The sequence below is a fragment of the Burkholderia sp. BCC0097 genome (assembly GCF_902832985.1).
Taxonomy (GTDB): Bacteria; Pseudomonadota; Gammaproteobacteria; order Burkholderiales; family Burkholderiaceae; genus Burkholderia; species Burkholderia orbicola.
In genome coordinates this window covers 114,390-172,060 of record NZ_CADFDM010000005.1, presented here as the reverse complement: position 1 = coordinate 172,060, position 57,671 = coordinate 114,390, and the positions used below count along the sequence as shown (strand labels likewise).

The window sequence follows — 57,671 nt, the reverse complement described above, 5'->3', positions numbered from 1 at the left end:
GCCGATGGCCTCCTCCTGCTTGGCCATGAACGCGTGCAGCGGAATCTGCTTCTTCGCGATCGCGTCGAGCAGGGCCTCCCACCGGGCGGTCATGCCCGGGTCGGTGAGCTTGGCCGGCAACGCGTCCACCAGGATCTTGCCGACCACGGTGGCCACGAGCTGCTTGCCCTTCACGTCCACGAAGCCGCGCTTGATGATCGTTTCGATGATCCCGGCGCGGGTCGCCGACCGGCCGATGCCGTCCAGGGCCTTGAGCTTCTTGCGCTCCACCGGGTCCGTCACGGTCCGGTGGACGTGCTTCATCGCCGTCAGCAGCGAGCCCTCGGTGTAGCGCGGCGGGGGCGTGGTGCGCTTCGCGTCCACCTTCACCGCCAGGCGATTCACCGGGCCCTGCTCGGTCAGCACCGGCAGGGTCGGGGTGGCGTCCTTCGCCTTCTTCGCGTCGGTGGCCTGGGCCTCGCCCTGGAACACCACGCGCCAGCCCGGGTCCTTCACCACGCGACCGCTGGCCGCGAAACGCTCGCCCGCGATCGACACCTCGACCTTGGCCTTGTCCACCTGGCAGTTCGGGTAGAGCTGGGCCAGGTAGCGCTGCGCGATCATCTCGTACGTGCGGCGCTTGATCTCGGTCATCGTCGACCAGTCCGGGGCCTGGCGCGTCGGGATCAGCGCGTGGTGCTCGGTCACCTTGCTGTCGTTCCACACCCGCGAGCGGATCGTCACGTTGGCGTTGGCCGCCAGGGTGGCCAGGTGCGGGGCGCCCCGCGCGATCGCGTCCAGCACGTCCGGGGCTTCCGCGTGCTGCGAGACGGGCAGGTACGGGCAGTCCGAGCGCGGGTAGGTGGTCTGGCCCGCGAGGTACAGCTCCTGGCAGACGTCGAGCACCTCCTTGGCCGAGTAGCCGTACTTCCCGTTCAGCGCGGTCTGCAGACCGGTCAGCTCGAACGGCAGCGGGGGCTGCTCCTCCGCCGGCTTGTTCACGTAGCGCGTGACGGTGCCCTGGCCGGCGGCCTGCACCTTCGCCGCGATTTGTTCCGCCACCGCCTTGTTGACGATGCGGTTCTGCTCGTCCAGCCAGGCCGGGCGCTGACCGGCGACGGTGCCGCCCTCGCTCTCGATCTCGTCGCCCTCCTCGTCCTCGTCGGCCTCGCCCTTCGCGTCGACGTCCGCCTGCTTCTCCGCGGATTCGAGCGAGAGGCCCGGCGGGAGCCAGCGCGACCAGAACGGCAACGCCGGCTGGCCCGGGTCGGCGAACTGCGCCTCGACGGTCCAGAAGTCCTTCGGGACGAACCCGTCGATCTCGCGGTCGCGCTTGACCACCAGGGCGAGCGTGGGCGATTGCACGCGCCCGACCGACAGCACGCCGGGGTAGTTCTGCTTCTTCGCCAGGATGGTGTAGGCCCGGGACATGTTCATGCCCACCAGCCAGTCGGCGCGCTGCCGGCCCAGGCCCGCCTCGTAGAGCGGACGGAAGGTGGCGTTGTCCTCGAGCGAGGCGATCGCCTTCTTGACGCTGGTCGGGTCCATCGCGCTCAGGTGGATCCGCGCCACGGGCTTGGTGTTGCCGAAGTGCAGCAGCACCTCGTCGACCAGGAGCTGGCCCTCGCGGTCGGCGTCCCCGCCGTTCACGATCGAGGTGCACTTTTTCAGCAGCGTCTCGATGATCTTGACCTGGTCTTTCTTGTCCTCCGAGACCTTGAGCTTCCAGTCCTTCGGAATGATCGGCAGGTCCTCGAACGCCCAGGGGAACTTGCCCCAGCGCTCGTCGTAGTCGCCCGGCTGCACCTGCTCCATCACGTGGCCGGCCAGCCAGGACACGTAGCCGTCGCCGGTCTCGTAGTAGCCCTCGTGCCGCGTGTGCGGCTTTGGCAGATGGGGGATCACGGCCTTGGCCATGGACGGTTTCTCGAAGATCCAAAGACGCACGGCGGGCCTCCTGCAATCTGTGCCATGGCACGGGTACTCGTACCTAGCAGATCCCAGATGCTTGTCAAACCAGGGGGGTCAGGGTGTTGCGGGAGGGGTCGGTACGGACGCGCGGGTGCCGGGGGAAACCGCCTGCGGCAGGAAGGGGCGATCCCGCTTCGCGCGGTGGGCCCGGGGCGGTGGGTGCACCTGGATTCATGGTGCTGCGGGTCACCGCCCGGAAGGCCCGGACAGGAGGTCGGCGACCTTTTTTGTAACAGTCGGGGAAATCGGTGTCTGTTTTGGTCGGTTTTTCACTATATGTAGGGCCACGCCGCGATCGTGCGGGTGGCCAACGTTCGAGGAGAACCCGATGACCACCACCCAGCTCGACCACGACACGACCACCGCCGCCATCGCCCAGGGCCTGCTCGCCTGGCTGATGACACGCGACCAGCAGACCGGGACCCTGCGCCAGCTCTGCGCCCGGGATGCCCGCCACGCCGCCCTGTGGACGTCCCTGCCCCACGGCTGGCGACGCAAGGTCGGGCGAGCGTTCAACCGCCTCGTGCGCGAGGGCCAGGGGTCCACCGCCGCGCAGCAGGTCTGGTGCACCAACCTGCCGGCCGGACGCCCGCACGTGCACGCGCGGTACCGGGTGGCGACGTCCAGGGGGTGACCATGGAAAACGGCCCCGAGGGGCCGTTGATCAGAGGGCGACGTGGGCGCGCTGCCGTGCTGCAGCCTTCTCTGCGGGGGAGCGCCGGTCGCGTTCATCGAAGGGGTCGGCGCCAACGGGCCCGAACGGCGTGTTGTCCTCGCGTCGCGTCGGGCGCGTCCCAACCGGGTTCCCACGCCGTGTCGGGTGCCCGTTGACCGTGACCGGCACGGCTTCCGCCTCCGCGGCCTTCTTCGCCGGTCCGATCATCATCGAACGGCTGACCTTGACGACGTGGAGCCGGTCACCCTTGGTGATCGTCGTGCCCTCACCGAACAGAGGGCGAATCGTCCGTTCCTCGCCCTTCTCGTTGGTGATGGTCTTGGTCTCCATCAGCTCCTTGACGGCCTCCCGGAGCTTCGCCCGGAACTTGAACAGCGGCAGGTACGACGAGCCGCTCAGCTCCTGCAGCTCGCCGACCGAGTAATCCTTCTTGCCGTCGTGGGTCGAGTAGAACCCGTGCAGCCACTTCGCCAGGTAGCTGTTCAAGTGGGCCATCCGCACCACATCGATTTCGGTGGCGTCGGCCTCAAACAACGGGGCCATCCCCTTGTCGATGCGAATCCAGTAGACCGGGTTGTTCGAGTCGGTGTCGTCGTTGTCGTAGTTCGCCAGAAAGCGCTGGCGCTTGATGCCAACCCCGTCGACCGTGATCTTGATGTAGCCCTTGTAGAGGCGCATCAGCGCTTGCCGAAACAGGAGCGTGTTCTTTCCGCTGCGGGACTTCCAGAGATAACGGTTGCATTCGCTGAGCGAGATGGGCACGTAGGCGCCCATGTCACCCGCGTTTCGCGCGATGGCGAAGCACACCAGGAGGACCATCAGATCGTCGGCGTTGAGCGCCTCGTCCCCGTCGTACTCGATCCGGTAGTGCGCGGTCTCCGCGATGAGGAAACGCCCGTCCGTCGTGCTCGATTGGCGCGGGAAAATCTTCGCCGCGGCCATCCGTTCCCTCTGGGCCCCGAACAAGGCGAAACGCAACAGCGCGTTGGGTGTGAACGGCGACGGCCAGGCCACCGTTTCTTCGCCGCCCGTCGTGACATGCTTGCCCTGGCGAGGCTCGATAGTGGCCTTGGCCCGCTGCATGTCGACGATCACCGGTGCGGTTTCCTGCTCAGCGGCCGTAACCGGTTGGCGCTCTTGTGCTGCGTAACGGAACGGGAACGGGCGACGGGTCATTGCGCCCCCCCGTTCACCGTCACCGGAAATCCGACCACCACACTGGAAGGGTCCCGCATCCAGGCGGCCAGCAACGTCCGGAACACGTCGGTCCGCGTGGTCGAGCGCTCCGCCGCCATGTGGTCGAGCTGCGCGAGGACGGCCGACTCGAGTCGCATGTTGAACTGCTCCATCTGCTTCTTCGAGGTTTTCGAGGGGGACGCCATCCTGGACTCCGGTAAACGAAAAACGCCCCTCGGGGTTTAGTCCGAGAGGCGTCGGTCATGGCCCGCCGTGGCAGGCCCATCGTGAACGTTGCGCGCGATCGTCAGCGCTCAGATCCAGTAAAACTCCAGGCCTCATACCTGTCAAGGCTTGCCTATGAAAATCTTTACCGCTGATGGCTTTGCATGAGGCGCCATGGGGGCGAACCCGATCGGATGAGGGGGCGAACCGAATGGGATGGGGGGCGAACCCAATCGGATGCAGGGGCGAACCGAATGGGATGAAGGGGCGAACCCAATCGGATGCGCACACCCCTGAAAGCCTTGCTGGACGGGCGTTCCAGCCTGCCTTAAGCTCTTAAGCTATTAAGCAGGGGTGCGTCCTCCGGACGCGCACCCCCTGCTTGATAGCTAACAGCAATACTCTAGAGAAAACCTGTGCAGGGGTTCCTGGGTGAACCCGCCTTCGGGGCGGTTCACCCGAACCCCACGAGACGAAGAACACAACGTTTTGCCACCACCTCCGGTGCAAGGTTCAACCGATCCCCTCCGGGAACGTCAAAACCTTGGGGGCCTATCGGCCCGGGCACTCAACCCCGGAACCCCCGCGCCCCGAAACCCTGCCTGCGGCACGAAGCGGGGCCATCCTCCATGGGGGCGAACCCAATGGGATGCCGGGCGTAAATCACCGTGCCCTGGCACGGCTCTACCCCCATGAATCCAGGTGCAGTCGGGAGGGGGTGAACTGTACCGGATGTTTCCCGCGCCGATGCCCGACCACCGCCCCGGCCCACCGCGCGAAGCGGGGCCATCCTCCATGGGGGGCGAACCCAATGGGATGCCGGGCGCGGATCACCGTGCCCTGGCACGCCTTCCTCCATGAATCCGGGTGCAGTCGGGAGGGGGTGAACTGTACCGGATGTTTCCCGTGCCGATGCCCGACCACCGCCCCCGGCCCACCGCGCGAAGCGGGATCGCCCCTTCCTGCCGGAGGCGGTTTTCACGCGCCCGAGCCAGCCCGTGATGCCCCGCGTCGCCCTCCCGTCCTGCCCTCCACCGCCACACTACGCCCTCCTCGAAACCCCATTCGTACGAGCATTTCCTCCTGTAGAACGCCGCCCCTAAAGAATCCCTTCAAGCTCGCCAAGTATCTGCCGTACGGTTGTTGACAGGCCTCCTTGACCTGCTAGGTACAGGCAGGGGGAGGTCCAACGCCACGCAGTCCAACACGTGCCCTGGCACATGCCATGACATCTCCTGCCGACACCGTTTCGTCGGTCATCAACGAGAGGAGACCTCATGCTGCTGCCGCACCTTCGACCCACGTCCCGATCCGACGCCCCGCTGCGCACCCGGCAGGCGGCCCTCGCCCTGGCCGCGGCCTCGGTGGTGACCGCGCTCATGCTCGTGCCCGCGCCGTCGGCGTTCGCCCAGGTGACGCAGGGCACGAGCGCGACGGCCGCCCAGACGCAGGACGTGGCCGTCGGGAACTCCGCCACCGCCAACGGTGCGGGGACTGGGGTCGGTGCGGTCGCGCTCGGGGACAACACCCTCGCCTCGGGCGGCGGTGCCATCGCCGAGGGCGAAAACGCCCAGGCCGTGGCCAACGGTGGTATCGCGATCGGTCCGAACTCGATCGTGTCCGGCGCCTCCGGTTCCCCGGCTCTGTACGGCATCGCCATCGGGTCCGGCGCTGAGGATTTCGCCGCTTACGCCGGCGCGCTGGGGATGGGCGCCGTCGTGTCGAGCGGTGCCAACTACGGTTTTGCGATCGGGACGGGCGCCCACGTGACCGGGAACGGGGGTACCGCCTTCGGTGCTTCGACCTTCGCCGCCGCGGCGTCCCTCGCCGCTGGGCAAGCCGCCTCCGCCACCGGGACCACCGCCAACGCGTTGGGGGAGCAAGCCGCCGCGACCGGGAACTCGACCGTGGCCTTGGGCGGGTACAGCTCCGCCGGGGTCCAGGGCGATACCGCCTTGGGCGACCACGCCGTGGCCGGCGGTACGTCGGTGGGCGGTGCGACCGCCGTGGGGTCCGGGGCGCTCGCTTTCTCCGACCAGTCCACGGTGCTGGGTGGAGGTGCCATCGTGACCTCGGGCGCGACCGGATCGCTGGCCGCGGCGAACGGTGCGGAAGTGCTCTCCGCCACCAACGCCGTCGCCGTCGGTCGTAACGCCACCGTCCAGACCGGTGCCAACGGTGCCGTCGCCCTGGGGCCCAACACGCAGATCGCCGCCGGCGCCTCGAACGGTTTTGCGGGCGGTTCCGGTGCCCAGGTGACCGGTGTGGGTGGCGTTGCGCTGGGTCCGTCCAGCCTCGCCACCTCGAACGCCGTAGCCCTCGGGGGTGCCAGCGCCACCGGGCTCGACTCCATCGGGGCAGGCCTGAACACCGTCGTCGGTGGGGGTGCCGCCATCGGCATCGGGCTGTCGACGAAAAGCACGCTGCAGAACGACCTGGCGATCGGGAACGCCGCCTCCGCCACCGGTGTCACCGCCGGGGGCGCCATCGCGGTGGGGACGTACACCAGCGCGTTTTCGGACCTGTCGGTGGCCCTCGGCCCGCAAGCCGTCGTCACGGCCAACGCGAACGCGAGCCTTGCCGTAGGGTACGGCGCGCTCGTCTCCTCGGCCGCCGGTGCGATCGCGTTGGGGTATGAGGACACCGTCGGATCGGGTGCGAACAACGCCATCGTCATCGGGAGCAACGCCAGCGCCTCGGCCAACGCTTCGGGCGGGATCGCCATCGGCGCGGGGTCGAAGGTCTCCACGTCCGGGTCGATCGTCATGGGGACCAGCAGCTCCGACGATGGCCGCGCGGGCACATTCTCCGTGGGGAACACGACCAGCGGGATCACCCGCCAGGTGATCGACGTCGCCGCCGGCGTGTCCGGTACCGACGCGGTCAACGTGAACCAGTTGTCCGAGGTGGTCTCGGCCCTCGGGACCGGGTCGGTTTCCAACGGCGTCGTCACCGGTGTGCAGTTCAGCATCCCGGTGAGCGGCGGGACCACCCAGAACTTCTCGACCGTCCAGGGCGCGCTGAGCAGCCTGGGGGCCAGCATCGCCTCCGTGCAGTCGAGCGCGCTCACCACGTCGACCCTGAGCGCGTCGCTGGCCACCATGTCCTCGTCGCTCACGTCCAGCTTGCAAAGCTACGCGGACAACGCTGCAGCCACCGCCCAGGCGAACGCCGTGGCCTCGGCCACCACCATCGCGCAAAGCGCTGCTTCCGCCGCCGCGGGGTCTGCGCTCACCGCCGCCGTGACGTCCGCGTCCACCATGATTTCGAACGGTGGGTACGTCACCTCGAGCTACGTCGCCAACGCCGTGTCCGGTGGGGTGACCGAGGCCGTGTCGAGCGCTGCCACCCTGGTCAACAACGCGTCCTCGACGCTGCAAAACCAGGTGACCAGCAACGCCGGCGCGATCGCGAGCACCAGCAGCTCGCTGGCCGGTCAGATCAGCGCGGGCAACGCCAGCACGCTGGCCCAGGCCCAAGCCGCCACCAACGCCGCGTCGACCACGCTGCAAAACCAGATCAACGCCAACGGCTCGGCGATCGCCAGCAACACCACCGCGATCAGCAGCGTGTCGAACACGGTCACCTCGGGCGGGTACGTCACCAGCACCACCGTGGCGTCGATGGTGTCCTCCGGGGTCGCCAGCGCGAACGCCTACACCGACGCCGCGTCGTCGGGGCTGCAGGCCCAGGTCGCCAGCAACAGCGCCGCGATCTCGGGGAACACCGCCGCCATCGCCACCACGTCGGGCAACCTGACGTCGGCCCTGGCCGCCACCTCCACCGGTCTGCAAAACCAGATCAACACGAACAGCGCGGCCACGGCGGCCAACGGTTCCTCCATCGCCGCCAACACCAGCGCGATCGCCTCGAACACCCAGGCCATCGCGTCGAACACCCAAGCCATCGGCTCGGTGTCGAACACCGTCACCTCGGGTGGGTTCGTGACCAGCGGCGCCGTCCAGCAGATGGTGAACGACGGGAACAGCGCGACCCTGGCCGCGGCCAACAGCGCTGCTGCCGTCCTGGTGTCCAGCGGTGCCGCCGCCACCTCGTCCTACGTGTCGACGGTGTCCTCGGGCCTGCAAAGCCAGATCGACGCGAACAGCTCGGGCGTGGCCAGCAACACCGCCGCGACCAGCGCGCTGTCCTCCAGCCTGAGCGCCACCAGCTCGACCTTGGCCAACCAGATCACGTCGGGCGGGTCCGCCACGCTCGCGGCGGCCACCAACGCCGCAACCAGCGCCGTGAACGCCGCCTCCACCACGCTGGCGTCCTCGATCGGCCAGACCAGCGCCGCGCTCTCCGGGCAGATCGTCGCCGGTGGGTCCGCCACGCTGGCCGCAGCCAACGGATACACCGACACCGTGGTGTCCGGGGGCGTGGCCACGGCGATCAGCTCGGCCGGCCAGATGGTGGCCAGCGCCAGCGCCGCCGGGTCCGCCTACACCAACACCGTGGTGTCCGGTGGGGTCACCAGCGCGATCAGCGCGGCCGGCCAGATGGTGGCCAGCGCCAGCGCTGCCAACTCGGCGTACACGAACTCCGCGGTCGCCGCCGGGGTGACGTCCGCCGTGACCATCGCCGGGTCGAACACCTCCGGCCAGATCGCCTCCGCCGGGACGGTAAACTCCGCCGCCCTGGACAGCGCGATCAGCGGTGGGGTCACCTCCGCGATCACCGCCACCAGCGCGATGGTGAACGCCACGTCGAGCACGCTGGCCGGCCAGATCCAGGCCACCAGCACCACGCTCGCCCAGCAGGTCACCTCCTCCGCCGCGGCGACGCTGGAGAAGAGCCAGGCCTACACCCAGCAGGTGGCGTCCGGCACGCTGAACGCCGCCGAAGGGTACGCCGACACCGTGGGCAAGAACGCGATCTCGGTGAGCGAAGCCTACGCGCAGCAGCAGGCCCAACAGGCCCAGCAGCAGGCGGTGAGCCAGGCCAACGCCTACACCGACCAGCAGGTGGGCCAGGTCAATCAGAAGCTGAACATCATGCAGCAGGACCTGAGCAAGATGCAGACGCAGATGAACGCCGGCGTCGCGGTCGCCCTGGCGGCCACCGGCCTGATGCCCGACCCGGACCGGAGCCACTCGTTCTCGCTCTCGGTGGCGGGCTCGACGTACCACGGGGAGACCGGGTACGCGGTCGGCGCGTTCCAGCGCTACGGCAACGTGACGCTGAACGTGCGCGTCGCCGGTAGCCCCCACGCCGGTGTCGGTGCGGTGGTCGGCGGGACGATCGGCTGGTGATGCAAAACGGGGCGACCGCTCGCCCCGTTGTTCGTCCAGCACCTCCCCTTGAGCCCGGCCGGCCCGAGCCTTACCGGGCGTTGCGTACCCGGGCCCCGATGCCCTCGGTCATGGTGGCCACGCGCAGGAGGATCGGGCCGCCGTCGTCCGGGACGATCAGCGCGGACCCACCGTCGCCCAGCACCGCGTCGAGCTTCGTGTTCACGAACGCCACCGCGTCGTAGCACCCGTTCGAGAGCGCGCCCAACGCCGGCAGGCCCGCCTGCCCCGCTTCGCCCGGAATCCGGTCGCACACCGCCGTCGCGTCCTGGCGTACGGCCGCCAGGGACGTCGGAAGGGTGAAGCCGGTGCTGCCGTTGGCGTCACCGCCCCCGGTCAGCGCGCAGATCCCGATCGTGGTGGCCAGGGCCATGGGTTTGAACAGCCGCATCGCAGGTCTCCTCCTCGTTTCCGGCCTCTCAACGTGGACCGATGCCCGAGACCTAGCAGGTCGTGCAGGTCCGTCAAGCGGTCGAGTGGTGCCAGGGCACGGGCTTGACTTCGCTGCGGAACCCGCTAGGTTGTCCCGGACGATCGCCAACCCAACCGGACCACCAGGAGGAGCCTGTGAGCGCCATCGACCTCATCGCCATCGTGATCGGCGCCCTGATCGCCGTGTCCTTCCTGTTCCTCGCCTGGGTCTGGACCATGACCGCGATCGTCGGTCTGGTTCGCACCCTGCTGCGCGCGCCGTTCAGCCGCGAGGCCCGGGCCGACCTGGCCACGGGACAGTTCCTGCGCCACCCGTTCTTCATCTTCGGGCCGCGTGCGCCGACCCCCAAGATGGAGGCCCTGGCCCGCAAGGTCGCCCAGGAACGCGGCGTGACGCTGCCGCTGACCACCCTGGGCTCGTTTTACCGGACCCGCCGATTCCTGAACCAGCACTCCCGGGATTGGCTCCCGCCGCGCGGGTGGTGATGCCCCGGCTGTCAACGAAAAAGCGGCCCCACCAGGGGGCCGTCCAACATCACACCGCGCGGTCCGAGGGCCAGCGTGCGCGGTACGGTGCTACACCTTCGAAGCCACCATCTTAAGCCATGCCCTGGCACCCCTCGCCGGAGGCCCGGTGGGTCGATCAGTGGCCGTGCCAGTGCTGGTAGAGCACCCAGACGTGGTAGATGCGCATCGCGACGTACAGCGCCACGACGGTGCCGACGATCTTCCAGACCTTGCCCCCACCACCACCGCTGCTGGCCCGCGCCGTCTTGCCGCGTTTGAGCGTCATCGTCACCCGGGATTTCACGGGGTCGTCGAGCGACAGGGTGCACTCGTTGGGCCACTTCTCGTACAAGGTGTCGTCCTTGCCGATCTCCACCGTGCCCCCCGCCGGGACGAGCCGCGAGCCTCTGCGCTCCAAGAGGTCGATGGTCACCGGGTACGCGGTCGGGTTGGTCAGCGTGCCCTTGTACGTGTATTCCTTGTGGGTGGTCACGACCGGCGAGGTACTGTACACCCCCGGCGTCACCTGCACCGTGGTGCTCGCGCCCTTCAACGATGTGTAGCGCTTCCGGGACGTCCGGCTGACGCTGACCTGCAACGACGTGGCCGCCACGACCGAGCCGGCCCAGGTCAGCCCCTCCTGGACCGCCTGCTCCGCCCGCCGCCGGGCGCCCTCGTTGTCGCCGCGCTCCAACAACGCCTTCAACTCGGCGACCACCGACGCCGAACGGTTCATCGCGTCCCGACGTTGCTGCGCCTCCTTGGCCTCGCGCGCCTGGGTCTCGGCCGCTTCCCGGGCCTTGCGCGCCTGCTCGTCCCGCTTCCATTCCCGGTCGCTGAGCACCCGTTTGGCACGAGCGTCCCCGGCCGCCACCGCGCGTTGCAAGAACGCCTCCGCCTCGTCGGGCTTGCCGCCCTTCAACTGGAAATACAGGGCGAGCATCCCGCGTGGATCGCCGAGGTCCGCCAGGCGCCGGTACCAGACCAGGCCAGCGTCCCGGTCCTCGTCCGCGCCCTTGCCATACGTCAGGCAGTAGCCGACGTTCAGCATCGCCTTGGTGTCGTCGGCCTCCGCCAGCGGGAGCCATAGCTTGAACCCGGCGTACCAGTCCGGGGGCAACGCGTCGCCCAGGAAATAACAGTCCTGGTTCTGGATCGCCTGCGCGATCTCTTCCTGAAACTTGCTCATGCTCTTGTCCTTTGGTCGTGCCGTGGCACGCCTTGCGTCGAAACCTGCTGGCCCGCGCCCGTGGGCGTCAGCACCGGGGTCGCCGGGACCGGGCCTCCGGCCCCGGGCACTGCACCGCGCCACCGCACGACCGACCGGCGGCTCACCCGCGGTTGCCCGCCGGGTCGAAACGCCAGATCCACACGCGGTAGTCGTAGAACGCCGAGCTGACCACGCTCATCGCGCCGGTGTCGCCCAGCGGGACGTACTTCGCCACGTACGCGATCCGCGCGTTGATCGCGTCCAGGCGCACCTGCAACGGGTTGGCCTGGAACATCGGGCCCGTGTTGGTCAGCGGAACGCTCATGGCGCGCAACGGCGGCAACGGCCCACGGGTGCGCTCGTCGCCCGTGTTCGGGACGTTGATCGGGGCCCGGGTCTGGTCGATCTTGTCGACGATCGCCTGCGGGTTGAGCTGGCCCACCTGGCCCACGGCGTCCCGCACCGCGATCGGCACGTCGCAGACCTGGAACGTCTCGTCGTGCGAGCGCTTCGGATTCGCCCAGATGGTCGCGCGCACCTTCCAGCAGGGCTGGCTCGCCCCGTACGAGAGGTATTCCAGCGCCACCCGGGGGTAGGCGATCTTCCCGTAGTTCGCGAGCTGCTGGTTCTGCCCGCCGAACAAGCCCTGCAAGCTGTTCCCGCCGGCGATCGGGGTGTAGACCGGGCCAGCCGCGTTGGTGACGTCGCCACCGCTGCCGCCACCGCCCCCGGTCACGCTGCTGATCGCGTTCTCGACCGCGCTGTTGGCCTTCTGAACGAAGCCGTTGACGTCCGGCCCACCGTTCGCGCACGCGGCCAGGAGGCCGCACAAAACCGTCGCCGCAGCGACGGGCAAGACGTGGTGCTTCATCGTTTCCCTCTTTCTTGTTGGTTGGTCCCTCGCGCCGGGCGGTCCCCACCGGGTGCCGCCTCACCGCGTTACCCCGTCACGGCAAAAAGCTGCTCAAGCGTTGGCCGATGGTGGCCTCCAAACTGTTCGGGCCGTCGCTCGTGTAGAGCAGCAAGGGCGACCCGTTCGTGTCCTTGAAGGTCGCGTTCCACGCCGCGTCGAACGCCGCCGTCAGCGGTGGGGTCACCACCCCAGGGCCCGAGGCGCAGGTGTTGTATTGCCCCGGCGGCAGGCCCACGGTCTGGGACGCCGTCGGGATCAGCCCGTTCGGGATGGGCTGATCGCACGCCGCCTCCGCCTTGGCCTTGAACGTGGCCAGGAACGCCGGCATGCTGGTCATCGGAACCCCGAGCCCACCGCTGGCCGAGCTGGTCAGGTACTGGATCGTGGCCTCGTAGGCGGAATAGGCCGCCCCCAAGTCCGTGTTCGGGTTCGACGGGCTCAACAGGTCCGACGCCTGCACCGCTGCCAGGATGTCCGCCTTGCTGGCCAGCGGCAGGTGGCTGATCGTGGTGGCCATGCCCTCCTGGAAGAAGGTCGGGACGCCCTGGAACGGCTCCGTGAGCGAGTAGATGGCCGCATGGGTGCTCTCGTGAACGAAGAGGTCGGCGTAGGACTGGCCCACCGGTGCGGTGTAGCTGGTCGCGCCCGGGTAGCGTTGGTCGAACGACGGGCTGTCCGCCGCCATCACCTGCATCACCGGGCCCACGCCGGTGCCGGTCTGCCCCACCACGCTCGTGCCCACCTCGCTGGCGCTCTGCCCCATGGTCGGGTCCACGCACAAGGAAATCTTGTTCTGCCCGTCGAAGGCCACGCCGGTCGATGGGAGGCCCAGGGCCGTGCGGATCTGCGGGATCGCCTGTTCCAGCAGATCGGCCGCCAGCTCCTGCGCTTTCAGGGACGCCCCGGCGGAGAACACGACCGCGTTGGGGGTGACGATCACCGTACTGCTGACCTTGGACGGGTTCTCGCAGTTCGACGCAAGCCCGCTGTTGAACGTGCTGAACGCCGGGCCCGTGTAGTTGGTCTGGACGTCCGCCACGATGTCCGCCGGCGGGGTGTAGGCCGCCAGCAGGGCTGTTCCGTTGCTGCTGGTCGTGGTCGAGCCGGTACCGGTGGTCGTGCTGCTGGTGCTGCTGCCGTTGCCCCCGCCACCACCGCCGCACCCGGCGAGCGCCAGGGCGAGGAGCGTGAGGCCGGCCGCGGTGGTCCCGCGATGGGTTGTGCGTTTCATGCGTTGGTCCCTCGAGCTACGTTTTTTTGTCGTCCATCCGCCCAGCCTGCGCTGTGCTATGGCACGTCCTGGGTTGAGCCGATTCAACCTGACCGTGGTGCCGTCGGGCTGAAACGGGCCGTTCTTCGTCCGCCTGGGGGCACCCCCGATGCCGCCGGTGCGTTGATGTCCAGGCTCCGATCGTCGTCAAGCCGCGGTGCCGATTGCCCTGGCCGCGGTTGCGCGATGGTGATGCGTGATGCTGTTTGGGTTGCCCCGGTGCTTCGTTGTGCTGGCCCCGGTTGGCGGGAGTTTACGGGTACGCACGGTAGAACACAACACCTCAGATCATTCGATGACGCAAAATGCAACTCCTCAAACCCCTGTCCGGGCCGCCACGGGAAACGCCCACCGGTCGGTGAGCGTTTAACCCGCGGCGCTCCCCAGCACCGCCACGACCCAGAACGGGTCAATACGCCTTGTCTTCGCGCCACCCGGTCGGCTGGCTCGGATCCGCCACCAGCACACCGGCGATCCGGTACCCGCCAGGCGCTGCGCCGTCCTTCAGCAGCGTGACGTGCACGTCCGTCGGGCCGCTCAGGTCCACGTGGCCCGCGAAGTACGCTTTCGCCCAGTCCGGGACCTGGGTGAGCGTCCGCTCGTACGTGACGTCGAGCGAGCCGTCCGGCGCATGCGGGTTCCCGTGGTTCAGGCGCACGGATTTCACGCTCGTCACCGTCGCCGTGCCCATGCACGCCCCACGCTTCGCGTCCCACCAGGCCATGTCCTTCTTGCCGGCGGCCGTCGGCTGGACGCTGGTGCCCGCGTAGTCCACGATCCCGTCGGCGGTCAGCGCGTTCAGCACGGCACGGGTCTGCGGATGGAACTGCGCCGGGGTCACCGGTGCGGGCCAGCTCGGGTTGCCGTTGTCGGCCTGGGTCCAGCAGAAGTCGTCGGCGATCTGCGGTCCGATCGCCGCCTGCACGTCGGACGCGCTCGGTGCGCTGGTGATGCTCGTGTCGGCTGCGGGCGCGGCGGTCGCGCCGGCCTCCGTGGCGTCCTTGTTGCAGCCGGCCAGGGCGGCGATGGCCACCAGCGTGGCCAGCGTCAGGGTCTTGCGGATCATGGGTACTCCTCCAGTGGTGGGGCCTCGGCGAGGCCTCGCTGACCAACTTGGCAGCTTTCGCAGCCCTGTCAACCCGTGCCAAGGCACTTCTTAGCTGGAGCCACCCGCCTGTCGGCGCACGTGCTGGGTGATCCGCCGCTTCGCACCCAGGAGGGTCTTGCAGGGCACCAGGTCGAAGCCCCCGCCCGGTTTGTGGAGCTGGACCTTGATCTCCTCGACGCTGCTGCGATCCGGGATGGCGATGTGGATGGTGTGACCGCGATAACCAAAGCTGTGAAACATGACCTTCTCCTGGTGGTGGTGCCGTTGAGCTGACCGGCTCCGAGCTTGGAGGCCCGCTTTTGACCTGGCCGTTGACGTTGTTCCGTCGAGCCTGCGTGCCTCGCGTCGTTGCCGCCGTTTTCCTGAGTTCTCGTCCCGCGACGGGGTGTCCAAGGGCACGGGGACGGTCAAGGATTCGAGCGCCAGGTGGTGCGGGCCGCGCAGCAACACGGCCTGGTGCGCCTTGACGGGCGTCGGGCCCGAGGCATGGTCGCGGGGAAGGACGGGAACGGGGAAAACGGGGACGTCGGCAGCGCCGTTGCTGGGGAGATGGAACGCCTCGCGGCGAGCGGGTGGACGGGGTAAGCCCGTGCCCTGGCACGGGTTGCTGTTCGACCGGTGGTGAGGCTTTACGGGAACCATCGGTGCCCTGTCCGGGCTCGCCCGGTCCTTGGTCCAGGTCTGACCAGGCCATCGCCGGGATGCCTGGACAGCCCGAAGGGACCGCCCCACGGTGCTCAGCGGGGATCGGTCCAAGCGGTCCAGGCTTTTCCTCACGGGATCAGAAAAGAAACCCCATAGGTCGCCGTCCATGGGAGACGGTGACCTTTGCGCCGACCGGGGAACCCGTCGCCGTTTCCCGTGCTCGTCGAGCACCCGCTTTTCACCCGGACACCCTGGACCGCCTGGTCGGTGCCCGCCGAACCGTTGCCCCGCCGGGCCTCCGTGCCACCGCACGGTCCAAGCCTGGCGGTCGCTGGCCCTGGACGGCGTCCGTCGACGCCCTGGACAGCCCCGGTCCGGTGAGCCCGTGCCCGGGCTGATCCGGCCGTGAGTCGCGAACCGTCCAGGTGATGACGGTCCGGCGACTCAGGCCCAGGGGGTCGCCCCTCGACACTTCGTCCTGAGCGGCAAGGTGGTCCCACGGGACGCCTTCCGCGTACCAACCGAGCACGAACAAAGGACACGCGATCATGGCATTCAACCTCCCGGGCGTTGGCACCGAAGAGCCGAAGAAAAAGAAGGCGTCCATCGAGCTGTATTACGCGAAGAAGCTGACGAAGGACGCGGACCTCGCCGTTGGCAAGGGCGAGGTGCCGGAGCTGTTCCGCTGGAACGGCGTGTACTGGGAAGCCCAGCGCGACGTCGCGCTGGAGCAGGACGCGCTGAACGTCCTCGAACGCGAGGACCCCGAGCATTTCAGCCGTCGCACGGCCCGCTCGATGGTCGACACGGCCCTGACCCGCCTCTCGGGCACCAAGCTCCTGCCGGTGCCCCCGGCGAGCACGGGCATCCTCCTGCCCATGCAGAACGGGGTGCTGGAAGTGCTGCCCACCGGGGTGGTCCGTGCGCACAAGCCGTCGCGCGATCTGGGGGCCACCCACGCCGTGCGCGCCACCATCGACTGGAATCACGTGGCCGATGACGGCACGTACACCGTGCCGTCGCTGGACCCGTCCAGCATGTTCGGGACGTTTCTCAACTCGATCCAGTCCCCGGAGATGCAGGACTACCTCGGGGCGTGCTGTGCCTCGACCATCTCCAGCACGAACTACCAGAAGTGCCAGTGGTGGCAAGGTTCCGGCAGCAACGGCAAGAGCGTCTTGCTGAGCGTCATCGCCGCGATCCATGCGAACGTCGTGGCGTTCGATCTGGGCAAGCTCGACGGTGATTTCAACGCCGAGCCGTTGATCCCCGCCACCCTCGTCACGGTCGCCGAAGCCCCCTCGCGCCGCAAGCCGATCAGCGAGGGCGTGTTCAAGGCCTACGTGTCCGGTGACCTCGTGTCGGTCAACCGCAAGAACAAGGTGCCCCTGACCGTGGCCCTGCGCGCCCGCTGGATCCTGCTCATGAACGACACCATCGGGTTCACCGACATGTCGTACGGCTTCGCACGCCGCATCGCCAACGTGCCGTTCAACCGCACGATCGCACCGAAGGACCGCATCGCGGACCTCGACAAGAAGATCATCGAAAGCCCGAAGGAGATGGCCGGCGTGGTCGCGTGGCTCATCAAGGGGCTGGTCCACCTGAGCCAGTTCGGGTTCCCGGAGGACGATCGCGTGCCGCTCGAAGCGCGCCAACATGCCCTCACGATCCGCCGCTCGAACGACAACACGCTGGACTGGTTCGAGTTCGTGAACTTCCGTCAGGAACCGGACGTGTGGACGGACAAGCAGGCCCTGTACACCGCGTACAAGGATTACACGCTCGCCAACGGTGGCAAGGCCTTGGGCGCTCCGGAGTTCTGGAAGCGTGCCCGCACCTACCTGCTGCCCATGGGCGTGGACATCGACTCGCCGGACAATGCGCGCCGCGCGCCGGCGGACAAGCTGGGCAACCGCCCGCGCCTCATGCGCCTGCGCATCGACGGGGTGATGCCCTTCTGCCGCGGTCGTGACGGCATGGACGACCTGCCGCCGCAGACGGCCAAGCAAGCCGCTCTCGAAGCGTGCATCAACGACTCGGTGAAGGCCGTGCGTGCCGCGCTCGGCACCCCGGACGGTCCGATCAAGGCGGACGCGCTGACCGCGGTGGTCAAGGATCTGCCGCTGGCCGTTGGCCTCGACGAGGTGCGCATCGAAGCCGTGATCGGTGGCGTGATCGACCAGCTCCGCCTGCAGGTCGAGGTGATCGAGGGGGTGGCCATGCTGGTGCAGAAGCCGCTCCCGCCGGTGACGATGAACCCGGACGACGCTTTCGATGCCTTCGCGCCCGCCACCGTGCCGGCCACGAACACGCCGGCCGCGTAAGCGAGCCCCACCTCTCCTCCCTCCCAGCCCGGCCCAGCGCCGGGCTTTTCGCATGGGCCCCGCCCCAGGCCCACGGCGATGTTCGGGGTGCGCTGCCCGCGGTGTTCGGGTGCCGGGCGTGAGCCCCGGCGGTTTCCCCGAAGGGTCCGGTGCCCTCCGGTATCATCGCCAGGCCAGGCCGGACCACCGGTCGGCGATGACCAGTACCAGACCGAGACCACACCACCGGGGGCAGCATGGCAACACCGAGCATCAACCAGTTTCTCGACAGCCTGGGCGTGCGCCTCGCTGTCCGTCGCGCGTCCTGGGATGGGATCGACGACACCACCGACACCGTGGTGATGAAGCTCTGGTTCAAAGAGGTAGAGCCTGGGTCCGATGGAATGTCGATCCGCGTGTGGACGCCCGTGCGCTCCGGGAAGGGCAAAGCCCCCATCGGTCGATCGGAGCGCAAGCGCAGCATCGCCCACCTCGAAGCCGGGCGCCCCACCTTCGCCGTCCTGCGGTATGGCCAGGAGGCGGGGGACGCGGATTCGAAGCGCTACGACGGGGAGACCCTGCGCGAGCTGGATGGGGTCGATCGCCGGGCCAACGGGGACGTCTACGTGCGCGTGAAGCGCCTGGTCCCGGTGGACGACTTCCTCGCCCGGCCGGACGTCCAGCCCACCCTCACCCGCGATCTGGCGGACATCGACGCCCGGCACCCGAACCCGGACCAGGCCACCACACGCCAGGCGCTCGTGCAAGCGCGCATGGGCCAAGGCCGCTACCGCGCCGGGCTGCTCGCCCAATGGGGCGGTGCCTGCGCCGTCACCGGCTGCTCCGTCGGTGCCCTCCTCATCGCCTCCCACGCCATGGCCTGGGCCGATTCGAACGACGAGCAGCGCCTGGACCCGGCCAACGGGTTGCCGCTCATCGCCAACCTCGATCGCCTGTTCGACAACCACCTGATCGCGTTCGATCCCGACACCGGCGACATGCTGGTGTCCGACCTCCTGACGCCGAAGGACCGCGCGCTCGTGGGCGTACCCGCCAGCCTGCGCAAGAAACCGACGAAGCGCCAGGCGGTCTACCTGCGCCACCACCTGGACGAGTTCCTCGCCGCCCAGGTGGACGCGGAGGACTGATCCGCCGTCGACGGCTGGCCACCCTCCGGTGGTCGACCCTTCGTCGCCCCAGGCGCTTGACAGGCGCGTTTGACCCGCTAGGTTGAAGGTATGCAAGACGTGCCACGGCACGGCCCCACAACCAGCGAGGAACCTGACATGCCCGCCCATCTGTTCGACGGTCTCGACGACGACGGCCTGCTGACGAAGCAGCGTATTCAACAGCTCGCCGAGGCCTACGGGGTGCAGCGCATGTTGCGCTCGCCCAAGGGGAACCGGGCCCGCCACCAGGCGGTGCGTGAAAACGAACGGGAGCAGGCCGCGAACCGCCAGGCCTGGCGTCGTGAAGCCCAGGGGAAGCGTTACGGGCAGTGGGCTGCCTGACCGCCCCGCCGGGCCGACCTGAAGAGCAAGGGGACGCGACGTTTCAGGGGTGAAGCGTTGCGATTTGAGGGGGCGCCATGCCCCCTCGTTTTCATCTGGAGCCCCGGATTTTAAGCCGTGCCACGGCACGGGCCAACGTGTTGCCCCCAGGGCTTGCGCCCGCTCGAAAAGCCGCTACCCTGGGGTGATCGGACGCGTTCGCGCGCCCGCCACGTACAGTACAGGGGGAGACAGCATGGCCGACCAGCAGAACGCCCGTCCGGGTCTTTTCGGTTCCGTCCAGGAACGCGTGAGCAACCTGTGGGGCCGCGTGCGCGAGTTCCGCGCCGTGGAAACCGCCCGCACCGCGCCGGCGCCCGCCGCGTCCAAGCCGCTGGAGCAGTCCAGCGCTCAGGACGTGTTCGAGCTGACGGCCATGGCCGCCAGCGACGCGTCGAAGGCCGAGTTCCAGCGCTACATGGAACGGTTCCAGGCCTCGCCCTCTGCCGACTGGCTGCGCCAGCGTTACACCGACGGCCCGGAGGCGTTCGACCGTGACCTGAACGCCGAGGCGACGAAGGCCCAGGCCGAAGCGCTGCGCGGGAACCTGCTGCACGAACGCCCGACCCCCGACACCATTGGCCACTTCCTGGCCCACACCGTCCCCGATCGCCTGCAGGACACGCTCCACCACACGATCTCGCACACGTTCCTCGAGCCCGTGGTGCAGGAGCAAGGGCTCGAATGGCGCGGCCCGGAAGCGATCGCCCTCTCCCAACAGTTCCACGTCGACGCGCCCGAATCGTGGCCGTCGAACTACGCGATGGAACTGCACAACATCACCGACAAGATGCCGGAAGACCTGCTGACCGACCTGGCCGCCGGGCTGACCGGTGACGAGCGCGCGCTGTTCGACGAGCACCGCACGTCGGTCGTGCGCGACGCCGTGGCGTGGGTGTGGGAGACCCGCCCGGTCGATACGCCGGACGCGTCGATTTACCAGCAGTTCGAGGAGCACGCGCTGGGCCTCCTCGAAGAGCGTTCCGGCATCGACCTCACCCCGCAGCTCGACGAGCGCATGCAAGCCGCCGAGGACCGCGACCTGCGTTGGCACGAGGTGGCCCCGCGCCAGGACGAGCTGCTGGAGCGGTTCGACAACACGCCGACGGGGCAGGCGTTTAGCGCCTACGCGTACGAACGTAACCTGCCCACGGCGGAGCATCGCCAGTCGGCCCTGGACGTCGCGATCGCCGCCCAGAACGAGGTCATCGCCCCGGGCGTCGAGGTGCCCAACGGCATCACCCGTGCCGACCTGTTCGAACAGGGGTTCAAGGCGCGTCTGCTCGACGCGCTGACGCCGTTCGTCGACCACCTGCCGGCCGCCGAACGTGACGCCGCGCGCCAGCAGGCCGAGGAGGACCTGGCCGCCGTGTTCGCCCCCACCGACCTGCCCAGCCGCCAGATGGTGAACGATGCCGTCGAGAAGACGCTGGGCGTGACCGCCCCGGCGCCCGCGAAGGCCCAGGCCACCACCCAGCAGCGTGCCCAGACCGCCCAGCCGGTCGCCGCGCGTGCACCGGCCGCGCCGTCGCTCGCCCCGTCGAGCACGCCGTCCGTCGCCGCAGCCGAGCAGGTCGAGCAGGCCCAGGCCCCTGCCGCCTCGTCCACGTCCACGTCCACGTCCACCGCCACCGCCACCACCACCCCGGCCGCGAAGGCCCCGGACGGTGCTCCCGCCCAGGCTGCGGAAACGGTGGCTGCGCCCGAGCGCGTGCCGACCGGTCCGTGGGACAACTACCCGGGCAAGTGGGGCGTGGCCGTGTACGACTCCTGGCGTGCCCGCTACGCCGACCCGGCGAACAACGTGGCGATGAGCCCGCGCGAGGACGCCCCGGACGGCTTCGTGAAGAACGCCAAGGGCGAGCGTCTGGGTCTGTTCGACGCCGCAGCGTTCGTGAAGGCGCTCCCGGAAGGGACCAGCCGCACCGACTCGTTCGTGGCGCTGGACAACGCGTACAAGGCCCACGAGGAGGCCATGTACGTCAGCCGGATGAACAGCACCGGGCCGGACACCATCCGCCTGGACCTGGTGAAGGCCGCCGAGCACGCGTCGTTCAACGCTGAGCGTTCCGCCCTGCTCCGCGGGACGCCCGACCAGGTTGCGGCGAACCGCGAAATGGCGCGTGAGGCCTTCGGGGCCCTGTTCGCCTACGACGTGAAGCACGGTCACCCGATCACCGACCCGGACCGTGACCTGAGCAGCGGGGCCACGGTGCAGGAGCAGTACAACTGGGTCAAGCGCGAGGACACCCGCGAGGACGGCCGCCTCGTGGCGCGCAAGGAAGTCGGCGCGTCCGTCCTGGGGACCGTGCCCAGCGAGGGCCACCTGTTCATGACCCTGATGACCGGTCAGGGCGAGCTGATCGTGGGCCGCCGCCGGTCCATGATCGGGTTCAAGCCGTTGCAGGTCACCCCGCTCGAACGCAGCGAGTTCACCGCGCCGCAGGAGATCCGCACCGCGATCGCGAAGGAGCACGCCGAGGAGGTCGCCGCGAAGAACGCCAAGGTCCACGAGCTGCAGGAGGCGCAGAACGCCGTTCGCGTCGAGCTGGAAAAGGTCCAGGCGAAGGAGAAGGCCCAGGAGGCGGCCGTTGCCCAGCCGTTCGTGCCCGAGCCGGATTACCAGAAGACCGACGCGGTGGTCATCGCCCGCGGGAAGCTGGTCGATCACGGGGTCGACGACCTCAAGATCAACGGCCAGGACCCGATGCCGTACGCGTCGATCGAGGACCGCGATGGGAACGTGCGCCGCATCTACGGCCACGACGTTCCGCGCGCCCTGCAAGAGGGCAACGTGCTCCCCGGCATGACCGTGGAGCTGCGCGGCGACACGACCAACTACATGAAGCTCGACCAGAAGACCGGCGAGGAGTACCCCGCCACGGCGGTCCACTTCAGCGCCCGTCCGCACAACTTCGAGCAGTACGACGCCCAGCAGCGCGCGAAGCACGATGCGCTGGCGAACCAGGCGAAGGAGAAGGAGCTGGCCGCGGCCCAGGGCATCCTGCCGTTCGTGCCGCAACCGGATTACGCCCGGACGGCCAGCGAGCATTACGCCCGCGGCACGCTGCTCGAGCAGGGTGTCCGTCCGTACCAGGACCGGGAAGGCGCCAAGCCCTCCCCGTTCGCCGTGGTGGAAGGCCGGGACGGTGAGAAGCACACCGTCTGGGGCAAGGACCTGGCGAAGGCCATCGAGGTCGGCGGAGTCCAGATCGGCGACACGGTCGAACTGCGTGCGTACCGCACCGAGCCCAAGACCGTCCAGCTCGCCAACGGTGAGCAGCGGGTGGTGCCCCAGTCCACCTGGTCGGCCGCCCCGCACGATTTCGTCGCCCACGAAGCCCAGCAGCGCGAGGCGCACGAAGCCCTGCACGGCAAGATCCGCCAGGAGGTGGCCCTGACCGTCGAGGAGCGGATGGCATCGTGGCTGGACGCGAGCGTCCAGAACCCCGAGCACTACCAGCCGATGGCGCGCGACCAGAAGACCGGGTCGACCACGACCCTGGCCAGCGCCGCGGCCGAGCAGACCAAGGTCGTCGCCCAGGAGGAACTCTCCGCCGAGGCCCAGCGCCAGGCGGGGATCCAGGCCGCCATGAACGCGCCGGCCGCATCGCTGAACGCCGACGTGCTGAACGAAGGGTTCAACTCGATCAACGTGAAGGGCTTCACGCAGCACGGGGTCGCGTACAGCATGTCCATGGGCGGCCAGACCGTCGAAGGGGTCGCGCCGTGGAACCGCGAGGCGAACAGCCTGGACGGGGCCACCAGCCCGGCCATCAACCACATGACCGCCGGTGCGCGCCTGAACAACGCGATGGGCGGCCCGATCTCGCCCGACGATCGCGCGTTCGTGAACGAAGCGCTGCACGAGCACCTGGAAGCGCAGACCCAGGCGTTCGTGCGCGAGCACGGCCACCAGCTCGTGCCGATCGAAGCCCGCCTGCCGAATCGCCAGAACGGTGGCCTCGCCGCACGTCTGGACACCTGGGCCCAGGCCCAGGCGCAGAACGCCGAGCAGGACCAGCAGAAGGGTCGCGGTGAGCAGGGCCAGGCCACGCTCGTGCCTGCCGCCACCACGGTGGAGCCGGTGCAGACGGTCCAGCCCGTCGCCGAAGCGCAGGCGGTTGCCCCGTCCACGGTCAGCGTGGGCAAGGCCGAGGACCTGCGCCCGGTCGAAGCCACGCCGCTGATGGCCACCACCCCGCCGGCCGAGCGCGCGCCGCAGGAGCAGCAGGTCGCCGCGCCGATCGTCGATCGCGAAGCCAAGCTCCTGCCCCCGGGCCAGTCGGACGCGCACGTGCCGCAGCAGGACGCCACCAGCACCACCAAGGCCCTGGACAGCCTGATGTCGTGGACGGGTGGCGATCGCGAGCCGGTCCGCGTGGTGGGTGCCCCCGCCGCGCCGGCCCAGCAGGCCGAGCGCCCCATCGTCGAGCGCGAGGCCAAGCTGCTGCCGCCGGGCCAGTCGGGCGTGCAAGCGCCGCAGCAGCAGGTCACCGGCACCGCGAAGGCCTTGGACAGCCTCATGGCCTGGACCGGTGGCGCTGCCACGCAGGACCGGAAGGACGCGGGGCCCATCGTGGTGGATCCGAACAAGCCGCTGGCCCCGCAGGTCCACGAGCACAACGACCGTGTCCGCGAGAACAGCGACGCGGCGAAGCAGTTGTGGGAAAGCCTCGAGCTGCGTGGTCCGAAGGCCGAAGCCGCGCAGCGTGCACGCCTGGGCCTGCCGCCGGTGAATCAGGCGCAAGGCGTGAGCCATACCCAGACGGGCCCTGCCCAGGATCTTGGCAAGCGCCGCGAGTTGAAGCTGAGCCTCGACGACGAGTACGAGCGCCGCCGCTGATCCGCAACGTCTCCTCCCGCCCTGTCCGGCATGGGCAGGGCCCCTGCCCCGGGTTCGCCCCGGGGCATTTTTGTGCCCATCGCTCCCGTTCGCCACCTTCCCATGGTGACGGGGCGAAGCCGGATCGCCCGCCTTTTTCAGGTGTTTTAATCCGTGCCCTGGCACGGATTGACATGCCCTCTGAAGCTGCTAGATGTGGGGGATCGGCCCCGCAAGGCCCTAACGTTCGGGAGGATCCACCCCATGCGCAACACCCTCAAAACCTCGGTCACGTTCGTGGCCCTTGCTGCATCGGTCAGCCTCACCGCCGGCTGCGCGTCGATCAACGACACGAGCGAATCGCTGGGCCATCACCTCGGCATTTCGAATCAGAGCGGTGCCGCTGCAGCCGGTGGTGCAGCCCTCGGGTGCCTGGGTGGCGCCGCGGTCGGCGGTGTCATCGGCGTGATCACGGGCCATGGCCTGGCCGGCGCAGGGATCGGTTGCGCCGGTGGTGCTGTTTTGCTGGGCGCCGAAAGCTACGCCGCCTCGGTGCAGAAGCAGCTCGACAACGCCCGTGCGGGAGCCAAGGTCCTGCAGGACCAGTTGACCGCGATGAACGCGCAGCAGCAGGCCGTCGTGGCAACCCAGATGGTCCACGACCACGACAAGGACGGGAAGCCGACCAGCAAGGAAATCCCGGCCTGGTACCACACCGACATCGGCCTGCCGCCCGCCGGCATGAAGTCCCACGACCCGCGCGTTGCCGCGCTGATCGGCAAGGCCGGCGAGCTGGCGAGCAAGTCGGACAAGCCGGTGACCATCGGTGTGTACGTGATGGCGCGTGACGCGAACTGGGTCCGCGGGATCCTGGACGCTGCCATCCCGAACAGCAACAAGGCTACGTCGTACGTGGTGCACACCGTGACCTCGCCCGCGAAGGCGAAGCTCGTGTTGACGCCGGTCCCGTCCGTCTGATCGGCCGGACGTCCAGGGCGGCCCGCCGGTCGCCCTGCCCCATTCCAACATCTCTGGAGGAGACAGACGATGGACAAGAAAGCGCTGGAAACCGCGGTCAGCTACGCCTGGGACGACCTCGGCAACGCAGCAGTGCTGGTGGCCATGGCCGCGAAGGACTACGTCGAGGCCGCGCAAAGCACGCTCGATGCGTTCAACGAAGTGCAGCGCCAGCTCACCTCGATCTTCATCCTGAATGACCCGGAAAAGGCCGGCCCGCTCATGGCCGAGCTGCGTAAGCAGCCCGCGGGGCAGATGACCGTTGCGTTCGCGGAAGACACGCAGCTCCAGGTCAAGCTCAAGAGCGCCAACGACGCCAAGACGGACTATCGGGACGCCCGCCTGGCGTGGAACAAAGCGGTCGATGCGGCTGAAGCGGCCGGGTGCGAGCCGACCGAGCGGTTCACCCAGCCGGACGTGGTGGTGGCCGCTGACCAGTCCATCGAAGCCGAAGTCCAGATCACCGAGCGGCTCAACGCCCTGCGTGATGCGATCGAAAAGGATGCCCAGCACGTTGACGAAACGGTTCTGCTGGCGCAGCAAAGCGCGAGCGTCGAGCCGTCCAACGACGCCGAAGTGCCGTCCGTTGCCCCAGCGTCGTCGAGCCAAGCTCCGGAATCCGAGGAGGAGGACTACAACGACATGCTTAACGGCATGACGGGCGATGCTTCGCCTGCAACCGAAGCCACGGCACCCGTCGAGCAGCCCACCCAGGTGGCCGTTGCGACGGAGGAACCTGAACCCGTGCAAGCGCAGCGCCCGCCTCTCGATGGCATCGGCGCCAAGGTGGTCGACGCCACGGGGAAGGTGGCGCAGGCGGTTTCCGCCATCACAGGTGTCCAACCCGAAGCGATCGCGGGCCGCGTAGCGGACGCGGAAGCTGCGGCGAAGGCCCTCAAGAGCGTGCTTGCCGAGTACCAGATGGAGGGCAAGGATCCCGATCCGAAAGTGATCGACGCCGCGAACAAGGTGCTCGACTCCGCACGCTTCATCGCGGCGGACGCTCGTCGATACGAGCAGAACGCCACCCTAGAAGCTCGTGCCCGGGAAGAGTACGAGGCGCTCGACGCTGCCGCCTCGGCGTACAACGTGGCCGAGGAGGATGCCGACTCCAACGCTCGTATCCGGGCCCAGTTTGCTTACAAGGCAGCGCACGAACGGCTGGCCCAAACCTTCACGGAACTGAAGGCCCTTGGCTACGCCGATCCGGATTTTCTGGATGCTGCCGCCAAAGCCCTCGATCTTGGCGGAACGAACCTGGCCAAGATGGCGAACCGGATCCACGTCGCCGTCACCGCTCCCGAAGGGATGACCGTGCACGACGCGTCCTGGGGGGCCAAGCCCGCTCGTGCCGGCTTTGCTGTTGCCAACCTCACCAGCTCCATCAAGCCGGTTGGCATCGGGGTTGCCGCGCTCCTGGTGATCGTGGCCGGGGTGTGGTTCGGGTCGCGCGGTTCGGAGCCGACGACGGTGGCCCCCGCTCCAGCAATCACCGCCCCGGCTCCGGTCGCAACGCCGACGGTCCCGGCGCCGGTCGCGCCTCCGACGGTGACCGGTCCTCCCGCTGTCCCTGCGCCTGTTGCGCCGCCCAAGGTGCCCGCTCCGGCCACTGTGCCGGTCGCCCCGAGCGTTCCGACGGCCCCACCGGTCGCCCACACCGCTCCGGCCCCGGCGGTGGTGCCCCGGCCCGCGCCGGCGCCGGTTCATCGGGCTCCGGTGGTCCACCACGTCGATGCGTTGGCTCGCGAGCAAGCCCAGATCAACGCCGCCAACGCCAAGCTGGACGCCTGGGCCAAGGCAAACGCTCGGCCGTAATCGTGTGACAAGAGGTGTGCCATAGCACGCCTCTTTTTTGCGCCTCGCAGACTTGACACGCGGCCTGGACCTGCCATCTTGAACCAGCCACACGACAAGGGGGAGACCTTGAACCACAACCGATCCACCGTTCCGACCACGCCTGGGCGCCCCGTCCGTCAGAAGCCCACGCGGACGTTGCAGTACGGAGCCCTGCCCGACGAAATCTCCTGGCGTAGCAAGGTCTTCGACGTCATCGGTCGACTGATCTTCGGTTCGCCGAAGGCGTTGGGCGTCCGGGAGGGCTTCTACCACGTGGCGGCCGAACGGCCCCAGATTCGCACCCGCGACAACCTGCGCAACAACGTGCGGGATCAGTTCGTCCGCCGGGACATCCGCGTGTGGCTCTCGCGCCGCATGCTGATCGTCGGCGCCGTGCTGATCGTTGTGAGCTACGCGCTGAACGGCAGCTACACCCAGGCGCTGTCCGCGTCGGCGCAGCACTTCTTCAACTGATCCGATCCATGGGAGGAACCATGCACGACGCTCAAACGGCCGAACCGACGGACCCCAACGCGAGCACCAACGTCGACACCGGCACCGCCGTGGCTGTGGCCCCGAAGGTCAAGGCACCGCCCTACGACCGGAACGCTGCCGCGCTCATCGATCGTCTGACGCCCGCGCTGCGTAAGGACGCCGGTCAAGGCATGGCCTACACCGGACTCATGGGTCGCCGCGCCCGTGAGCGGATCAGCAAGAACGTGAAGATGCAAGTCGCCGAGCTGTTCCGACGCAAGATCCCCATCACCGACCACGCTCCGTTCGATCTTCAGGACAAGGAAGGCGACAGCGGCGTGTCCGGCAACGGTACCCCGCTCGTGCAGCTTGTGAAGGCGACCGGCGACGACTGCGAGATCGGCTACGGCGGGTCCAGCCTGGCCGAAACCGCCCTGCTGTATGCCCACCCGCTGGTCACCGTCGCGTCGGAAGCCTTCGTGGCCACTGGCCACATGGGCATTCCCGGTTTCGTGCTGACGCAAGCCGCGTACGCCATCGGCACCCTGGCCCTGCTCGGTCGGAACTGGCGCTACATCATCCGGCCGACCGCGCAATACACGCTCGGGATCTTCGCTGTTCAGACCGCCGCCGCCCGGTACATCCCGGAGCTGGCCGGTCCCGTGGTGGCCGCTGGCACCTTCCTGATGCTGGCCCGTCCGTTCCTGGAGTCCTTGATCGCCAACCGCTCCGGCAAGGACCGTCTGTTCAAGCTCCCGGAAAACTTCCAGGCGCCGAACGACAACGACGCCATGATGATGCGTCAGGCTCAGATCAACGCTGCGTCCAACTTCGCGAAAAACGGTCCGGTGATCATCCTCGGAACGGCGCGTGGCCACCTGAAGCTGAACAAATGCGACCCGTTGGCCCCGGACCCGGACACGTACATGGGGCTGTCAGCGCACGAGGACCTGACCACGCACCTGCTGATGATCGGGGAGACCGGTTCTGGGAAGACCGGCCTCATCACTCCTCTCACCCTGCAATGGCTCGCTTACGGCCAGTTCCGCAACGGTGTGTTCGAGAACTGCGGTGGGGCGTTGCTACTCGACGGCAAGGGTTCGCTGCCCGACGAGATCATCAAGGCCTTGCGTGAGCAGGGCCTTGATCAGGTGATCGAGATCGTCCACGTCACGCCTGAACCGGGCGGGGCCGCGCTGGCGCTCCTCGAAGGCATGACGCCCGAGCAGGTGACGACCGCCCTCCTGGCGGCCACCAACGACGACAGCGACCTGTCGAGCTTCTGGACGGTCAGCTCCGGGAACTGGCTGCGCCACACGGCTTGCCTTCTGTGGGCCTGCTACGAGATGGAGCAGATGGAACTGGCGGACAAGGCGAAAGAGCGCGGTTTCGCCAGTTACCAGGCCTGGTCCGACCACCTGGACAAGGAGGCCCAAGCCAAGACCAACGACGACGGTAGCCGTTTCACGACCTGGACGGAGTACGTGGCGTGGCGCAAACGCAATGGGTATGACGTGCCGGAACCGTTCGCGTCCGCCGTTCGTCATTTCTACTGGCACTTCGCGGCGCTGCACGACTTCGCCATGTCCTACATGGAAGATTCGAAGTTCGTCAGCGGCACGGAGCCGGTGCCGGACCCGAAGACCGGACAGCTTCCGTTGCTGTCGGATGCTCCGACCCTGCCGGGTGGAGCGGGTCTCGTGGGCTGGCTGCGCAAGCACCCGGACATGGTCGCGGACACGCCCCGCGGGAAGCTGATCCGCGCGGCCCTGAAGTTCGCGTCCTTCCACCTGCCGCGGCAGCGTGCCGAACTCCGTTCCGACATCCTCGGGACCCTGTCGACCATGTTCACCCCGATCATGAGCAACGTGAAGCTCGTGGACTGGGCCTACCTCGAAAAGGGGTGCGACCTGCTCGCCTGCATGCGCGGCGCCGTGGTGGGGATCTCCCTGCCTGAGACCCTGTATCAGGAAGCCGGTATGGTCATCACCACGCTGGCCAAGAAGCGCGTGTTCAACGCGGTGAAGGCCCGTGGTGCCGTGGGCGACTGGCAAAAGCACTTCCCCGAGCAGCGCCCGCTGCTGTGCATCGTCGACGAGGCCCACCTGCTGCTGAGCCGGAAGAGCACGTCCGACGAAGGCTCGCTGCTCTCCATCGCCCGTAGCCTGGGCCTCCGGTGCGTGTTCGCATCGCAGACGGTCAATGCCTTCTACGACCGGTTGGGCGAGGATGCCGCCAAGGCGTTCATGGGCAACTTCGTGTCGTGGTGCGTGATGAAGTCCCTGCCCGCGAGCCACGCCTGGGCCAACGATCGCCTGATGCGGCAGCGGGTCCACGAGTACAGCTATTACCTGTCCGGCGGTCTCAAGGAGATCACCTCGAACGATTTCCAGCGCGCCCACTTGCACGCGTTCGATTCGGCCCGGATCGGAAAGCCCGAGCTGAACCCGAACCAGCGGCTCGCGATGCTCAAGCGCTTGCGCTACGACCTGAGCCGCCCGACGGACGTCCTCCTCACCAAGGCGGACCGTGAAGCCTTGAAGAACCCGAACGACCATTCCGGCCGTCTGCCGGCGTCCCTGGCCAAGCTCGCGTTGATGTTCTCCGTGGGCGCGGTCACCACCAACCTCTGGGAGGTTGTTCGCGGGACCGTCGCACTCGGTGCCGGCCTGGCCCGCCGTGCCGCGGGTGCCTTGAGCTGGAAGTTCATGGGCGGCGCCGTCGAGCACGACGACTACAAGCCCCCGCGGTTCTACGTGAAGGACCCGAAGACGGAGAAGGAAGTGGGTCCGAACGGCTCGGCCGTCGAGCTGTTCCCGGAAGACGACTGGGGTCTGTTGCACCACCGCTACGTGGGCATGATCAGCGTGAAGCGTGGTGGCGTGCCGCGCCGTGATCTGTGCGACACCATCGGCAACCTCTCGATCGACCAGATCCGCACGTTTGCCGAGATGCAGGGCATCCCGACGGTGTACGACGAACTGGACCGTCGGAAGCAGGTCCACGCGGCCCAAGCTGCCGCCAACGACGCGACGAATGCCGCCGCCTGACCCTGCCAGCAAGCCCGGATTCATCCGGGCTTGTCCGTGCCCTGGCACGGGTTGACAGGCCGTTGAGAGCTGCTAAGTGTGGATGACGGACGCCCACCCGGCTATGTGGGCATCAACGAGGAGGAGACCTCATGCTGAGCACCACCGTTCCCGCCTACGCGTACTGGGCCGGGCACTCCTATTACCCGACGCTCCTCGACCCACAGGGCACGGCCTCCCTTGCGATGGTTGTACTGGTGTTCGTCCTGGTAGCGTTGGCCTTGCTGAGCTTCCGGTTCTGGATCCATCGGAAACGGCGAACCCTTCTGCAAAACAACGTCGATTACATGGTCCGGACGTGGGACGCCTACCGACTGGCCCGTCGGGAGGGTCGTGAACAGCAGGTCGAATCCCCGAACTTTCAGCCTGGTGACATCCAGCAAACCGAGTGGAAACTGAAGGACTGCCGACGCCATGGCTATTTCTTCATCGCGGGATTTGCCGTGCTCGGACTCTTCGCCACCGTCCTCCTGGCCACGATGGCGATGTCCTGGGGCCACTGGTGGATCGAGGGCGGTTACCAGTGCAGCGCTCTTGGCCCGGGCGCGGTCGTGTACGACCAGCTCGACCCGCAGGGGATCCAGACCGACCAGGTCGGCGACCGCATGAACCTGTGCGCACCAGGGATCTTCACGCAAGGCGCGCAGTTCTTCGCCCACCCGAAGCAAGCCATCCATGAGGCCCTGTACTGATATGCAACTCGATCCTCGTATCCAGCAGGGCGCTGCCCTCCTCGCCGGCCTGTGCGTGCTGTTCGCCGCCACCGTCGGTGTGACCAAGTTCCTGCACCGGCACGCCGGGCCCGCGCCCCTCACGCCGGAGCAGGTCGTCGCCCAGGAAGTGGCGGTCAACCCGGCGCTGGTGTCCCGTGAGGCGTGCATCCGTCTGGCCATCCTGCCGCTGCCGCCGGCCCTGCGGGAACCGGACCCGCTGCCCAGCGAGGCCGAGGTGCGGGCGCACAACGACAACGACCTCCGCTTCTGGTTGAAGACCAACAACCCGGCGATCCTGGCTCTGCCGATGAACCACGAGCAGCTTGTTCAGGCGGTCATGGCCACGATGCCGGAGGCCAAGCGCTTCCGTGACGCCGCGAAGGAACGGATCCCGGTGCAGATGCGCCAGATCGCGGTCTACAAGGGGATCTGCGCGAAGAACTGGCCCGCGAAGGATCGCCTCGCCGCCGCGCTGTTCAGCCTGCACCGCGGCGCACTGCGCGCGGCGGCCCACGTGATCCGCTGACCCAGCCCTCGACCAGGAGACCACCCCCCGATTCACCTTGTTGTTCAACCCCGGGCCGCGCCCTGCGGCCCACGCACACCGGAGGAGACCACCGTGCACCCGCTGACCGTTCCGTTCTACATCGCCCACCCGCTGCTCGCCTGCCTGTTCGAGGCCCTCGTCCTGCTGGCGAGCGTCGCCCTCGTCCTGGGCGGTGCGTACCTCGGCTTCGTCCTGGGCGCGCGTCGCCACGCGTCGCACGCGCTGCCCATCGAGCTGGACCACGAGATGCAGCCCACCTGGATCCGCCCGGCCCGTCCGGCGTTCACGCAGGCCGAAGCCGGTGCCCGGCTGCGCGCCACGATCGCCTCGTTCAACGCCAACCGGACCGGCACGCTCGCCTGAGCATCGCCACCACCACCTGATCTGGGGGCCTCGCGGCCCCCTTCGCGTTGCTGACGCCCCTGTGCCCTGGCACGCCGATTCGCCGCCACCACGGGCCGAAGGCACCCGCCCCCTGCTTTTTGCCCGGGTTTCGACGCGCACGCGCATAACCCCTCCAAATAAATCCTGGAATCGCCCCTTTTGCGGGGCTATAGCTATTGACCGACCGATAGACCCTGCTAGGTTGAGAGTAGGAGGTTCGCAAATCCACACCTGACCGAGAGCACCATGCACCACCTGAACCCGCTCAACGTTCGCACCCGTGGTTGTGCCCTGGCACGGGCTAATGACCTCACCACCCGCAGCGGTTGCCACCCCTGCACCACCACCCCGACCCTTACCCATACCCCATCATGAACGACCTGATTGTCATCCCCACCCCCGAGAGCCTGCCCGCTCCTGTCCCGGCCACCGTGGCTGCTGTGCCCGCCCGTGTTCGCCGGAGCGACGAGATCGACCGCGCCATCGCCCACTACCGCAAGCTGGTGGCCACCGGTGTTCGGGTCGACGTGCCCGGCAGCACGCCGGTCACCGCGCTGACCCTGTTCACCAGCGGCAAGGCCATCCACATCGCCCACGTGCCCACCTTCATCCGGGCCGAGGCCGACACGATCGGGGTGTCCCCCAAGGTCCTCGCCGCCGTGGTGACCGCTGCCCTGAAGCGCCGCAGCGAGGCCGACGCGGCCAGCCTGGCCATGTGGACCGAGAGCAAGGCCGCCTACGACCCGGTGAGCTACGCCTACGACGCCGAGGACGGCGTGGTGAAGGCCTACGACAGCCGGACGATGGACCGCATCGACGGCAACCCGTCGTGGTCCGCCGGCTTCGGCCTGAAAGCCTGAGCACGACGCCCCCAGGAGACCGCATGGCCTACGAGCCCCGTCCGATCCTCACGACCACGCCTGGCCCTGCGCCCATCCCGGAGCGGTCCCACCGCGGCTACGTGTACGTGCTGTCGAACCCGTCCATGCCTGGGCAGGTGAAGATCGGTCGCACCGAGCGCAACCCCATCACCCGCCGTGACGAGCTGTCGCGCGCCACCGGGGTGCCCACGCCCTTCGTGCTGGAAAGCTGGGAGCTGTTCAACGACTGCTGGAAGGCCGAAAAGGACGTCCACCGTGAGCTGCAGCGCCTGGGGCAACGCGTGTCCAACGACCGCGAGTTCTTCTGGGTCAGCGTGTCCCAAGCCAACGCGGTGTTGAAGCGCCTGGCCGCCCTCGAACACGGTGTCGATCCCGGTGCCCCGCCGAGCCGTCAGGCCCGTGCCGCCTCCGACGATCAGGTGGACCGCGGTGTGAAGCTGCTCTTCGGTCTGGACGGCCAGATGCGAGACGCCCGCCAGGCCCTCTCGAACTTCGAGCAAGCCGCCGCCCTCGGGTCCGCCCGTGGCCGCTACTACGCCGGCCGGGCCGCCCACGTGCTGGCCAACGATGCACGCCCGAAGGATCGCCCGGAGCTGGACCACCGCGCCCAGCACCACTACCAGACGGCCATGGCCCATCCCACCGACCCGTCCCGGGTGGCCGCCGCCGGATGGTCGGCCAAGCTCTTCTGGCAACGCCAGCAGTACGGGGCCGGGGAAAAAGCCTGGAACACCTTCCTGGAGCGCGCCGCGCAGCTCGACCAGCCGTCGAACGACGTGCTGACCCTGCTGCTGGACCAGATCGAGTTCTGCGTGAAGCACCGCAAGCTGTGGCGCTGCGCCGCGGTCGAGAAGCACCGCGATGCCCTGCTGGCCGCGGCCAAGCCGTCCTTCCACACCCTGGCCATCGTCGCGCTGCGCCGCGTCGGTCAGCCTTGGTGGCGCTGGCCCCTGTTCGTCGCCGTCGACGTGTTCCGCTGGAGCCCCGTCGCCCTCACCGGCCTGGCCCTCACCGCCGCGCTCTACGCCGCCCTGGACGGGTGGTGGTGGGTCCTCGCCCTGCTGGCCACGGTGGTCGCCGGCTGGTTCGAGCACCGCCCGAAGCGAACCCGCGACGACGGCTCGCCGGGCCGCTACCCGCGCCGGTCGAACCGTTCCAGCTCAAACCGCACGTCCGGTTACCAACGTGGGGGCCAACGCTCCACGTACCGGCGCCGCTGAATCACAACCACCAGGAGGAGACGATGGAAACGGATCACAACGATGTGCTGGACTGCGAGGAGGGGCGCTACCCCTACCCGGACGCGTGCGTGTTCGTGGTCATCGGCCTGCCAAGGAAGGCGGCCACCCGGGACGGCTATATGGCCGCCGTCCTTCGCACGTACGTCGCCGTCAGCACCCAACGACGCCTCGTGGAAGACGCCTTCGACCTGGCCCACCCGGAGTTTCGTTCCATGCTTACGCTGTCGCTCGACGAGCTGCGCGAACGTGTGACCGCCCTTCGGGCCATGAGGACTCAGCGACGAAGCTGGGCCGCCGGGCTGCTGCTCCGCGTTGTTCAGCCGTTTGCCGAGCCCTACCTGGTCGCCCACAACGACGTGCTCGACCACATCGCCCTCGATGCTGTCTACGCGTCGAGCGTCCACGGGGCCCGGGCGCAGGTCCGGCACCCGATCCGTGCCGGCATGGCGGTGTCGCTCAGCCACCTCGAAAAGACCTTGGCCCAGATGGAGAGCGTCAAGACCGGGGATGACACCGCCCCGTATCACTGGGATTACAGCGAGGCCGGCGATTTCGACCGTTCCCAGGAGCGGTATGCGCGTGAATCGCCTGAAGCGCGCGCCTGGGTTGCGCGGAAGCAGCACGAGCTGGCCGCGTACGAGGCCCTTCACCCGGCCGCTCCGGCCGAAGACCACAACCACCATGAGGCGACCGATGGACGCTGATCTCAACGATGTGCTGGACTGCGAGGAGGGGCGCTACCCCTATCCGGACGCCTGCGTGAAGCTGGTGATGGGTATCGAGCGGAACCCTCGTGCCGCCATCCCGCGCATGGCCGCCATGGTCATCGTCAGCACGCTGGACGAACGGGCCGAGAGCATGTTCGAGACGTATTCCCCGGACTACGCTCGCCACACCGTCTCGTCGCTGCCGGATGTGCGGCAGCAGGAGCAGCAGCTCAGGGACCTGGACGCCCAGCGCCAGGACGGCTGGCTCCTGCGCAAACTGCGCTCGCCCTACATGGTCACCTACCGCGGGCCCATGGGTGTGCTGCAGCGCCGGTTCGTGCTCGCCCGGTCCGCCGCCCACGCCTACCACCAGGAGGTCCCCGAGCCTTACGTGGGTTCGGTGATCGCGTTGAGCGATCTCGAGAAGGAACTGGCCCGGATGGAACGCGCCAAGATCGGGGAGGATCGGGTCCCGTATGCTTGGAACTACGGGGAAGGGGGCGACTGGAAGCGCCATGTCGCTGAACGGGTCGCCAACTGGACTCCGGAGGAGCGAGCAAAGGCTGACGAGATGATCCGGAACCACCGCCACTTCTTCCCCATGCAGGAAACGGTCGAGGCGCACGATCCCCAGACGCCCCTCGGCGAGTGACTCAAACCGTGCCAGGGCACGGGCTTGACGTGCCCCGGAATGCTGCTAAGTGTTGACCATCGCCCACCCGCCCGGTGGGCACCACCGAGGGAGGAACCATCATGCTCTACATCGTCGCCATCATCGTCGCGCTCGTCGTTCTCGTCGCGGTGTTCCGGAACACCCCCAGCTCGCTGTTCGGCGGCCAGAGCCTGGCCCAGCGCTTCAAGCAGAACCTCGATGCTGAGCGGGCCAAGCGCCCCCAGCGCTGAGCGAACCACCGCCACCATGTGCAAACGGGGCCATCGGCCCCGTTTCCCATTCCCCGCTCCGCCCGGGTGTCACTGCCAGCGGGCGCCGTCCATCTCCCGCTTGGCCGCGAGCACCCGCGCCAGGTGGTGCTGCCGGTGGTGCTTGAACGCGGCCTCGCTGGCCAGGGCCTCGATCGCCGAGCGCACGTCCTGCGTGAAAAAGATGTCCTCGAACGCCATCAGCTCGCCGTCGAACACGTCGTCGACGATCTGCCGCTTCAACGCCTGCCAGGCCGGCCCGTCGTCGATGGAGGTGCGCAGCGCGTCCAGGCGCCCGTGGCGGGTGTACATGGTCCACCAGCTCTCGTCCGCCTGCTCCGTCGCCGGAATCGCGTGGTGCCGGCCGTTGAGCGTGACGCCCACCGTCACCGTCATCGCCGGGTACACCGCGTCGAGCCCCTTCACCACCGCCGGCTCCTCCACCTGCTCCACCACCAGGCTGTCGAGGATGGCCGCCTGCGTCGCCCGCTGCTGTTCGGTCAAGTAGCTCATCGCACGCTCCCCAGGATCCGGTCGATGTCCACGCGCAACTGGGCCAGCCGCTGCGCCTGGTGGGGCTGCGTGCCGGGCGCCGCCTCGTTGAAGGCCACCCACCACCGTACCTCGGGGTGGTCCGACAGCACCGTCACGAGCAGCTCGTTCAGGCTCTGGTGGTGACGACGGGCCACCGCCGTCGCTGCGTCGTGCAGCACCGGCGGCATGCGAAGCGTGGCGGTCCGTCGAGGGGTCTTGCAGGTGGTGGTCATCGGGTCCTCCGGTTCTGGGTGGGCGGCCTACTCAACGTAGCAGGTCGATTCGGGTCGGCAAGATCGGGGGTTCCCCCGGATCAGCAGAGCTTCCCCGTCAGGAACCCGGACGCCTGCTGCCAGCGCTTGTCCGGGTAGTACGAGAAGAGGTACGCCCCCTTCTTCAGGGTGTTGATCATCGGGACGATCACCCCCCGCTGGACCGCTGCGCAGCCCTCGGATTGCGACACGTGGCCCGTGGCCGCGCGCTCGTCGTTCACGTAGTCCGTGCCGTGAAGCCAGATCCCGCGCTCCACCGCGTGGTCGTTGATGCCCTTCTCCAGCCCCACCATGCTCATCGCCGGGCCGAACTGGCTCTTGAACGGACTGCCCAGCTCGAACAGGCCCAGGCTGGACTGCTCGCTGTCCGGCTGGTTCGAGAACGACCGGGCGTAGAGCCCTGCGCCCGACCCGCGCCCGTGCAGGACGTACTCGTTCCAGAGGAGCGTGCCGCTGCGCAGGTCGAAGACCCAGAGCCGGCGCGCGGTGCTGGGCAGGGAGTAGTCGATCACCACCAGGCGGTCCTTGTCCCCGTAGTGCTTCGCCGCGCATTCCATCGCCCGCATGGCCAGGTGCAGCGCGTCCTGGTTGATCGTGGGCGCCGCCGCGAGGAGCTGCTCCTCCGTCACGCGGAACGTCGAGGGCTGCACGATCACCGGGGCCACCCCCATCCGCGTGGGCCAGAACGAGCCCACCAGGCGCTCCGGCATCCGGGTGAAGCGCGTGAGCCGCGGTGACGCGTCGAACACCGGGGCCGCGTCGTCGAAGGACGCCGGCACGTCGACCAGGGATGCGGGTTGGGGAATCGAGGAAACCACGAAGTCGACCGGCTCCGGGGTGTGCCCTGGCACGGCCTTGAGCGAACTGGGGCAAAGCGCGAACGCAGCAAGGCAGGTCGCGGTGAGCACCACCAGGCGGTGGGCGATGGGTTTGAACGTCGGGTACAAGGTCTCCTCCGAGAACGTGTGGTGATCGCCTCCTTGTCGTGTTGTTGGCGACGGTGGGTGGTGGGCCCCTGAGCGGGGGTGCCGTGGTGGCTCAGCGCGGGCTGAACCGTGAACGGGGACGGTAAGCCTCCACCCCGTTGTTCTGGTCGAACGTGACGGCGCTGGGCCGGAACACGCTCGGTTCGATGCAGTCCTCCACCCGACGCACGTCCAGGCGGTCGCCCAGGCTGCGCCGGTTGGGAACGTTGATGCCGGCCGAGGGGGTGCGGATCTCCGCGGCCCGCCCGTTGGCGTCGATGCGAGGACCACGGCTGGCCCGCACGTCCGCCATGCTGAACTTACGGCGTCCGCCGTCGATGCGCTGCCCTTCGACGTCCAGGGCCTTCGGCTCGTTGGTCAGCACGTCGCGCGGCACGATCGTCACGCCGTCCGCTTCCAGCTTGCGAACCCGCGCCAGCTTCGCGGTGGCCCAGGCCTGCCGCTGCTGGAGCTGACGGATCTGCTCCGCCTGCATCGCGATCGCTTGGCTTTGCATCTGGACGGTGAGCATCACCAGGATCGCCTCGAGCATGTCGAGCAGCGCCTCGATCGGCTTGCCGATCATCGCCTTCAGCTCCTCGTCGGGTTCGATCGAAAAGTCGTACAGGCCTTCTGGGGTGTATCCGTGGCGGGTGGTCATCGGGGTCTCCTGGTGCGCATCGCTGGCGCGTTGTCCTCTACCTTCAACCTAGCAGGACGTACAGGCCGGTCAAGCCTTTGGGACGTGCTTTTCCGCCCCGTCCGACGAACTCTTAACCCGTGCCATAGCACGCGCCAAAATATTTTCCCAAGTCGCTTGACTCGCCGTTTTAACCCGTTAGGTACAGAGGTGTCGGGCCCGGAGAGGAGGCCCCTGGATCGTCAAGGGAGGAGAACCGTGACGCGTAAGACCAAGTACCGCCTGAAACAGCTTGGGGCCGTGGCCCTGGCCATGATCACCGGGCTGGAAGCCCTGCCCGCCTTCGCCCAGAGCGATGCGGAACGCAACGTGAGCGACAGCACCGGTCAGCCGCAGGCCGCGGTGGTGAGCTACGTGCAGGACCCGGTTCCCCAGACGCCGTTCCTCTTCCCGAGCGTGTCGTTCCAGCCGCTGGGTTCGAAGGACTTCCACCTCTACGTGGACCTGAACCTTCACGCGTACCACTTCGACCGCCAGGCCAAGAAGGAATACGACTTCAACGAAAACAACTGGGGCGGTGGCCTGGAATACACCAACGACGTGATCGGGGTGATGGCCGGCTACTACCGGAACAGCGACTGGGACCCGAGCTGGTACGTGCTCGGCCGCTACACCCCTGTGCAGCTCGACATCACTTCAAAGGACCGGGTGAACGTCGGAATCGTGGGCGGCGCTCTCAGCGGCTACAAGAAGACCACGATGGTGCCGGGTTTCACCTACACGCCCATTCTGAACGCCCTGGGTGCTACGTGGGTCAAGACGACGACCTCGGTGCCGCGCCAGGAGCCCCGTGGGTTCATGCCGGCCGCCGGCCTGATCGTGTCCTACGAGCACGACCACAAGTGGGGCGTGAACGTCATCGCCGTGCCCAACGTCAAGAGCGCCGGCATCTACGGCTTCCTGGGCTTCCAAGCTCGCGTCGCCATCCCGTCGTCCTGGTTCTGATCAACCGATCGCTGCACCCCGTTTCACCCGCTGCCCGTCGTTCCAACCACCAACCTTGAGGAGACCTACTTATGATGGTTGCATCTTCCCGTCCCACCTTCCGCCGTTCCACCCTGAGCCTGGCGGTCGCTGCGGCGGTCGCGTTCTCGGCCCAGGGCGCGTTCGCGCAATCGGTGGTCGTCACCTCCTCCACCCCGACGGTGGACCTTGGCGGCGCCTCCGGTGCGTCGTTCGGGCCGGACACCACCACGGTCATCGGCAACGTGACGAACTCCGGGATCGACCAGGCGACCGGCTCGGCCGACGGTGTGGACACGTCCGTAACGGTGAACGACTGGGACAACCCGTCCGGTTCCGCGATCGCCGGCGGGACCACCGGTGGTGCTGGTGTTGTGAACAGCGGCAACATCGTCGCGATGACCAACGAGGGTTCGATCAACGGACAGATCGGGATCGACAACAAAGGGACCATCCAGTCTCTGATCAACGCCCTGGGAGCGACGATCGGTAGCGGCATGAGCGGTCTCTACGGGGTCGTGAACGAAGCCGGTGCCACCATCGGCCTGCTGCAGGACAACGGTGGTCTGCTGGTGAGCATGATGAACGGTGTCGCGTACGTGAACAACGCCGGCCACATCGTGACCCTCGACGAAGAGGGCAACGAGACCGCGACGGCGACCTCGATGCAAGCCGCGTTCATCAACGCCGCCACCGGTCAGATCGACCAGTTCACCATCGGTACCAACGCTCGACTCACCCTCTACGGAAGCGCGAGCGGTCTGCTCAACCTGGGCAACGTTCAGCAGGTGACCATCGCGGGGATGTTGAACGCGAGCGGGGACGCGCTGGTCAACGGATCCGCGACGAACAGCACCGCGACCGTCGGTGGGGTGTCGGTGAGCGGTATGCTGGAAAGCGCGACTGGGTCGGGCGGTGGGAACGGGATCCACAACTACGCCCAAATGGGCGACGTGAACGAGACCTCCACCGGTCTGATCAACGGTTCGCTGCCGGGGACCGCCGCGATCAACAACGAAGCCGGTGCCGTGATCGGGAACATCACCCTGGACGGTCACTCCAACACCCAAGGTTACGTGATCTGGAACAAGGGAACGACGGGCAACGTCGAGATCGGAGGTCAAGCCTCGTCGTCCGCCGAATCCGCGATCGCGAACACCGCCGGTTCGACGATGGGCGATCTGAAAACCGACGCCGGTTCGTCCGTGCAGACGATCGGTACCGGGAACACCAGCGCTGCGGTGCAGAACGACGGGACGGTGAATAGCATGACGTTCGGTGGTGCGGTGAGCGCCGCGAACGGTGTCGCCGTGGTGAACTCCGCCACCGGGACCGTGACGAACGGGATCACGACCACGACCGGTGCGGACATCACAGGTACGTCCGGGATCGAGAGCGACGGGGACTTGCCCACGCTCGACGTCGGTGCCGGGAGCAGCGTGAACGGTAGCGCCGTGGCCGGTGTGGAACTGAACAACGGTACGACCGCGGTGACCGTGAGCGGTGTGGTCGGGGGGAGCGGGACCGCCGACGGTTTGCAGGTGACCAATCTTGGCACGGTCGCGACCGTGACCGTCGAGAACAACGGGTTGGTCATGGCAACCGGTTCGGGGAACGGTCTCACCGTCGGTGGTGGTGCGACCGCCAACACCACGGTTCAGGACAACGCCGCCATCGAAGCGGCCACCACGGGTTCGGCGGTGGACGTGAAGAACAACGGGACGGTGAACCTCACCCTCGCTGGCCGCAACGCTAGCGTACAAAACGTGGGTACGGGTTCCGCGATCGACGTCGAGCAGGGCGGTGCTCTCACCGTGAACGCCTCGGGTTTCAGCACGGGTGGTGCCGGTCCGGTCATCACCGCGAGCGGTACCGCTCCGACGATCGACGTCGCCGGGACCGCCGCGCTCAACCTGGACGCGCTGGTGTCGAACACCAACACCACCTCGAGCGCGGGTGCTGCGATCCAGATCGAGAGCACGGGCAACGTGACCTCGTTCACGAACGAAGGTGAGGTGCAGGGTGCTGTGAAGAACCTCTCCAGCAACGCGCTGGTGATCGACGGTGCGTCGAGCTACACCGACGGAACCGCGACCAACGGGCAACTGGGTCTGTTCAGCGGTTTCGGTTCGACCTCCACGCAGTCGGAGATCGACAGCCCGAACGCGGACGTGACCATCGCGTCCGGGAACGTGGTGCTCAACGACGCGGTCAACGCGCCGAACCTGAACGTGTCCAGCGGCGCATCGCTGATCTCGTACGCACCGGTCGCGGTCAACGGGAACTTCAACGTCGCCGACGGTGCGACGCTGGTGTCGCAGGTGCAGAGCGCGACCAACTACGGTCAGTGGAACGTGAGCGGGAACTCCGCGCTCGCGGGATCGACCGCGCTGAAGCTCGCGCCGTTCAACGTCTTCGGGTTCGCCGACGGTCAGCGCTTCACCATCATCAACACCGCAGGGACCGCGAGTTACAACGTGCCGGGGATCACCGCCACCGCGACCGGCTACACCGGCACGGTGACCGCCTCCCAGGTCGGGAACAACCTGGTCGTGGAACTGGGTTCGACCTCCACGGGAACCGGGAGCGGAACCGGAACCGGAACGGGTTCGGGCACGGGTACCGGCTCTGGTACGGGTACCGGTTCGGGAACTGGGACCGGAACTGGGACGGGAAGCGGAACGGGTTCGGGCGATACCGGGACCGGTTCGGGTGGTGGTGACACCACGACGACTCCGCCGTCGGACCCGGGTACGCCGTCGAGCCCGAGCAACCCCACCACGCCGATCGTGCACGCGAGCGTCGCGGGTCTCACGCAGACCTCGGTCGCGGCGACCAACGGGATCGTGCGCTACACCGGGTGGAACAGCGCCGGGTTGATGAGCGCCGAGAACACCGTGCTGGCCATCGAGCAGAACGGGACCGCTCGTCAGGTGACGCAGGCGGGCACCCAGCTCGCGCCGATCCCGCACGCGCAGGCCGCCAACGCGATGCTCGCGCTCAACGACGGTGCCATGGGTGTCGTCGCCGATCGGGCCCAGGCGCAGCGCGCCGCGGTGCAGGCGGATGCTGCAACCGGCAACGGCTGGCAGTCGTGGGGTCGTGCCTCCGGTGGCGCCGAGCAGCGCGGCACGACCGATGGCGGGACGTTCGGTGAGGTCAGCGGTTCGAACTTCACCTACGGTCAGCTCGCGGTCGGGGCGGACAAGGCGCTCGCCAACAACGCCTGGCGCGCGGGAGTTGCCTTCACCTACGCCCATGGCCAGAGCAACGCAACCGGTGACGCAAGCGGTCAGGACCTCGGTGTGAACGCGTTCGGGTTCACGCTCTACCAGGGCTGGACCGCTCCTTCGGGCCACGCCTACGTGGACATCGCCGAAAACGCCAGCATCTACCAGTTCAACGCGAGCCGGTCGGTGAACCTTGCGGGTGTTGCGGCCGGTGATGCCAGCGCGCACTTCTCGGGTCAGTCCTACGGTGCACGTGTGGAAGCAGGCCTCCCGCTCGCCTGGATCGACGGCATCACCGTCACCCCGTCGGCCGCCCTCGGTGTCGTGTATCGCCGCCTGGGGAGCTACGTCGAATCGGACGGCGGTTCGGGCGTGGGCCTGGCGGTCAACGGGGCGTCCGACGTCTCCGTCCACTCGACGATCGGGGTGACGCTGTCCAAGGCGTTCGAGACCAAGGCGGGCACCATCGTGCCGCGTATCGGCGCCTACTACATGCACCAGTTCGGCGGCAACGTGCCGAACACCACCGCGACGTTCACCGGGGACACCACGGGCCAGACCAGCTTCACCACGGTCAGCGCCCCGTCGGTGCGCGACACCGCGGACCTGTCGGTGGGCGCCACGCTCTACCGTGCCAAGGGCCTGTCGTTGACCGCGCAAGCCAACCTGCAGGTCGGCAAGCACTACACCAGCGAGAGCGCGGAGCTGCAACTCAAGAAGTCGTTCTGACGGTCGAGCACAACGCCCACTTCGGTGGGCGTTTGTCCGTGCCAGGGCACGGGTTGACAGCCCTGGCAATGCTGCTAGATGTGGACCACGGACGCCCGCCCCGTCGCGCGGGCATCACTCGGGAGGAGACCCTTTCATGCTCAAAACGACCATCACCGCCGCACTGCTCGCCGCTTCGCTGGTCAGCGGGGCCGCGATCGCTGCACCCCAGCCGTACACCCTGCTGAACGATCTGAAGACGCCGCAGCAACTGACCGCCGACGGTCAGGCGTCGGTCGAGGGCTACAGTTTCCTCCCCACCGATGGTTATAGCTTCCTCACCACCGGCTTCGTGCACGGCCTGGTGCTGGGTGAAGCGCTGCCGGCCCGCTGCTCGAAGAGCACCACGCCCGAACAGCTCCCCTGCTCCATCCCCGTGCCGGGCGCGTCGAACCTCCACGTGATCGCCGGGCTTCACCCGGACGCCAACGACGGCGCGTACGAAACCAGCGCCCTGGCGGTGACCGGTCTGGGCAACACGATCGTGGGGATCGGTCAGCCCCTGGGCGCCACCGACGAAGCGGTGTCCGCCACCGCGAAGGACCTGCTGTTCTTCCTGGGCTCGCCCAGCGAAGCGAGCGCGAATCAGGCGACCTTCGACAAGACGACCTACGCCGTGACCATCGTGCGCGGTGAGGGCCCGACGGGTCCCTTCGCGAACGTGTGGGCGTATCAGAAGGCCGCGTTCCCGGTCACGAAGGTGCCGTACGTGGCGGGCACCGCGCCGATCGCCAACCTGCTGCGCTGGAAGCAGGAGGTCTTCATCGCCCCCTGAGCCGTGCCCACGGGCCCGCGCCGGATGTGAAAACGCCCCGAACTCGGGGCGTTTGTCGTTGAAGCATCCAGGGTTTTGGGGGTTCGGGTTTCAGAAGGTTTTGCGCCCCGGTCCCGGTGGCAGGGGTTCGCCCCGCTCGTCGTCCAGCGCGTCGAACTCCGAGCGCAGGACCGCGTCGTCCTGCCGGACCTGGCTCAGGCGCATGGCCTCGCCCAGCACGCCGATGTACGCGTCGTGGAACGGGGTGCGCTCCCGCAGGTTGCGCCACGGTCGGTCCATGGCCTCGGGCATGGGGAGCCAGGTCACCTCGATCTCGGGATCCACCAGGCGCTCCTCGAAGACCTCGATGGGTCCCGTCAGGGCGTGGCCCACCAGGTCGCCCGACCCCACCTTGGTGAACCAAGGTTGGTCGTCCAGCAGGTCCGCCAAGGTGGCGAAGGACAGCGCGCGACGGTCCCGGGCGGTCCCCTCACGTGGGTTCATGATCTTGTGGTTCTCACGCCAGGCCCGCAGGTCCCGCATCAGGTACGTGACGGCGGGCTTGCGTCCGGTGAACTGGGGGCCGTCCTCCTGCTTCGCCTGGGTGTAGACCGGCCCCCGCCCCTCGCTGCGCATGCGTTCCAGGGTGCGCGCGGACCGCCCCAGGAACAGGGCGGCCACCGGCTCGCTCACGCTCTGCTCGTCGTGCAACGCCGACACGGTATTCATGCGACGAACCATCACCTCGTCGTCCAGTTGCTCGATGCTGATCATGCGGCTTCTACCTCGTCCTCGTCGTCGGTCCCGTCGTCGTCCTCGTCGTCCACCGGCATCTTGTCCAGCCCTCGCACCTCAATGCCGGGCCGTGGGCTCGGCCATTTTAGCGGCTCGGGCTCCCACAAGGTCATCGGCGTGATGTCCGGCGTCGTGGCGATCAGCATGTTGAAGAACGGTGGGTAGGTCGACAGGATGGTCAACTCCACCGTCTGCATCGCCTCACGCAGACGTTCAGCGTCCGGGATCGTGTACCGCGTCGTGACGTTCGACAACTCCGCCTTGTTTTGCAACGTGCGCGCGACGTTGGGCGTGACGGAATCCTCCTTGGCGATCCGCTGGTCCGTCTGGGACCGGGCGTTGACGAAGTGATTCAGCAGTTTCTTGGTCGTCTCCTCGCTGAAATGAAGGGTGTCGGTGACACCACCGAACGTACGCCTCAAGTCGTGCATGCCCAGCGACGACACCGGAACCTGAAAACGGGTGCCGTCCGGGTCCGTTTTGATCGTCCACTTGATGATCCCAGCGTCCCGGCACAGGTAGGTCCGCAGGGACTTGCTGTCCTTGTAGTGGGGAGTCTTGCGCAGCCGCGACTCGGACCGGGGCGGGAACACCCACCGCTTGCGGGACGCCCGACGGAACGGATCCGGGTCCGCTGCCGCTTCCTGGTCCCGGATCGCCAGACGCCCCTCGAGGATCTTGCGCGCGCCCCGGCAAATACAGAGGACAAAGTCTAGGCGGTTCTTAGTGTCCCGCATGGTCACGTAGCCGTTCTCCAGGTCGACGAACGAAACCCGCGCGGCCTCCTCCGGCGTGATCTGATCCAGCCACATGAGGTCGGAGCATTCCTGGCTGCGGCACCCCCAGAGAGTGGCCAGCAGGAGGTAATCGCAACCGGTGCGGTTTTCCTTGCGCCGGTGGTAGATCGCCCGCAGCCACGGACCCATGCTCTTTTCCAGGGTGAGCGGCTGGCGACGCCCCGTCAGTTTGTAGTGGTTCTCCAGCTCCTGACGCGTGCGGTACCGATTTTTGAGGATGTTGAAGGGGTTGTAGGTCAGCACCGGTCGCTCGGCCCGGCGTTGAGCCATCCGTGCCTCCTTCTCCACCGCATGGTTCACCGCGGTGGATGCCCACCGGAAGGTCTGCTCTGCGGTCGTGGGGGCTTTGGCGTTGATCGCCTCGAACGCGTCCACGATCTCCTCGTCCAGGAGGTCGTTGATCCGTTTGTTCTTCCAGACCGCGAGTTTGCGCACGGCTTTGTCGTAAGACCTTAAACTACTGGCTTTAGCCGGGCGTTTTCGGTGCACGAGATCGTGCCTGTAAACGTCCAGCGCCTCGCCCAGCGTCAAATCCCGTTCGTCGCGGTTGCGTTTGTCCGGACCCGGTGCCCGCCCCGTTTCGACGATGCCGTCCAACACCTCGTGCGCTTTTTTGCGCGCCTGCTGAACGGTCATCTCCGTCACGCGGCCCAGGGTCGCGCGAATCACCGCGCCCGGCCCGGATGCCCGTACCCGTTTTTGAACGATGAAGGACGCATTGCTCGCGGTCACCTTGATGCCAAACCCCGTGGGGCCGATGGCGTCGGTGACCACGTACGGTTGCCGATCCGGGTTGGCCGGCCACTTGTCCGGTGGCAGTCCGACCTCGGGTCGAACGTCGATGTGTAACGCGCTGGCGATGGTAGCTGTGATCTCGATTTTCATTTGTATGCCCGGATGACCCTGTATGCCCAGAAACGACCTCGCAAGCCGATTCTATTACACTGGCATACGCCCGGCATACTTTTTGGTGCGGGCTATTGGCGGTAAATGCCACGCTACGCATCAGCATCGAACACTTGGAGAGGCCCGCCCAGTATGGCGTTGAAGGAAACAGACCGCGCAAACCCCGGTGAAACGGAAGGGGTAAAAACCCACACCCCGTATATGCAGCAGTACCTGCGCATCAAGGCCGATCATCCGGACACGCTCGTCTTCTACCGGATGGGCGACTTCTACGAACTGTTCTTCGAGGACGCGGAAAAAGCGGCGCGCCTGCTCGACCTGACCCTCACGCAGCGCGGCGCCTCGGCGGGCACGCCGATCAAGATGGCCGGCGTCCCGCATCACGCGGTCGAGCAGTATCTGGCGAAGCTCGTGAAGATGGGCGAATCGGTCGCGATCTGCGAACAGATCGGCGATCCGGCCACGTCGAAGGGCCCGGTCGAGCGCAAGGTCGTGCGCGTCGTCACGCCCGGCACGCTGACCGATGCCGCGCTGCTGTCCGACAAGAACGACGTCTACCTGCTCGCGATGTGTACTGGCCACAACAAGCGCGGCGTCGCGGTCAATATCGGCCTCGCATGGCTGAACCTCGCGAGCGGCGCATTGCGTCTCGCGGAAATCGAGCCCGACCAGCTTGCCGCCGCGCTCGAACGCATCCGGCCGGCCGAGATCCTGACACCGGACGGCGCAACCGACGCCCTTCCCGCCGGCGCGGGCGCGAGCAAACGCGTGCCGGCCTGGCACTTCGATATCGCGTCGGGCACGCAGCGCCTGTGCGACCAGCTCGACGTCGCGAGCCTCGACGGGTTCGGCGCGCATTCGCTGACGAGCGCATGCGGCGCGGCCGGCGCGCTGCTGCTCTACGCAGCAGCCACGCAAGGCCAGCAACTGCGGCACGTGCGCAGCCTGAAGGTCGAGAACGAAACCGAATACATCGGGCTGGATCCGGCCACGCGCCGCAACCTCGAACTGACCGAGACGCTGCGCGGCACCGAATCGCCCACGCTGTATTCGCTGCTCGACACCTGCTGCACGACGATGGGCAGCCGCCTGTTGCGTCACTGGCTGCATCACCCGCCGCGCGCGTCGGTCGCCGCGCAGTCGCGCCAGCAGGCAATCGGCGCGCTGCTGGACGCGCCGGCCAACGCGAGCCTCGATGCGTTGCGCAGCGCGCTGCGACAGATCGCCGACGTCGAACGGATCACCGGGCGGCTCGCGCTGCTGTCCGCTCGCCCGCGCGACCTCTCGAGCCTGCGCGACACGTTCGCCGCGCTGCCGGCGCTGCGCGAGCGCATCGGCGCGATCGTCGCGAACGCGGATACGCTCGCGCGCGTCGACGCGGCGCTCGCGCCGCCGGCCGAATGCCTCGACCTGCTGACGAGCGCGATCGCCACCGAACCCGCCGCAATGGTCCGCGACGGCGGCGTGATCGCGCGCGGCTACGATGCCGAGCTCGACGAGCTGCGCGACATTTCGGAAAACTGCGGGCAGTTCCTGATCGATCTCGAGGCGCGCGAGCGAGCGCGCACCGGCATCGCGAACCTGCGCGTCGAATACAACAAGGTGCACGGCTTCTACATCGAGGTCACGCGCGGTCAGACCGACAAGGTGCCCGACGATTATCGCCGCCGCCAGACGCTGAAGAACGCCGAACGCTACATCACGCCGGAACTGAAAACCTTCGAGGACAAGGCGCTGTCCGCGCAGGAACGCGCATTGGCGCGCGAGCGCGCGCTGTACGACTCGGTGCTGCAGGCGCTGCTGCCGTTCATCCCCGAATGCCAGCGCGTCGCGTCGGCCCTCGCCGAGCTCGACCTGCTCGCCGCCTTCGCCGAACGCGCCCGAGCGCTCGACTGGGTCGCGCCGACCTTCACCGACGAGATCGGCATCGAAATCGAACAGGGCCGCCACCCGGTCGTCGAAGCGCAGGTCGAGCAGTTCATCGCCAACGACTGCCGTTTCGGCACCGAGCGCAAGCTGCTGCTGATCACCGGGCCGAACATGGGCGGTAAATCGACGTTCATGCGGCAGACCGCGCTGATCGCACTGATGGCGTACGTCGGCAGCTACGTGCCGGCGAAGTCGGCGTGCTTCGGCCCGATCGACCGGATCTTCACGCGCATCGGCGCGGCCGACGATCTCGCGGGCGGCCGCTCGACCTTCATGGTCGAGATGACCGAAGCCGCGGCGATCCTCAACGACGCGACGCCGCAAAGCCTCGTGCTGATGGACGAAATCGGCCGCGGCACGTCGACCTTCGACGGCCTCGCGCTCGCCTGGGCCATCGCGCGCCACCTGCTGGCGCACAACGCGTGCTACACGCTGTTCGCGACGCACTATTTCGAGCTGACGCAACTGCCGGCGGAATTCCCGCAAGCAGCCAACGTCCACCTGTCGGCCGTCGAGCATGGCCACGGGATCGTGTTCCTGCACGCGGTCAACGAAGGCCCGGCGAACCAGAGCTACGGCCTCCAGGTCGCGCAACTCGCGGGCGTCCCGGCGCCGGTGATCCGCGCCGCGCGCAAGCACCTCGCGTATCTCGAACAGCAGTCGGCATCCCAGCATACGCCGCAACTCGATCTCTTCAGCGCGCCGCCCGCGGCCGTCGACGATCTCGAATGCGCGGACGCGCCGGCGTTGCCCGACACGCCGCATCCGGCGCTCGAAAAACTGCGCGACATCGATCCCGACGATCTCAAGCCGCGCGAGGCGCTCGACCTGCTGTATGAATTGCGCACGCTGGTCCGGTCGCACGATGCCGACGGGCACGCGTAAGCGCATGCCGCGCGGCCTGCCGGCCCGCGCCGCCGCCGCGCTCGTCGCGGCGGTGCTTGCGGTGGCGCAGGCCGATGCACTGGCCGCGCCGCCCAAGCGCAGCGCAGCGCCCTATTCGTTCGCGGTCGTGTCGGGCGTCATCAATGCTCCGGCGGACGAACCGGCTGCGCAGCGGCTGCTCGATGCGATTGCACGCGAGCGCAATCTCGCGTTCGTCGTCTACGCAGGCGATCTCAAAGGCTCGAAGGAAGCATGCCGCGACGCGCTGTATTCGCAGCGCGGTGCGATCCTGGATACGGCGCGCGTGCCGCTCGTGTTCATTCCCGGCCACGACGACTGGATCGCCTGCAACACCGCGGCCGGCGGCAGCTACGACCCGGTCGAGCGGCTCGACTTCCTGCGGCAGACGCTGCTCGCCGATTCGGCTCTGCCCGACCCCGGCGCACTGCAGATCACGCGGGAGAGCGAAGTCGCACGGTTCCGGCCGTATCGCGAAAACGCACGCTGGATGCGCGACGACATCGTCTACGTCGCACTCAACGCGCCGGCGCCGAACAACCATTATTTGACGGCGGGCGGCCGCAACGGTGAATTCGAGGACCGCATCATCGCGAACGGCTTCTGGATCGACCATGCGGCCGAATATGCGAAGCGGCGCGAAGCCCGTGCGATGGTCGTGATTTTCGAAGGCGATCCGCAGTTCGAACGCTATGAACGCGCGGAACGCTTTGCCTGGCTGCGTTTCAACCGGCCGCGCGTGCGCGACGGCTTCCGCGAGCTGAAACGAACGTTGGTGAAGGCGGCTGCGACGTTCCGCGGGCCCATTCTGGTGATGCACGCGAGCGGCGAACCGCTGGCGAACGGCTTTCTGATCGACCGTCCGCTGCATGGCGACGACGGTGAGCTGGTCGGAAACGTGACGCGCGTCGCGGTCGGACCGCGCCATCCGACGAATCAGTGGGTGAAGGTAAGCGTATCGCCGGCACGGCAGACGATCTTCAACGTGAGCCTGCAGGAGGTGCCGAAGAACCTGCCGGTGCCGCCCGCGCTGCCGCTCGCGCCGCGCGACGACGTGCCGCTGCCGCAGATGCCGGAAATCCCCGCGCTGCCGGCGCTGCCCGACGCGTCGTCGGTCGCGCCGCCGTTGCAGGGGGACGGCGCCGCACCAGGCGGCGCGTCATGGCCGGCACCGCCCCCCGCATCGGGGCCGGCGCCGGGCCTGCCGGCAAGCTCAGTGCAGCGTACGCCCTGACGGCGCCTCGCCGTCTTCGTCGTCGTCCTCGTCCACGATCTCGAGCCCTTCCGCGCCATGCGCGTGCTCGTGCTCGATTTCGTCTTCGGTGGCTTCGCGAACGTCCTTCACGGTCAGCGCGAAACGCAGCGCCATGCCCGCCAGCGGGTGATTGCCGTCCAGCACGACCTTGTCTTCGGCGATATCGGTGACCGTATAGATCAGCGAGTCGGCTTCCTCGTCACCGTCTTCCGGCGTGCCTTCGAACTGCATGCCCACTTCGAGCGGCTCGGGAAAACGGTCGCGCGGCTCGATCTTCACGAGCTCGGGATCGTAGTCGCCGAACGCGTCCTCCGGCTCGAGCTGGATCTGCGCCTGATAGCCTGCCTCGTGGCCGTCGAGCTGTTCCTCGATCTTGGGGAACGTGCCATCATAGCCGCCGTGCAGATAGACCATCGGCTCGTCGCTTTCCTCGATCAGATTGCCCTGTGCGTCCGACAGCTTGTAAGTGACCGACACGACGGTGTTTTTTGCGATTTTCATCCAATTCTCCCAAATACAAGTCTCATTATACGATGCGCAACCGGTCTCAAGCCGAACCGCGGGATACCGCTGCCGCCCCGCTCGGCGCACCGCCCTCCGATCTTCCCACGCCGCTGCTCGGCGGTCTCACGCCGGCGCAATTCATGCGCGACTACTGGCAAAAGAAGCCGCTGCTGATCCGCCAGGCGATCCCAGGCGTCGCGTCGCCGGTCACGCGCGATGACTTGTTCGAGCTCGCCGCCGACTATGACGCGGAATCGCGATTGATCACCCATTTTCGTAACAAGTGGCAACTGGCGCACGGTCCGTTCGAACCCGACACACTGCCCGCGGTGACACGCAAATCCTGGACCCTCCTCGTGCAGGGGCTCGACCTGCACGTCGACGCGGCGCGCGCGTTGCTCGACCGGTTCCGCTTCATCCCCGACGCGCGCCTGGACGACCTGATGATCTCGTATGCGACCGACGGCGGCGGCGTCGGCCCGCACTTCGATTCGTATGACGTGTTCCTGCTGCAGGTCGAAGGCCGGCGCCGCTGGCGGGTCGGCGCGCAGAAGGATCTGTCGCTGCAGCCGGACGTGCCGCTGAAGATCCTCGAAAACTTCGAGCCGAGCGACGAATGGGTGCTGGAGCCCGGCGACATGCTGTACCTGCCGCCGCACATCGCGCATGACGGCGTGGCCGAAGGCGAGTGCATGACCTGCTCGATCGGCTTCCGGGCGCCGTCCGCCGGCGAGCTGGGCGCCCAGTTCCTGTACTACCTCGCGGAGCGCGGCGGCCTGCGCGACGCGGGGGGCGACGACCTCTACCGCGATCCGAAGCAGCCGGCCGTCGATGCGCCCGCGCAACTGCCGCCGGCGATGGTCGAACGCGTGGCCGAGATCGTCGACGCGATCCGCTGGCGCAAGCGCGACGTCGCCGAATTCCTCGGCTGCTACCTGAGCGAGCCGAAATCGAACGTCGTTTTCGACCCGCCCGAGCGTCCGCTGTCCGAGGCCGCATTCGTCACGCAAGCGTCACGCCGTGGCGTGCGTCTCGACAGAAGGGCCGCATTGATGTATAACGCGCGCTCGTACTTCATTAATGGCGAGGAAGGACCGCTCGAGGAAGCCGAGGAATGGCTCCCCGAACTGGCCAATCAACGTCAGATGGAGGCGAAACGGTTTGTAACACTATCCCGGGTCCCTTCGATGACAGCCTTGTTGCACGAGTGGTATCGTGCGGGCTGGATACGGGTCGGAAACCGGAATTAGTGTGAGTCGCCCCGTATGCCCGTACAGATCAAATTCTGTATGGGAAAGACAACGTATTGACCCCGCATTTGTCGACGGTCGATAGGAAAGTGCATATAATTTCCGCCCAAGCCGTAGGGAAGATTCACGCTCTAAGAAGTGCATCTCCACCAGCGGCCCAGGTCGGTGTTGGAGCACATTACCGGTATTGTTTCGCGCTGTTGCTTACCTTTAACCATAAAAGGACGTGATCATGAAGAAATCCCTCCTCGTAGCTTCCCTGTTGGCTGCTGTTGCACTGGCTGCTTGCAACAAGAGCGCTGATCAAGCTGCTTCGTCGGCTGCAAGCGACGCGGCTGCTGCTGCTTCGTCGGCTGCTTCGGCAGTTGCTGGTGCTGCGAGCGACGCTTCGGCTGCTGCTTCGTCGGCAACGGCTGCTGCGAGCGACGCTGCTGCTGCAGTGGCGTCGGCTGCTTCGGCAGCGACGGCTGCTCCGGCTTCGGGCGCAAGCCAGTAAGCCTTCAGCATCAGCTGAAAAAAACCGGCCCGAGGGCCGGTTTTTTTACGTCTGCCGCTTTCGAATCGAGCGCCCGGCAGCCGCTTCGGGCCGCCGCGGCAGCCCTGCTCCGCTCATCCGAGCATCAGCCAGTCGAAGCCCGCGTCCTGCGAGGCCACGACCACGTCTTCGCCGTCCGTCCCGAGTACGCCGCCAAACGCCTGGCGGGCCAGTTCCGGCAGATTGTTCTGCTGGCTCAGATGGGCCGCGACCAGGTGCTGCAAACGGCTGCGTTCCAGCGACGCAAGGATGTCGGCCGCGGCGGCGTTGCTCAGATGGCCGTGGTTGCCGCCGATCCGCGCCTTCAGCGACTGCGGATAGCGGCTGGCGGCCAGCATCGCGGTATCGTGGTTGGATTCGAGCACCAGCGCGTCACAGCCGCTCAGGACGGCCGTGATGTGCGGCGTGGCCATCCCGACATCCGTCAGCACGCCGAGCCGGCGGTTTCCGTCCATGAAGACGAACTGAAGCGGTTCCCGCGCGTCGTGGGGGACCGTATAGGGCATCACGGCGAGATCGCCTATCGCGGCCGTCTCGTCGCCCCACAGCACGTGGAGATCGACATCGGCCTCGTCCGCGCCGACCGCGCGCGCGGTGCCCCAGCTCATGTAGAGCGGCAGCGACACGCGGCGCGCGAGCGTCAGCGCGCTGCCGACGTGGTCGCTGTGTTCGTGGGTAATGAGGATCGCATCGAGATCGGCGATGCAGAGATTCAGTCGGCCGAGCCGGCGCTCGACCTCCTTGGCAGAAAAGCCGCAGTCGAGCAGCACGCGGGTGGTCGTCGTGCCGCTCGAGGCCTCGACGACCAGCGCGTTGCCTTCGCTGCCGCTTCCGAGGCTGGCGAATCGCACGCGCTCAGTTCAGCTGCGCGTGCAGCAGCGAAATGAGCCGCTGCGCGTCCGACGAGTTGTCGATCTGGCCGTTCGCGCCGACCACCGCGACCTGCGTACCATTGCCCTGCGCGCGCACGTTGATCAGGTATTCCTTGCCGGGCTTGGCCGCCGACGGACCGCCGTAGAACAGCTTGCCGAACAGGCCGTCACGCTTGAGCTCTTCCATCGAATTCGCATAGCGCACGGTGTAGACGCCCTTCTCCCGGTCGCGATTGTCGACCGTGAAGTTGGTCCGGTCGAGCGCCAGGCCCACGCGCAGCCATGCGCGGTCGAACGACTCGGCCAGTTGCAGCGTCGCGGCGCCGCCGCTCGTATCGCTGACCTGCGCCGGCGCCGTCGCGGGGCGCGCATCGGTCAGCAATTGCTTCGCCTGCGCGTCGGTCAGGCCGAACTTCTGCATCAGCTTCGACAGGAACACGGCTTCGAGCACCGGGTTGCGCGGACGCTCTTCCCAGCGCGACGACGTGCCGCCCTGCGGGCCGACCATCATTTCTTCCATCGCGCTGTGCGTGATCGAGATGTCGGTGTTGCCGTCGGACGTGCGGTTCACGAGCGTGCGGAAGCGGTCGCGCGTGCCCGACGAATAAGCGAAATCGATGACCCGGCCGATCGTGCGGCGGAACCAGTCGTCCGGAATGTTCGCGCGATTCTCGGCCCAGTCGGTGGCCATGATGCCCGTCGACGGCGCATCGGTCTTCAGCGAGAAGCCGTTCTCCTGCCAGAATTCCTTCAGGATCGGCCACAGCTGCTCGGGCGTCCGGCCGTCGACGACGAGCCAGCGGCGATCGCCGTCGCGCTCGATGTGCATGCCGAGCGGATCCTGCGCGCTCGGGATGCCGTCGGTCGCATTGCCGGCCTGCGTCATGGCCCGCGGCGGCAGCGTGCCGAGCCCCGCGTTGGTCGGCGGCGCGACGAACTGCTGCGTCGTCTGCACCGGCTTCAGGTCGCTCGGCACCGCGAGCGGCGGCGCCGAGCCGGTGTTCTTGTAATTGACCCGGTCGGGGGCCAGGTAGTCGTTCAGCGTATCGCAGCCAGCGAGCGCGCCCAGCGCCAGCGCCACCACCGACAACTGGATGGCGCGAGAGGAAAAGGCGAAACGTTTCATGAAATCCTTCGTCTTGCTAGAACGCTCGTCAGGAGCGGCGCCGGACGGAGCCGGCCGGTGCGGGTTGATCAGGGGTCGAGCCGGCGGCCGCAGGACGCGGCCGCCTCGGCATCAGAGGACGCCGGCCTCGACGAGGGCCGAACGCACGGCATCGTGGCAGCGCTCGTCGAGCGCCGTGAGCGGCAGCCGGATGCCGCCCTGCATCTTGCCCATCGTCTGCAGCGCCCACTTCACCGGGATCGGGTTCGCTTCGATGAACAGGTTCTTGTGCAGCGACAGCAGCTTCATGTGCAGCGCGCGGGCCATCTGCACGTCGCCGGCCAGCGCCGCGCGGCACAACTCGCTCATCGCGCGCGGCGCGACGTTCGCGGTCACCGAGATGTTGCCGTGGCCGCCGAGCAGCATCAGCGCGATCGCGGTCGGATCGTCGCCGCTGTAGATCGCGAAATGCTTCGGCGCGGCCTTGATCAGGTGCGCGGCGCGATCGATGTTGCCGGTCGCTTCCTTCACGCCGATGATGCCCGGGACTTCCGCGAGGCGCAGCGTCGTCTCGTGCGTCATGTCCGCGACCGTCCGGCCCGGCACGTTGTACAGGATCACCGGCAGGTCGACCGCCTCGGCGATCGTCCGGAAGTGGCGGTACATGCCTTCCTGCGTCGGCTTGTTGTAGTACGGCACGACCTGCAGCGTCGCGTCCGCGCCGACGGCTTTCGCGTGCTTCGTCAGTTCGATCGCCTCGGCGGTCGAATTGCCGCCCGCGCCCGCGATGATCGGGATGCGTTTCGCCGCATGCTCGACCGCCGTGCGGATCATCAGGATGTGCTCTTCGACGCTGAGCGTTGCCGACTCGCCGCTCGTACCGACGACGACGAGCGCATCGGTGCCTTCCGCGATGTGCCAGTCGACCAGTTTGCGAAACGCCGGCAGGTCGAGACTGCCGTCTTCGAGCATCGGGGTGACGATCGCGGGGATGCTGCCGCGGATTTGAATGCCGTCTTGGGTGCCGTTAGCCATGAAACGCGATTGATTGTGTACCGGTAAACGTTGAGATTGTAGCGGATTAGCCGGGCAGTCCGTAACGTGGAATTCCCGCCCCCGCCTTCGGGGTCGCGCCCTCGCGCACTGCGCAGAGGCGCTGCACGAATGCCTCGCGCGGCGCGGCGACGAAACCGTCCTCGTACGCGACCACCCGCAGGCGGCCGTGCACCGCGTCCAGCAACTCGCCCGGGGCGAGCAGGAACGCGGGGTTGGACGGTTTCCCGACCGTTTCGTTTCCTTGCGCGAAGGTTTCGTAGATCAGCACGCCGCCCGGCGCCACGGCATCGAGCAGATGGGGCCAGAGCGGCCGATGCAGGTAATTCGTGACGATCACGGCCGCAAACCGCTCGCCGGCCGGCAGCGGCCATGGCGCGCCCTCGAGATCGGCCGCGCGGGAGTCGACGCCGGGAATCGCGCGCAACGCGGCCAGCGCGGCCGGGTCACGGTCGAGCGCGACGACCGGATGCCCGCGCGACGCGAACCAGCCCGCATGGCGGCCGCCGCCCGCGGCAACGTCCAGCACCGCCCCGCCGGCCGGCACGAGCCGCGCCCATTGCGCGACCCAGCGCGACGGCCCGGCCTGGCCGACGTGGCCGCCCGCGGCGGCGATGACGGATTCGCTCATGCGCCGGATCAGTTGTACGACAGGCCCATCGCGTCGCGCACGTCGCGCATCGTTTCCGTCGCGTACTTGCGCGCCTTGTCGCAACCGTCCGCGACGATCGCGCGCAGCAGCGACGGATCGTCCATGTACTTCTGCGCGCGCTCGAGCATCGGTTGCTGTTCGCGCAGGATGCCTTCGACGACCGGCTGCTTGCAGTCGAGGCAGCCGATACCCGCCGAGCGGCAACCCTTCTGCACCCATTCGTGCGTCGCTTCGTCCGTGTAGACCTGGTGAAGCTGCCACACCGGGCACTTGTCGGGGTCGCCCGGATCGGTGCGGCGCACACGTGCGGGATCGGTCGGCATCGTGCGGACCTTCTTCGTGATCGTCTCGGCGTCTTCACGCAGGCCGATCGTGTTGCCGTACGACTTGGACATCTTCTGCCCGTCGAGGCCCGGCATCCGCGACGCTTCGGTCAGCAGCGCCTGCGGCTCGACCAGGATGATCTTGCGCGCGCCTTCGAGATAGCCGAACAGGCGCTCGCGGTCGCTCATCGACAGGCTTTGCGATTCCTGCAGCATCGCGCGCGCCTGTTCGAGCGCCTCGTCGTCGCCTTCCTGCTGATACGCGTTGCGCAGCTCGTGATAGAGCTTCGCGCGCTTGCCGCCGAGCTTCTTCGCGGCTTCGAGCGCCTTCTCCTCGAAACCGGGCTCGCGGCCGTACAGGTAGTTGAAGCGGCGCGCGATCTCGCGCGTCATCTCGACGTGCGGCACCTGATCCTCGCCGACCGGCACGAGCGAGCCGCGATACAGCAGGATGTCGGCGGCCATCAGCACCGGGTAGCCGAGGAAGCCGTAGGTGGACAGATCCTTGTCCTTCAGCTTCTCCATCTGCTCCTTGTAGGTCGGCACGCGTTCGAGCCAGCCGAGCGGCGTGCTCATGCCGAGCAGCAGCGCGAGTTCCGCGTGCTCGGGCACCTTGCTCTGGATGAACAGCGTCGCCTGCGCCGGATCGATGCCGGACGCGAGCCAGTCGATCAGCACATCCCACACGTTCTTCTCGATGACCTCGGGC

General features: G+C 67.7%; 47 protein-coding genes and 1 pseudogene (2 of these 48 cut by a window edge). 26 read left to right on the top strand and 22 right to left on the bottom strand.

Features of this window, described 5'->3' with window-relative positions; all coding sequences use genetic code 11:
- A protein-coding gene (locus HWX07_RS18225; protein WP_175877217.1) for a DNA topoisomerase 3 crosses the window boundary here: on the bottom strand, positions 1-1,926 show its 5' portion. The gene continues 243 nt to the left of window position 1, outside the view; the window shows 1,926 of its 2,169 coding nt (coding positions 1-1,926); its start codon is at positions 1,924-1,926; the stop codon falls past the left edge of the window.
- Between the two features lie 352 nt (positions 1,927-2,278).
- On the opposite strand from HWX07_RS18225, the gene HWX07_RS18220 reads away from it, so the two are divergent.
- Complete coding sequence (locus HWX07_RS18220) at positions 2,279-2,584, top strand: hypothetical protein (RefSeq protein ID WP_175877216.1); 306 nt, start codon at positions 2,279-2,281, stop codon at positions 2,582-2,584.
- A gap of 30 nt (positions 2,585-2,614) precedes the next feature.
- On the opposite strand, the gene HWX07_RS18215 is transcribed toward HWX07_RS18220, so the two are convergent.
- Both HWX07_RS18215 and HWX07_RS18210 read right to left on the bottom strand, forming a co-directional pair.
- Positions 2,615-3,802 (bottom strand): hypothetical protein, encoded by a 1,188-nt coding sequence (locus HWX07_RS18215; protein WP_148271037.1) that lies wholly within the window; start codon positions 3,800-3,802, stop codon positions 2,615-2,617.
- Positions 3,799-3,975 carry a ribbon-helix-helix protein, CopG family gene (locus tag HWX07_RS18210; RefSeq protein WP_175877215.1) on the bottom strand — a complete coding sequence of 59 codons (177 nt, stop codon included), beginning with the start codon at positions 3,973-3,975 and terminating at the stop codon, positions 3,799-3,801. Before HWX07_RS18210 ends, HWX07_RS18215 begins: the two co-directional genes overlap by 4 nt.
- Before the next feature lie 1,329 nt (positions 3,976-5,304).
- On the opposite strand from HWX07_RS18210, the gene HWX07_RS36840 reads away from it, so the two are divergent.
- Positions 5,305-9,282 (top strand): hypothetical protein, encoded by a 3,978-nt coding sequence (locus tag HWX07_RS36840; protein ID WP_208457109.1) that lies wholly within the window; start codon positions 5,305-5,307, stop codon positions 9,280-9,282.
- 70 nt (positions 9,283-9,352) lie between these two features.
- On the opposite strand, the gene HWX07_RS18200 is transcribed toward HWX07_RS36840, so the two are convergent.
- Positions 9,353-9,712, bottom strand: a complete 360-nt coding sequence (locus HWX07_RS18200; protein WP_175877214.1) for a hypothetical protein — start codon at positions 9,710-9,712, stop codon at positions 9,353-9,355.
- 176 nt (positions 9,713-9,888) lie between these two features.
- Here HWX07_RS18200 and HWX07_RS18195 point away from each other — a divergent pair, with 176 nt between their 5' ends.
- Positions 9,889-10,239 (top strand): hypothetical protein, encoded by a 351-nt coding sequence (locus HWX07_RS18195; protein WP_175877213.1) that lies wholly within the window; start codon positions 9,889-9,891, stop codon positions 10,237-10,239.
- 157 nt (positions 10,240-10,396) lie between these two features.
- Here HWX07_RS18195 and HWX07_RS18190 read toward each other — a convergent pair whose 3' ends face one another.
- The 5 genes from HWX07_RS18190 to HWX07_RS18170 form a co-directional block, all read right to left on the bottom strand.
- A complete protein-coding gene (locus HWX07_RS18190; RefSeq protein ID WP_175877212.1) occupies positions 10,397-11,449 on the bottom strand; it encodes a hypothetical protein in 1,053 nt (350 codons plus the stop codon).
- Between the two features lie 142 nt (positions 11,450-11,591).
- Entirely contained in the window at positions 11,592-12,341 is a 750-nt protein-coding gene (locus HWX07_RS18185) for a hypothetical protein (RefSeq protein WP_175877211.1), read from the bottom strand.
- 76 nt (positions 12,342-12,417) lie between these two features.
- A complete protein-coding gene (locus HWX07_RS18180; RefSeq protein ID WP_175877210.1) occupies positions 12,418-13,614 on the bottom strand; it encodes a hypothetical protein in 1,197 nt (398 codons plus the stop codon).
- A 448-nt stretch (positions 13,615-14,062) separates the two neighbouring features.
- Entirely contained in the window at positions 14,063-14,719 is a 657-nt protein-coding gene (locus tag HWX07_RS18175; protein WP_175877209.1) for a hypothetical protein, read from the bottom strand.
- Positions 14,720-14,809: 90 nt separating this feature from the next.
- The gene (locus HWX07_RS18170; protein WP_175877208.1) at positions 14,810-15,001 is read right to left on the bottom strand and encodes a hypothetical protein; all 192 of its coding nucleotides are present in this window, start codon (positions 14,999-15,001) and stop codon (positions 14,810-14,812) included.
- Between the two features lie 953 nt (positions 15,002-15,954).
- Here HWX07_RS18170 and HWX07_RS18165 point away from each other — a divergent pair.
- From HWX07_RS18165 to HWX07_RS18090, 16 genes are all read left to right on the top strand, one after another.
- On the top strand, positions 15,955-17,733 hold the full coding sequence (locus HWX07_RS18165; protein ID WP_175877207.1) for a DUF5906 domain-containing protein: 1,779 nt from the start codon (positions 15,955-15,957) through the stop codon (positions 17,731-17,733).
- Positions 17,734-17,969: 236 nt separating this feature from the next.
- On the top strand, positions 17,970-18,860 hold the full coding sequence (locus HWX07_RS18160) for an HNH endonuclease (RefSeq protein ID WP_175877206.1): 891 nt from the start codon (positions 17,970-17,972) through the stop codon (positions 18,858-18,860).
- Between the two features lie 138 nt (positions 18,861-18,998).
- Positions 18,999-19,223, top strand: a complete 225-nt coding sequence (locus HWX07_RS18155) for a hypothetical protein (RefSeq protein ID WP_175877205.1) — start codon at positions 18,999-19,001, stop codon at positions 19,221-19,223.
- Between the two features lie 235 nt (positions 19,224-19,458).
- On the top strand, positions 19,459-24,108 hold the full coding sequence (locus HWX07_RS18150; protein ID WP_175877204.1) for a hypothetical protein: 4,650 nt from the start codon (positions 19,459-19,461) through the stop codon (positions 24,106-24,108).
- Between the two features lie 243 nt (positions 24,109-24,351).
- Positions 24,352-25,065 carry a hypothetical protein gene (locus HWX07_RS18145; protein ID WP_227893494.1) on the top strand — a complete coding sequence of 238 codons (714 nt, stop codon included), beginning with the start codon at positions 24,352-24,354 and terminating at the stop codon, positions 25,063-25,065.
- A 69-nt stretch (positions 25,066-25,134) separates the two neighbouring features.
- Entirely contained in the window at positions 25,135-26,919 is a 1,785-nt protein-coding gene (locus tag HWX07_RS18140; protein ID WP_175877203.1) for a hypothetical protein, read from the top strand.
- Between the two features lie 78 nt (positions 26,920-26,997).
- The gene (locus HWX07_RS18135; protein WP_175877202.1) at positions 26,998-27,414 is read left to right on the top strand and encodes a hypothetical protein; all 417 of its coding nucleotides are present in this window, start codon (positions 26,998-27,000) and stop codon (positions 27,412-27,414) included.
- Between the two features lie 20 nt (positions 27,415-27,434).
- Positions 27,435-30,464 (top strand): type IV secretory system conjugative DNA transfer family protein, encoded by a 3,030-nt coding sequence (locus HWX07_RS18130; protein ID WP_175877201.1) that lies wholly within the window; start codon positions 27,435-27,437, stop codon positions 30,462-30,464.
- A 131-nt stretch (positions 30,465-30,595) separates the two neighbouring features.
- Positions 30,596-31,195, top strand: coding sequence for a hypothetical protein (locus tag HWX07_RS18125; RefSeq protein ID WP_043307613.1), 600 nt, complete (start codon positions 30,596-30,598; stop codon positions 31,193-31,195).
- Between the two features lies 1 nt (position 31,196).
- Complete coding sequence (locus HWX07_RS18120) at positions 31,197-31,742, top strand: hypothetical protein (RefSeq protein WP_175877200.1); 546 nt, start codon at positions 31,197-31,199, stop codon at positions 31,740-31,742.
- 93 nt (positions 31,743-31,835) lie between these two features.
- Positions 31,836-32,126: a hypothetical protein gene (locus tag HWX07_RS18115; protein ID WP_175877199.1), complete on the top strand. Its 291-nt coding sequence runs from the start codon at positions 31,836-31,838 to the stop codon at positions 32,124-32,126.
- Between the two features lie 392 nt (positions 32,127-32,518).
- A complete protein-coding gene (locus tag HWX07_RS18110) occupies positions 32,519-33,007 on the top strand; it encodes a hypothetical protein (protein ID WP_175877198.1) in 489 nt (162 codons plus the stop codon).
- A gap of 23 nt (positions 33,008-33,030) precedes the next feature.
- Entirely contained in the window at positions 33,031-34,248 is a 1,218-nt protein-coding gene (locus HWX07_RS18105; RefSeq protein ID WP_175877197.1) for a GIY-YIG nuclease family protein, read from the top strand.
- A 23-nt stretch (positions 34,249-34,271) separates the two neighbouring features.
- Positions 34,272-34,973 (top strand): hypothetical protein, encoded by a 702-nt coding sequence (locus tag HWX07_RS18100; protein ID WP_043307620.1) that lies wholly within the window; start codon positions 34,272-34,274, stop codon positions 34,971-34,973.
- Positions 34,963-35,628, top strand: coding sequence for a hypothetical protein (locus tag HWX07_RS18095; protein WP_148271043.1), 666 nt, complete (start codon positions 34,963-34,965; stop codon positions 35,626-35,628). Before HWX07_RS18100 ends, HWX07_RS18095 begins: the two co-directional genes overlap by 11 nt.
- A 101-nt stretch (positions 35,629-35,729) precedes the next feature.
- Entirely contained in the window at positions 35,730-35,879 is a 150-nt protein-coding gene (locus HWX07_RS18090; RefSeq protein ID WP_156814709.1) for a hypothetical protein, read from the top strand.
- A 69-nt stretch (positions 35,880-35,948) separates the two neighbouring features.
- Here HWX07_RS18090 and HWX07_RS18085 read toward each other — a convergent pair whose 3' ends face one another.
- The 4 genes from HWX07_RS18085 to HWX07_RS18070 all read right to left on the bottom strand — a co-directional run bounded on the left by HWX07_RS18085 (position 35,949) and on the right by HWX07_RS18070 (position 38,329).
- Entirely contained in the window at positions 35,949-36,410 is a 462-nt protein-coding gene (locus HWX07_RS18085; RefSeq protein ID WP_175877196.1) for a hypothetical protein, read from the bottom strand.
- Entirely contained in the window at positions 36,407-36,664 is a 258-nt protein-coding gene (locus HWX07_RS18080; protein ID WP_175877195.1) for a toxin-antitoxin system HicB family antitoxin, read from the bottom strand. The genes HWX07_RS18085 and HWX07_RS18080 overlap by 4 nt, the downstream gene beginning before the upstream one ends.
- A gap of 80 nt (positions 36,665-36,744) precedes the next feature.
- Positions 36,745-37,650: a murein L,D-transpeptidase catalytic domain family protein gene (locus tag HWX07_RS18075; protein ID WP_175877194.1), complete on the bottom strand. Its 906-nt coding sequence runs from the start codon at positions 37,648-37,650 to the stop codon at positions 36,745-36,747.
- Between the two features lie 91 nt (positions 37,651-37,741).
- Positions 37,742-38,329, bottom strand: coding sequence for a hypothetical protein (locus HWX07_RS18070; protein WP_175877193.1), 588 nt, complete (start codon positions 38,327-38,329; stop codon positions 37,742-37,744).
- 237 nt (positions 38,330-38,566) lie between these two features.
- On the opposite strand from HWX07_RS18070, the gene HWX07_RS18065 reads away from it, so the two are divergent.
- The 3 genes from HWX07_RS18065 to HWX07_RS18055 all read left to right on the top strand — a co-directional run bounded on the left by HWX07_RS18065 (position 38,567) and on the right by HWX07_RS18055 (position 44,104).
- The gene (locus HWX07_RS18065; protein WP_175877192.1) at positions 38,567-39,313 is read left to right on the top strand and encodes a hypothetical protein; all 747 of its coding nucleotides are present in this window, start codon (positions 38,567-38,569) and stop codon (positions 39,311-39,313) included.
- A 71-nt stretch (positions 39,314-39,384) separates the two neighbouring features.
- Positions 39,385-43,290 (top strand): autotransporter outer membrane beta-barrel domain-containing protein, encoded by a 3,906-nt coding sequence (locus HWX07_RS18060; RefSeq protein WP_175877191.1) that lies wholly within the window; start codon positions 39,385-39,387, stop codon positions 43,288-43,290.
- 136 nt (positions 43,291-43,426) lie between these two features.
- The gene (locus HWX07_RS18055) at positions 43,427-44,104 is read left to right on the top strand and encodes a hypothetical protein (RefSeq protein ID WP_105839214.1); all 678 of its coding nucleotides are present in this window, start codon (positions 43,427-43,429) and stop codon (positions 44,102-44,104) included.
- 90 nt (positions 44,105-44,194) lie between these two features.
- On the opposite strand, the gene HWX07_RS18050 is transcribed toward HWX07_RS18055, so the two are convergent.
- Complete coding sequence (locus HWX07_RS18050; RefSeq protein ID WP_175877190.1) at positions 44,195-44,857, bottom strand: hypothetical protein; 663 nt, start codon at positions 44,855-44,857, stop codon at positions 44,195-44,197.
- Positions 44,854-46,560: an integrase arm-type DNA-binding domain-containing protein gene (locus HWX07_RS18045; RefSeq protein ID WP_175877189.1), complete on the bottom strand. Its 1,707-nt coding sequence runs from the start codon at positions 46,558-46,560 to the stop codon at positions 44,854-44,856. The genes HWX07_RS18050 and HWX07_RS18045 overlap by 4 nt, the downstream gene beginning before the upstream one ends.
- 153 nt (positions 46,561-46,713) lie before the next feature.
- On the opposite strand from HWX07_RS18045, the gene mutS reads away from it, so the two are divergent.
- Both mutS and HWX07_RS18035 read left to right on the top strand, forming a co-directional pair.
- The gene (mutS, locus tag HWX07_RS18040; RefSeq protein ID WP_175877188.1) at positions 46,714-49,395 is read left to right on the top strand and encodes a DNA mismatch repair protein MutS; all 2,682 of its coding nucleotides are present in this window, start codon (positions 46,714-46,716) and stop codon (positions 49,393-49,395) included.
- Positions 49,396-49,399: 4 nt separating this feature from the next.
- Complete coding sequence (locus HWX07_RS18035; RefSeq protein WP_175877187.1) at positions 49,400-50,647, top strand: hypothetical protein; 1,248 nt, start codon at positions 49,400-49,402, stop codon at positions 50,645-50,647.
- Here the strand turns inward: HWX07_RS18035 and HWX07_RS18030 are convergent.
- Positions 50,627-51,169, bottom strand: coding sequence for a peptidylprolyl isomerase (locus tag HWX07_RS18030; protein WP_011694320.1), 543 nt, complete (start codon positions 51,167-51,169; stop codon positions 50,627-50,629). The genes HWX07_RS18035 and HWX07_RS18030 overlap by 21 nt on opposite strands.
- A 32-nt stretch (positions 51,170-51,201) precedes the next feature.
- Between HWX07_RS18030 and HWX07_RS18025 the strand changes: the two genes are divergently transcribed.
- Together HWX07_RS18025 and HWX07_RS37260 are read left to right on the top strand one after the other, a co-directional pair.
- Positions 51,202-52,422, top strand: coding sequence for a cupin domain-containing protein (locus HWX07_RS18025; RefSeq protein ID WP_175877186.1), 1,221 nt, complete (start codon positions 51,202-51,204; stop codon positions 52,420-52,422).
- Positions 52,423-52,478: 56 nt separating this feature from the next.
- Positions 52,479-52,725 (top strand): annotated as a pseudogene (locus tag HWX07_RS37260) (hypothetical protein).
- On the opposite strand, the gene HWX07_RS18020 reads toward HWX07_RS37260, so the two are convergent.
- From HWX07_RS18020 to HWX07_RS17995, 6 genes are all read right to left on the bottom strand, one after another.
- Entirely contained in the window at positions 52,726-52,929 is a 204-nt protein-coding gene (locus tag HWX07_RS18020; RefSeq protein ID WP_006487056.1) for a hypothetical protein, read from the bottom strand. It lies immediately after the preceding pseudogene.
- Between the two features lie 102 nt (positions 52,930-53,031).
- Positions 53,032-53,808, bottom strand: a complete 777-nt coding sequence (locus HWX07_RS18015; protein ID WP_175877185.1) for an MBL fold metallo-hydrolase — start codon at positions 53,806-53,808, stop codon at positions 53,032-53,034.
- Positions 53,809-53,812: 4 nt separating this feature from the next.
- Complete coding sequence (bamC, locus tag HWX07_RS18010; protein WP_175877184.1) at positions 53,813-54,955, bottom strand: outer membrane protein assembly factor BamC; 1,143 nt, start codon at positions 54,953-54,955, stop codon at positions 53,813-53,815.
- A 111-nt stretch (positions 54,956-55,066) separates the two neighbouring features.
- Entirely contained in the window at positions 55,067-55,969 is a 903-nt protein-coding gene (gene dapA, locus HWX07_RS18005; protein ID WP_175877183.1) for a 4-hydroxy-tetrahydrodipicolinate synthase, read from the bottom strand.
- 46 nt (positions 55,970-56,015) lie between these two features.
- A complete protein-coding gene (locus tag HWX07_RS18000; protein ID WP_175877182.1) occupies positions 56,016-56,618 on the bottom strand; it encodes a class I SAM-dependent methyltransferase in 603 nt (200 codons plus the stop codon).
- 8 nt (positions 56,619-56,626) lie between these two features.
- Positions 56,627-57,671, bottom strand: the 3' portion of a protein-coding gene (locus HWX07_RS17995) for a tryptophan--tRNA ligase (protein ID WP_006487046.1). It continues 158 nt past the right edge of the window; the window shows 1,045 of its 1,203 coding nt (coding positions 159-1,203); the start codon falls outside the window, past its right edge; the stop codon is at positions 56,627-56,629.

Excerpts from the sequence above, each read along its gene's own strand:
- HWX07_RS18155 (WP_175877205.1), top strand. The coding sequence starts at position 18,999 with ATGCCCGCCCATCTGTTCGACGGTCTCGACGACGACGGCCTGCTGACG.
- HWX07_RS18150 (WP_175877204.1), top strand. The coding sequence starts at position 19,459 with ATGGCCGACCAGCAGAACGCCCGTCCGGGTCTTTTCGGTTCCGTCCAG.
- HWX07_RS18070 (WP_175877193.1), bottom strand. The coding sequence starts at position 38,329 with ATGACCACCCGCCACGGATACACCCCAGAAGGCCTGTACGACTTTTCG.
- HWX07_RS18185 (WP_175877211.1), bottom strand. The coding sequence starts at position 12,341 with ATGAAGCACCACGTCTTGCCCGTCGCTGCGGCGACGGTTTTGTGCGGC.
- HWX07_RS18030 (WP_011694320.1), bottom strand. The coding sequence starts at position 51,169 with ATGAAAATCGCAAAAAACACCGTCGTGTCGGTCACTTACAAGCTGTCG.
- HWX07_RS18210 (WP_175877215.1), bottom strand. The coding sequence starts at position 3,975 with ATGGAGCAGTTCAACATGCGACTCGAGTCGGCCGTCCTCGCGCAGCTC.
- HWX07_RS18130 (WP_175877201.1), top strand. The coding sequence starts at position 27,435 with ATGCACGACGCTCAAACGGCCGAACCGACGGACCCCAACGCGAGCACC.
- HWX07_RS18105 (WP_175877197.1), top strand. The coding sequence starts at position 33,031 with ATGGCCTACGAGCCCCGTCCGATCCTCACGACCACGCCTGGCCCTGCG.
- HWX07_RS18020 (WP_006487056.1), bottom strand. The coding sequence starts at position 52,929 with ATGCTGAAGGCTTACTGGCTTGCGCCCGAAGCCGGAGCAGCCGTCGCT.
- HWX07_RS18180 (WP_175877210.1), bottom strand. The coding sequence starts at position 13,614 with ATGAAACGCACAACCCATCGCGGGACCACCGCGGCCGGCCTCACGCTC.
- HWX07_RS18025 (WP_175877186.1), top strand. The coding sequence starts at position 51,202 with ATGCGCAACCGGTCTCAAGCCGAACCGCGGGATACCGCTGCCGCCCCG.
- HWX07_RS18215 (WP_148271037.1), bottom strand. The coding sequence starts at position 3,802 with ATGACCCGTCGCCCGTTCCCGTTCCGTTACGCAGCACAAGAGCGCCAA.
- HWX07_RS18165 (WP_175877207.1), top strand. The coding sequence starts at position 15,955 with ATGGCATTCAACCTCCCGGGCGTTGGCACCGAAGAGCCGAAGAAAAAG.
- mutS (WP_175877188.1), top strand. The coding sequence starts at position 46,714 with ATGGCGTTGAAGGAAACAGACCGCGCAAACCCCGGTGAAACGGAAGGG.
- HWX07_RS18120 (WP_175877200.1), top strand. The coding sequence starts at position 31,197 with ATGCAACTCGATCCTCGTATCCAGCAGGGCGCTGCCCTCCTCGCCGGC.
- HWX07_RS18000 (WP_175877182.1), bottom strand. The coding sequence starts at position 56,618 with ATGAGCGAATCCGTCATCGCCGCCGCGGGCGGCCACGTCGGCCAGGCC.
- HWX07_RS18175 (WP_175877209.1), bottom strand. The coding sequence starts at position 14,719 with ATGATCCGCAAGACCCTGACGCTGGCCACGCTGGTGGCCATCGCCGCC.
- HWX07_RS18080 (WP_175877195.1), bottom strand. The coding sequence starts at position 36,664 with ATGACCACCACCTGCAAGACCCCTCGACGGACCGCCACGCTTCGCATG.
- HWX07_RS18035 (WP_175877187.1), top strand. The coding sequence starts at position 49,400 with ATGCCGCGCGGCCTGCCGGCCCGCGCCGCCGCCGCGCTCGTCGCGGCG.
- HWX07_RS18110 (WP_175877198.1), top strand. The coding sequence starts at position 32,519 with ATGAACGACCTGATTGTCATCCCCACCCCCGAGAGCCTGCCCGCTCCT.
- bamC (WP_175877184.1), bottom strand. The coding sequence starts at position 54,955 with ATGAAACGTTTCGCCTTTTCCTCTCGCGCCATCCAGTTGTCGGTGGTG.
- HWX07_RS18095 (WP_148271043.1), top strand. The coding sequence starts at position 34,963 with ATGGACGCTGATCTCAACGATGTGCTGGACTGCGAGGAGGGGCGCTAC.
- HWX07_RS18060 (WP_175877191.1), top strand. The coding sequence starts at position 39,385 with ATGATGGTTGCATCTTCCCGTCCCACCTTCCGCCGTTCCACCCTGAGC.
- HWX07_RS18090 (WP_156814709.1), top strand. The coding sequence starts at position 35,730 with ATGCTCTACATCGTCGCCATCATCGTCGCGCTCGTCGTTCTCGTCGCG.
- HWX07_RS18100 (WP_043307620.1), top strand. The coding sequence starts at position 34,272 with ATGGAAACGGATCACAACGATGTGCTGGACTGCGAGGAGGGGCGCTAC.
- HWX07_RS18200 (WP_175877214.1), bottom strand. The coding sequence starts at position 9,712 with ATGCGGCTGTTCAAACCCATGGCCCTGGCCACCACGATCGGGATCTGC.
- HWX07_RS18045 (WP_175877189.1), bottom strand. The coding sequence starts at position 46,560 with ATGAAAATCGAGATCACAGCTACCATCGCCAGCGCGTTACACATCGAC.
- HWX07_RS18085 (WP_175877196.1), bottom strand. The coding sequence starts at position 36,410 with ATGAGCTACTTGACCGAACAGCAGCGGGCGACGCAGGCGGCCATCCTC.
- HWX07_RS18160 (WP_175877206.1), top strand. The coding sequence starts at position 17,970 with ATGGCAACACCGAGCATCAACCAGTTTCTCGACAGCCTGGGCGTGCGC.
- HWX07_RS18050 (WP_175877190.1), bottom strand. The coding sequence starts at position 44,857 with ATGATCAGCATCGAGCAACTGGACGACGAGGTGATGGTTCGTCGCATG.
- HWX07_RS18170 (WP_175877208.1), bottom strand. The coding sequence starts at position 15,001 with ATGTTTCACAGCTTTGGTTATCGCGGTCACACCATCCACATCGCCATC.
- HWX07_RS18125 (WP_043307613.1), top strand. The coding sequence starts at position 30,596 with ATGCTGAGCACCACCGTTCCCGCCTACGCGTACTGGGCCGGGCACTCC.
- HWX07_RS36840 (WP_208457109.1), top strand. The coding sequence starts at position 5,305 with ATGCTGCTGCCGCACCTTCGACCCACGTCCCGATCCGACGCCCCGCTG.
- HWX07_RS18140 (WP_175877203.1), top strand. The coding sequence starts at position 25,135 with ATGGACAAGAAAGCGCTGGAAACCGCGGTCAGCTACGCCTGGGACGAC.
- dapA (WP_175877183.1), bottom strand. The coding sequence starts at position 55,969 with ATGGCTAACGGCACCCAAGACGGCATTCAAATCCGCGGCAGCATCCCC.
- HWX07_RS18220 (WP_175877216.1), top strand. The coding sequence starts at position 2,279 with ATGACCACCACCCAGCTCGACCACGACACGACCACCGCCGCCATCGCC.
- HWX07_RS18055 (WP_105839214.1), top strand. The coding sequence starts at position 43,427 with ATGCTCAAAACGACCATCACCGCCGCACTGCTCGCCGCTTCGCTGGTC.
- HWX07_RS18190 (WP_175877212.1), bottom strand. The coding sequence starts at position 11,449 with ATGAGCAAGTTTCAGGAAGAGATCGCGCAGGCGATCCAGAACCAGGAC.
- HWX07_RS18145 (WP_227893494.1), top strand. The coding sequence starts at position 24,352 with ATGCGCAACACCCTCAAAACCTCGGTCACGTTCGTGGCCCTTGCTGCA.